The sequence below is a fragment of the Paenarthrobacter sp. C1 genome, assembly GCF_049315185.1.
GTDB lineage: Bacteria > Actinomycetota > Actinomycetes > Actinomycetales > Micrococcaceae > Arthrobacter > Arthrobacter nicotinovorans.
In genome coordinates this window covers 216,795-266,622 of sequence record NZ_CP186053.1, presented here as the reverse complement: position 1 = coordinate 266,622, position 49,828 = coordinate 216,795, and the positions used below count along the sequence as shown (strand labels likewise).

64 protein-coding genes, 34 tRNA genes and 1 other RNA gene (2 of these 99 only partly in view) are annotated in these 49,828 nt (G+C 63.0%); 75 read left to right on the top strand and 24 right to left on the bottom strand.

Going from position 1 to position 49,828, the window contains the following annotated elements:
• From ACNAOU_RS24035 to ACNAOU_RS23845, 39 genes are all read left to right on the top strand, one after another.
• Nucleotides 1–66, top strand: a tRNA-Leu gene (locus tag ACNAOU_RS24035); it begins 20 nt to the left of the window's first position.
• A 39-nt stretch (nucleotides 67–105) separates the two neighbouring features.
• A tRNA-Ser gene (locus ACNAOU_RS24030) sits at nucleotides 106–196 on the top strand.
• Between the two features lie 15 nt (nucleotides 197–211).
• Nucleotides 212–298, top strand: a tRNA-Ser gene (locus ACNAOU_RS24025).
• A gap of 82 nt (nucleotides 299–380) precedes the next feature.
• Nucleotides 381–453, top strand: a tRNA-Ala gene (locus tag ACNAOU_RS24020).
• Between the two features lie 67 nt (nucleotides 454–520).
• Nucleotides 521–593, top strand: a tRNA-Ala gene (locus ACNAOU_RS24015).
• A 114-nt stretch (nucleotides 594–707) separates the two neighbouring features.
• Complete coding sequence (locus tag ACNAOU_RS24010; RefSeq protein ID WP_422758984.1) at nucleotides 708–1,232, top strand: HAD domain-containing protein; 525 nt, start codon at nucleotides 708–710, stop codon at nucleotides 1,230–1,232.
• A 5-nt stretch (nucleotides 1,233–1,237) separates the two neighbouring features.
• Nucleotides 1,238–1,310 (top strand) — tRNA-Lys (locus ACNAOU_RS24005).
• A gap of 29 nt (nucleotides 1,311–1,339) precedes the next feature.
• A tRNA-Lys gene (locus ACNAOU_RS24000) sits at nucleotides 1,340–1,414 on the top strand.
• Between the two features lie 210 nt (nucleotides 1,415–1,624).
• Nucleotides 1,625–1,698: transfer RNA gene (locus ACNAOU_RS23995), tRNA-Ile, on the top strand.
• A 20-nt stretch (nucleotides 1,699–1,718) separates the two neighbouring features.
• A tRNA-Asn gene (locus tag ACNAOU_RS23990) sits at nucleotides 1,719–1,791 on the top strand.
• Nucleotides 1,792–1,960: 169 nt separating this feature from the next.
• Nucleotides 1,961–2,035, top strand: a tRNA-Asp gene (locus tag ACNAOU_RS23985).
• Nucleotides 2,036–2,061: 26 nt separating this feature from the next.
• Nucleotides 2,062–2,134: transfer RNA gene (locus tag ACNAOU_RS23980), tRNA-Thr, on the top strand.
• Between the two features lie 27 nt (nucleotides 2,135–2,161).
• Nucleotides 2,162–2,237 (top strand) — tRNA-His (locus tag ACNAOU_RS23975).
• 7 nt (nucleotides 2,238–2,244) lie between these two features.
• Nucleotides 2,245–2,317, top strand: a tRNA-Arg gene (locus ACNAOU_RS23970).
• 14 nt (nucleotides 2,318–2,331) lie between these two features.
• A tRNA-Glu gene (locus ACNAOU_RS23965) sits at nucleotides 2,332–2,404 on the top strand.
• Nucleotides 2,405–2,423: 19 nt separating this feature from the next.
• Nucleotides 2,424–2,499, top strand: a tRNA-Glu gene (locus tag ACNAOU_RS23960).
• 10 nt (nucleotides 2,500–2,509) lie between these two features.
• Nucleotides 2,510–2,583, top strand: a tRNA-Arg gene (locus ACNAOU_RS23955).
• A 17-nt stretch (nucleotides 2,584–2,600) separates the two neighbouring features.
• A tRNA-Met gene (locus ACNAOU_RS23950) sits at nucleotides 2,601–2,674 on the top strand.
• 10 nt (nucleotides 2,675–2,684) lie between these two features.
• Nucleotides 2,685–2,759 (top strand) — tRNA-Leu (locus ACNAOU_RS23945).
• A 153-nt stretch (nucleotides 2,760–2,912) separates the two neighbouring features.
• Nucleotides 2,913–2,986 (top strand) — tRNA-Val (locus tag ACNAOU_RS23940).
• A gap of 113 nt (nucleotides 2,987–3,099) precedes the next feature.
• Nucleotides 3,100–3,175 (top strand) — tRNA-Val (locus tag ACNAOU_RS23935).
• A gap of 76 nt (nucleotides 3,176–3,251) precedes the next feature.
• Nucleotides 3,252–3,326 (top strand) — tRNA-Thr (locus tag ACNAOU_RS23930).
• Nucleotides 3,327–3,366: 40 nt separating this feature from the next.
• Nucleotides 3,367–3,441: transfer RNA gene (locus tag ACNAOU_RS23925), tRNA-Pro, on the top strand.
• Nucleotides 3,442–3,451: 10 nt separating this feature from the next.
• Nucleotides 3,452–3,524: transfer RNA gene (locus tag ACNAOU_RS23920), tRNA-Thr, on the top strand.
• Nucleotides 3,525–3,623: 99 nt separating this feature from the next.
• Nucleotides 3,624–5,195, top strand: coding sequence for a hypothetical protein (locus ACNAOU_RS23915; RefSeq protein WP_422758983.1), 1,572 nt, complete (start codon nucleotides 3,624–3,626; stop codon nucleotides 5,193–5,195).
• A 67-nt stretch (nucleotides 5,196–5,262) separates the two neighbouring features.
• Nucleotides 5,263–5,336, top strand: a tRNA-Pro gene (locus ACNAOU_RS23910).
• Between the two features lie 14 nt (nucleotides 5,337–5,350).
• Nucleotides 5,351–5,439, top strand: a tRNA-Ser gene (locus ACNAOU_RS23905).
• 46 nt (nucleotides 5,440–5,485) lie between these two features.
• Nucleotides 5,486–5,647: a DUF4236 domain-containing protein gene (locus tag ACNAOU_RS23900; RefSeq protein WP_422758982.1), complete on the top strand. Its 162-nt coding sequence runs from the start codon at nucleotides 5,486–5,488 to the stop codon at nucleotides 5,645–5,647.
• 36 nt (nucleotides 5,648–5,683) lie between these two features.
• Nucleotides 5,684–5,757, top strand: a tRNA-Pro gene (locus ACNAOU_RS23895).
• Nucleotides 5,758–5,802: 45 nt separating this feature from the next.
• Nucleotides 5,803–5,875, top strand: a tRNA-Phe gene (locus ACNAOU_RS23890).
• Between the two features lie 179 nt (nucleotides 5,876–6,054).
• Nucleotides 6,055–6,125: transfer RNA gene (locus tag ACNAOU_RS23885), tRNA-Gly, on the top strand.
• 12 nt (nucleotides 6,126–6,137) lie between these two features.
• A tRNA-Gly gene (locus ACNAOU_RS23880) sits at nucleotides 6,138–6,209 on the top strand.
• Nucleotides 6,210–6,233: 24 nt separating this feature from the next.
• Nucleotides 6,234–6,306 (top strand) — tRNA-Arg (locus tag ACNAOU_RS23875).
• Nucleotides 6,307–6,397: 91 nt separating this feature from the next.
• Nucleotides 6,398–7,093 carry a hypothetical protein gene (locus tag ACNAOU_RS23870; protein ID WP_422758981.1) on the top strand — a complete coding sequence of 232 codons (696 nt, stop codon included), beginning with the start codon at nucleotides 6,398–6,400 and terminating at the stop codon, nucleotides 7,091–7,093.
• Nucleotides 7,094–7,287: 194 nt separating this feature from the next.
• A tRNA-OTHER gene (locus ACNAOU_RS23865) sits at nucleotides 7,288–7,373 on the top strand.
• A 23-nt stretch (nucleotides 7,374–7,396) separates the two neighbouring features.
• Nucleotides 7,397–7,783: a transfer-messenger RNA gene (ssrA, locus tag ACNAOU_RS23860) on the top strand.
• A 37-nt stretch (nucleotides 7,784–7,820) separates the two neighbouring features.
• Nucleotides 7,821–7,901 (top strand) — tRNA-Cys (locus ACNAOU_RS23855).
• A gap of 14 nt (nucleotides 7,902–7,915) precedes the next feature.
• Nucleotides 7,916–8,005, top strand: a tRNA-Ser gene (locus ACNAOU_RS23850).
• A 76-nt stretch (nucleotides 8,006–8,081) separates the two neighbouring features.
• A complete protein-coding gene (locus tag ACNAOU_RS23845) occupies nucleotides 8,082–8,537 on the top strand; it encodes a hypothetical protein (protein WP_422758980.1) in 456 nt (151 codons plus the stop codon).
• A gap of 6 nt (nucleotides 8,538–8,543) precedes the next feature.
• On the opposite strand, the gene ACNAOU_RS23840 is transcribed toward ACNAOU_RS23845, so the two are convergent.
• Nucleotides 8,544–9,110: a hypothetical protein gene (locus ACNAOU_RS23840; protein WP_422758979.1), complete on the bottom strand. Its 567-nt coding sequence runs from the start codon at nucleotides 9,108–9,110 to the stop codon at nucleotides 8,544–8,546.
• A gap of 138 nt (nucleotides 9,111–9,248) precedes the next feature.
• On the opposite strand from ACNAOU_RS23840, the gene trxB reads away from it, so the two are divergent.
• The 4 genes from trxB to ACNAOU_RS23820 all read left to right on the top strand — a co-directional run bounded on the left by trxB (nucleotide 9,249) and on the right by ACNAOU_RS23820 (nucleotide 11,307).
• Nucleotides 9,249–10,235 carry a thioredoxin-disulfide reductase gene (gene trxB / locus ACNAOU_RS23835; protein WP_422758978.1) on the top strand — a complete coding sequence of 329 codons (987 nt, stop codon included), beginning with the start codon at nucleotides 9,249–9,251 and terminating at the stop codon, nucleotides 10,233–10,235.
• A gap of 7 nt (nucleotides 10,236–10,242) precedes the next feature.
• Nucleotides 10,243–10,315, top strand: a tRNA-Gln gene (locus ACNAOU_RS23830).
• Nucleotides 10,316–10,359: 44 nt separating this feature from the next.
• Nucleotides 10,360–10,734 (top strand): hypothetical protein, encoded by a 375-nt coding sequence (locus tag ACNAOU_RS23825; protein ID WP_422758977.1) that lies wholly within the window; start codon nucleotides 10,360–10,362, stop codon nucleotides 10,732–10,734.
• Nucleotides 10,735–10,848: 114 nt separating this feature from the next.
• Nucleotides 10,849–11,307 (top strand): HNH endonuclease, encoded by a 459-nt coding sequence (locus ACNAOU_RS23820; protein WP_422758976.1) that lies wholly within the window; start codon nucleotides 10,849–10,851, stop codon nucleotides 11,305–11,307.
• Between the two features lie 55 nt (nucleotides 11,308–11,362).
• On the opposite strand, the gene ACNAOU_RS23815 is transcribed toward ACNAOU_RS23820, so the two are convergent.
• From ACNAOU_RS23815 to ACNAOU_RS23775, 9 genes are all read right to left on the bottom strand, one after another.
• Complete coding sequence (locus ACNAOU_RS23815; RefSeq protein ID WP_422758975.1) at nucleotides 11,363–11,833, bottom strand: hypothetical protein; 471 nt, start codon at nucleotides 11,831–11,833, stop codon at nucleotides 11,363–11,365.
• Between the two features lie 93 nt (nucleotides 11,834–11,926).
• A complete protein-coding gene (locus ACNAOU_RS23810) occupies nucleotides 11,927–12,433 on the bottom strand; it encodes a hypothetical protein (RefSeq protein ID WP_422758974.1) in 507 nt (168 codons plus the stop codon).
• Between the two features lie 146 nt (nucleotides 12,434–12,579).
• Nucleotides 12,580–13,200 (bottom strand): 4Fe-4S single cluster domain-containing protein, encoded by a 621-nt coding sequence (locus ACNAOU_RS23805; protein WP_422758973.1) that lies wholly within the window; start codon nucleotides 13,198–13,200, stop codon nucleotides 12,580–12,582.
• Nucleotides 13,197–13,997, bottom strand: coding sequence for a ComEA family DNA-binding protein (locus tag ACNAOU_RS23800; protein WP_422758972.1), 801 nt, complete (start codon nucleotides 13,995–13,997; stop codon nucleotides 13,197–13,199). Before ACNAOU_RS23800 ends, ACNAOU_RS23805 begins: the two co-directional genes overlap by 4 nt.
• Nucleotides 13,994–14,212 carry a DUF2997 domain-containing protein gene (locus ACNAOU_RS23795; protein WP_069695367.1) on the bottom strand — a complete coding sequence of 73 codons (219 nt, stop codon included), beginning with the start codon at nucleotides 14,210–14,212 and terminating at the stop codon, nucleotides 13,994–13,996. The genes ACNAOU_RS23800 and ACNAOU_RS23795 overlap by 4 nt, the downstream gene beginning before the upstream one ends.
• Entirely contained in the window at nucleotides 14,209–14,634 is a 426-nt protein-coding gene (locus ACNAOU_RS23790; protein ID WP_422758971.1) for a hypothetical protein, read from the bottom strand. The genes ACNAOU_RS23795 and ACNAOU_RS23790 overlap by 4 nt, the downstream gene beginning before the upstream one ends.
• A gap of 9 nt (nucleotides 14,635–14,643) precedes the next feature.
• On the bottom strand, nucleotides 14,644–16,275 hold the full coding sequence (locus ACNAOU_RS23785) for an AAA family ATPase (RefSeq protein WP_422758970.1): 1,632 nt from the start codon (nucleotides 16,273–16,275) through the stop codon (nucleotides 14,644–14,646).
• A 190-nt stretch (nucleotides 16,276–16,465) separates the two neighbouring features.
• Nucleotides 16,466–17,392, bottom strand: coding sequence for an endonuclease NucS domain-containing protein (locus tag ACNAOU_RS23780; protein ID WP_422758969.1), 927 nt, complete (start codon nucleotides 17,390–17,392; stop codon nucleotides 16,466–16,468).
• A gap of 121 nt (nucleotides 17,393–17,513) precedes the next feature.
• Complete coding sequence (locus ACNAOU_RS23775) at nucleotides 17,514–18,449, bottom strand: ribonuclease H family protein (RefSeq protein ID WP_422758968.1); 936 nt, start codon at nucleotides 18,447–18,449, stop codon at nucleotides 17,514–17,516.
• A gap of 114 nt (nucleotides 18,450–18,563) precedes the next feature.
• On the opposite strand from ACNAOU_RS23775, the gene ACNAOU_RS23770 reads away from it, so the two are divergent.
• Entirely contained in the window at nucleotides 18,564–19,226 is a 663-nt protein-coding gene (locus ACNAOU_RS23770) for a hypothetical protein (protein WP_422758967.1), read from the top strand.
• 26 nt (nucleotides 19,227–19,252) lie between these two features.
• Here the strand turns inward: ACNAOU_RS23770 and ACNAOU_RS23765 are convergent, their stop codons facing one another.
• Complete coding sequence (locus ACNAOU_RS23765) at nucleotides 19,253–19,855, bottom strand: DUF3841 domain-containing protein (protein WP_422759255.1); 603 nt, start codon at nucleotides 19,853–19,855, stop codon at nucleotides 19,253–19,255.
• Between the two features lie 159 nt (nucleotides 19,856–20,014).
• Between ACNAOU_RS23765 and ACNAOU_RS23760 the strand changes: the two genes are divergently transcribed.
• On the top strand, nucleotides 20,015–21,052 hold the full coding sequence (locus ACNAOU_RS23760; RefSeq protein ID WP_422758966.1) for an ATP-grasp domain-containing protein: 1,038 nt from the start codon (nucleotides 20,015–20,017) through the stop codon (nucleotides 21,050–21,052).
• Here the strand turns inward: ACNAOU_RS23760 and ACNAOU_RS23755 are convergent.
• Nucleotides 21,049–21,369, bottom strand: coding sequence for a histone-like nucleoid-structuring protein Lsr2 (locus ACNAOU_RS23755; protein WP_422758965.1), 321 nt, complete (start codon nucleotides 21,367–21,369; stop codon nucleotides 21,049–21,051). The two genes, ACNAOU_RS23760 and ACNAOU_RS23755, sit on opposite strands and share 4 nt — an antisense overlap.
• A gap of 144 nt (nucleotides 21,370–21,513) precedes the next feature.
• Nucleotides 21,514–23,373, bottom strand: a complete 1,860-nt coding sequence (locus tag ACNAOU_RS23750) for a hypothetical protein (protein WP_422758964.1) — start codon at nucleotides 23,371–23,373, stop codon at nucleotides 21,514–21,516.
• A gap of 155 nt (nucleotides 23,374–23,528) precedes the next feature.
• Between ACNAOU_RS23750 and ACNAOU_RS23745 the strand changes: the two genes are divergently transcribed.
• From ACNAOU_RS23745 to dut, 19 genes are all read left to right on the top strand, one after another.
• Nucleotides 23,529–24,497, top strand: coding sequence for an ABC transporter ATP-binding protein (locus ACNAOU_RS23745; RefSeq protein ID WP_422758963.1), 969 nt, complete (start codon nucleotides 23,529–23,531; stop codon nucleotides 24,495–24,497).
• Nucleotides 24,497–25,714: an ABC transporter permease gene (locus tag ACNAOU_RS23740; RefSeq protein WP_422758962.1), complete on the top strand. Its 1,218-nt coding sequence runs from the start codon at nucleotides 24,497–24,499 to the stop codon at nucleotides 25,712–25,714. The genes ACNAOU_RS23745 and ACNAOU_RS23740 overlap by 1 nt, the downstream gene beginning before the upstream one ends.
• Before the next feature lie 91 nt (nucleotides 25,715–25,805).
• Complete coding sequence (locus ACNAOU_RS23735; RefSeq protein ID WP_422758961.1) at nucleotides 25,806–26,639, top strand: hypothetical protein; 834 nt, start codon at nucleotides 25,806–25,808, stop codon at nucleotides 26,637–26,639.
• A complete protein-coding gene (locus ACNAOU_RS23730) occupies nucleotides 26,636–26,797 on the top strand; it encodes a hypothetical protein (RefSeq protein ID WP_422758960.1) in 162 nt (53 codons plus the stop codon). The genes ACNAOU_RS23735 and ACNAOU_RS23730 overlap by 4 nt, the downstream gene beginning before the upstream one ends.
• Nucleotides 26,794–27,243, top strand: a complete 450-nt coding sequence (locus ACNAOU_RS23725) for a hypothetical protein (protein ID WP_422758959.1) — start codon at nucleotides 26,794–26,796, stop codon at nucleotides 27,241–27,243. The genes ACNAOU_RS23730 and ACNAOU_RS23725 overlap by 4 nt, the downstream gene beginning before the upstream one ends.
• A gap of 143 nt (nucleotides 27,244–27,386) precedes the next feature.
• Nucleotides 27,387–27,671 (top strand): preprotein translocase subunit SecE, encoded by a 285-nt coding sequence (gene secE / locus ACNAOU_RS23720; RefSeq protein WP_422758958.1) that lies wholly within the window; start codon nucleotides 27,387–27,389, stop codon nucleotides 27,669–27,671.
• A 145-nt stretch (nucleotides 27,672–27,816) separates the two neighbouring features.
• Nucleotides 27,817–28,668 carry an FHA domain-containing protein gene (locus ACNAOU_RS23715; RefSeq protein WP_422758957.1) on the top strand — a complete coding sequence of 284 codons (852 nt, stop codon included), beginning with the start codon at nucleotides 27,817–27,819 and terminating at the stop codon, nucleotides 28,666–28,668.
• Nucleotides 28,669–28,716: 48 nt separating this feature from the next.
• A complete protein-coding gene (locus tag ACNAOU_RS23710; RefSeq protein ID WP_422758956.1) occupies nucleotides 28,717–29,841 on the top strand; it encodes a protein kinase domain-containing protein in 1,125 nt (374 codons plus the stop codon).
• Between the two features lie 80 nt (nucleotides 29,842–29,921).
• Nucleotides 29,922–30,194, top strand: coding sequence for a hypothetical protein (locus tag ACNAOU_RS23705; RefSeq protein WP_422758955.1), 273 nt, complete (start codon nucleotides 29,922–29,924; stop codon nucleotides 30,192–30,194).
• Between the two features lie 115 nt (nucleotides 30,195–30,309).
• Nucleotides 30,310–31,185 carry a hypothetical protein gene (locus ACNAOU_RS23700; RefSeq protein WP_422758954.1) on the top strand — a complete coding sequence of 292 codons (876 nt, stop codon included), beginning with the start codon at nucleotides 30,310–30,312 and terminating at the stop codon, nucleotides 31,183–31,185.
• Nucleotides 31,186–31,290: 105 nt separating this feature from the next.
• The gene (locus tag ACNAOU_RS23695) at nucleotides 31,291–32,034 is read left to right on the top strand and encodes a Bax inhibitor-1/YccA family protein (protein WP_422758953.1); all 744 of its coding nucleotides are present in this window, start codon (nucleotides 31,291–31,293) and stop codon (nucleotides 32,032–32,034) included.
• Between the two features lie 130 nt (nucleotides 32,035–32,164).
• Nucleotides 32,165–32,413: a hypothetical protein gene (locus ACNAOU_RS23690; protein WP_422758952.1), complete on the top strand. Its 249-nt coding sequence runs from the start codon at nucleotides 32,165–32,167 to the stop codon at nucleotides 32,411–32,413.
• A complete protein-coding gene (locus ACNAOU_RS23685) occupies nucleotides 32,413–32,763 on the top strand; it encodes a hypothetical protein (protein ID WP_422758951.1) in 351 nt (116 codons plus the stop codon). The genes ACNAOU_RS23690 and ACNAOU_RS23685 overlap by 1 nt, the downstream gene beginning before the upstream one ends.
• Before the next feature lie 16 nt (nucleotides 32,764–32,779).
• Nucleotides 32,780–33,184, top strand: a complete 405-nt coding sequence (locus ACNAOU_RS23680; protein ID WP_422758950.1) for a hypothetical protein — start codon at nucleotides 32,780–32,782, stop codon at nucleotides 33,182–33,184.
• The gene (locus tag ACNAOU_RS23675) at nucleotides 33,181–33,549 is read left to right on the top strand and encodes a hypothetical protein (RefSeq protein WP_422758949.1); all 369 of its coding nucleotides are present in this window, start codon (nucleotides 33,181–33,183) and stop codon (nucleotides 33,547–33,549) included. Before ACNAOU_RS23680 ends, ACNAOU_RS23675 begins: the two co-directional genes overlap by 4 nt.
• Nucleotides 33,546–34,133: a hypothetical protein gene (locus tag ACNAOU_RS23670; RefSeq protein ID WP_422758948.1), complete on the top strand. Its 588-nt coding sequence runs from the start codon at nucleotides 33,546–33,548 to the stop codon at nucleotides 34,131–34,133. Before ACNAOU_RS23675 ends, ACNAOU_RS23670 begins: the two co-directional genes overlap by 4 nt.
• Before the next feature lie 99 nt (nucleotides 34,134–34,232).
• Nucleotides 34,233–34,703, top strand: coding sequence for a hypothetical protein (locus ACNAOU_RS23665; RefSeq protein WP_422758947.1), 471 nt, complete (start codon nucleotides 34,233–34,235; stop codon nucleotides 34,701–34,703).
• Nucleotides 34,704–34,706: 3 nt separating this feature from the next.
• Complete coding sequence (locus ACNAOU_RS23660) at nucleotides 34,707–34,865, top strand: hypothetical protein (protein WP_422758946.1); 159 nt, start codon at nucleotides 34,707–34,709, stop codon at nucleotides 34,863–34,865.
• Nucleotides 34,866–34,875: 10 nt separating this feature from the next.
• Nucleotides 34,876–35,352: a dUTP diphosphatase gene (dut, locus tag ACNAOU_RS23655; RefSeq protein WP_422758945.1), complete on the top strand. Its 477-nt coding sequence runs from the start codon at nucleotides 34,876–34,878 to the stop codon at nucleotides 35,350–35,352.
• Between the two features lie 343 nt (nucleotides 35,353–35,695).
• On the opposite strand, the gene ACNAOU_RS23650 is transcribed toward dut, so the two are convergent.
• Complete coding sequence (locus tag ACNAOU_RS23650) at nucleotides 35,696–36,448, bottom strand: hypothetical protein (RefSeq protein WP_422758944.1); 753 nt, start codon at nucleotides 36,446–36,448, stop codon at nucleotides 35,696–35,698.
• Nucleotides 36,445–36,813 carry a hypothetical protein gene (locus ACNAOU_RS23645; protein ID WP_422758943.1) on the bottom strand — a complete coding sequence of 123 codons (369 nt, stop codon included), beginning with the start codon at nucleotides 36,811–36,813 and terminating at the stop codon, nucleotides 36,445–36,447. Before ACNAOU_RS23645 ends, ACNAOU_RS23650 begins: the two co-directional genes overlap by 4 nt.
• 191 nt (nucleotides 36,814–37,004) lie before the next feature.
• On the opposite strand from ACNAOU_RS23645, the gene ACNAOU_RS23640 reads away from it, so the two are divergent.
• Nucleotides 37,005–37,820, top strand: coding sequence for a hypothetical protein (locus ACNAOU_RS23640; protein ID WP_422758942.1), 816 nt, complete (start codon nucleotides 37,005–37,007; stop codon nucleotides 37,818–37,820).
• A 41-nt stretch (nucleotides 37,821–37,861) separates the two neighbouring features.
• Nucleotides 37,862–39,550 (top strand): CCA tRNA nucleotidyltransferase, encoded by a 1,689-nt coding sequence (locus ACNAOU_RS23635; RefSeq protein ID WP_422758941.1) that lies wholly within the window; start codon nucleotides 37,862–37,864, stop codon nucleotides 39,548–39,550.
• Nucleotides 39,551–39,612: 62 nt separating this feature from the next.
• On the opposite strand, the gene ACNAOU_RS23630 is transcribed toward ACNAOU_RS23635, so the two are convergent.
• The 3 genes from ACNAOU_RS23630 to ACNAOU_RS23620 form a co-directional block, all read right to left on the bottom strand.
• Nucleotides 39,613–39,816 carry a cold-shock protein gene (locus tag ACNAOU_RS23630; protein ID WP_422758940.1) on the bottom strand — a complete coding sequence of 68 codons (204 nt, stop codon included), beginning with the start codon at nucleotides 39,814–39,816 and terminating at the stop codon, nucleotides 39,613–39,615.
• 127 nt (nucleotides 39,817–39,943) lie between these two features.
• Nucleotides 39,944–40,270, bottom strand: a complete 327-nt coding sequence (locus tag ACNAOU_RS23625; protein ID WP_422758939.1) for a hypothetical protein — start codon at nucleotides 40,268–40,270, stop codon at nucleotides 39,944–39,946.
• Between the two features lie 65 nt (nucleotides 40,271–40,335).
• Nucleotides 40,336–40,737, bottom strand: coding sequence for a hypothetical protein (locus ACNAOU_RS23620; protein ID WP_422758938.1), 402 nt, complete (start codon nucleotides 40,735–40,737; stop codon nucleotides 40,336–40,338).
• Between the two features lie 260 nt (nucleotides 40,738–40,997).
• Here ACNAOU_RS23620 and ACNAOU_RS23615 point away from each other — a divergent pair, with 260 nt between their 5' ends.
• The gene (locus ACNAOU_RS23615; RefSeq protein ID WP_422758937.1) at nucleotides 40,998–41,858 is read left to right on the top strand and encodes a PASTA domain-containing protein; all 861 of its coding nucleotides are present in this window, start codon (nucleotides 40,998–41,000) and stop codon (nucleotides 41,856–41,858) included.
• A gap of 91 nt (nucleotides 41,859–41,949) precedes the next feature.
• Here ACNAOU_RS23615 and ACNAOU_RS23610 read toward each other — a convergent pair whose 3' ends face one another.
• The 3 genes from ACNAOU_RS23610 to ACNAOU_RS23600 are packed head-to-tail and all read right to left on the bottom strand — an operon-like array spanning nucleotide 41,950 to nucleotide 42,978.
• Entirely contained in the window at nucleotides 41,950–42,156 is a 207-nt protein-coding gene (locus tag ACNAOU_RS23610) for a hypothetical protein (protein ID WP_422758936.1), read from the bottom strand.
• 10 nt (nucleotides 42,157–42,166) lie between these two features.
• Nucleotides 42,167–42,634 carry a hypothetical protein gene (locus ACNAOU_RS23605; RefSeq protein ID WP_422758935.1) on the bottom strand — a complete coding sequence of 156 codons (468 nt, stop codon included), beginning with the start codon at nucleotides 42,632–42,634 and terminating at the stop codon, nucleotides 42,167–42,169.
• A complete protein-coding gene (locus ACNAOU_RS23600; protein WP_422758934.1) occupies nucleotides 42,631–42,978 on the bottom strand; it encodes a hypothetical protein in 348 nt (115 codons plus the stop codon). The genes ACNAOU_RS23605 and ACNAOU_RS23600 overlap by 4 nt, the downstream gene beginning before the upstream one ends.
• A gap of 244 nt (nucleotides 42,979–43,222) precedes the next feature.
• Between ACNAOU_RS23600 and ACNAOU_RS23595 the strand changes: the two genes are divergently transcribed.
• Complete coding sequence (locus tag ACNAOU_RS23595; RefSeq protein ID WP_193594236.1) at nucleotides 43,223–43,435, top strand: hypothetical protein; 213 nt, start codon at nucleotides 43,223–43,225, stop codon at nucleotides 43,433–43,435.
• 11 nt (nucleotides 43,436–43,446) lie between these two features.
• Here the strand turns inward: ACNAOU_RS23595 and ACNAOU_RS23590 are convergent, their stop codons facing one another.
• Nucleotides 43,447–43,569, bottom strand: a complete 123-nt coding sequence (locus ACNAOU_RS23590; protein WP_422758933.1) for a hypothetical protein — start codon at nucleotides 43,567–43,569, stop codon at nucleotides 43,447–43,449.
• A gap of 88 nt (nucleotides 43,570–43,657) precedes the next feature.
• On the opposite strand from ACNAOU_RS23590, the gene ACNAOU_RS23585 reads away from it, so the two are divergent.
• Nucleotides 43,658–43,981 (top strand): hypothetical protein, encoded by a 324-nt coding sequence (locus ACNAOU_RS23585; protein ID WP_422758932.1) that lies wholly within the window; start codon nucleotides 43,658–43,660, stop codon nucleotides 43,979–43,981.
• 231 nt (nucleotides 43,982–44,212) lie between these two features.
• Here ACNAOU_RS23585 and ACNAOU_RS23580 read toward each other — a convergent pair whose 3' ends face one another.
• Nucleotides 44,213–44,746: a PH domain-containing protein gene (locus tag ACNAOU_RS23580; protein ID WP_422758931.1), complete on the bottom strand. Its 534-nt coding sequence runs from the start codon at nucleotides 44,744–44,746 to the stop codon at nucleotides 44,213–44,215.
• 90 nt (nucleotides 44,747–44,836) lie between these two features.
• Here ACNAOU_RS23580 and ACNAOU_RS23575 point away from each other — a divergent pair, with 90 nt between their 5' ends.
• Both ACNAOU_RS23575 and ACNAOU_RS23570 read left to right on the top strand, forming a co-directional pair.
• Nucleotides 44,837–45,481, top strand: a complete 645-nt coding sequence (locus ACNAOU_RS23575) for a DUF7255 family protein (protein ID WP_422758930.1) — start codon at nucleotides 44,837–44,839, stop codon at nucleotides 45,479–45,481.
• A 113-nt stretch (nucleotides 45,482–45,594) separates the two neighbouring features.
• A complete protein-coding gene (locus tag ACNAOU_RS23570) occupies nucleotides 45,595–46,182 on the top strand; it encodes a hypothetical protein (protein ID WP_422758929.1) in 588 nt (195 codons plus the stop codon).
• Between the two features lie 18 nt (nucleotides 46,183–46,200).
• Here the strand turns inward: ACNAOU_RS23570 and ACNAOU_RS23565 are convergent, their stop codons facing one another.
• A complete protein-coding gene (locus ACNAOU_RS23565; RefSeq protein WP_422758928.1) occupies nucleotides 46,201–46,680 on the bottom strand; it encodes a hypothetical protein in 480 nt (159 codons plus the stop codon).
• Nucleotides 46,681–46,794: 114 nt separating this feature from the next.
• Between ACNAOU_RS23565 and ACNAOU_RS23560 the strand changes: the two genes are divergently transcribed.
• The 4 genes from ACNAOU_RS23560 to ACNAOU_RS23545 all read left to right on the top strand — a co-directional run.
• Nucleotides 46,795–47,358: a hypothetical protein gene (locus ACNAOU_RS23560; RefSeq protein WP_422758927.1), complete on the top strand. Its 564-nt coding sequence runs from the start codon at nucleotides 46,795–46,797 to the stop codon at nucleotides 47,356–47,358.
• Nucleotides 47,359–47,388: 30 nt separating this feature from the next.
• Complete coding sequence (locus ACNAOU_RS23555; RefSeq protein WP_422758926.1) at nucleotides 47,389–48,258, top strand: GIY-YIG nuclease family protein; 870 nt, start codon at nucleotides 47,389–47,391, stop codon at nucleotides 48,256–48,258.
• A 340-nt stretch (nucleotides 48,259–48,598) separates the two neighbouring features.
• Nucleotides 48,599–49,618, top strand: a complete 1,020-nt coding sequence (locus ACNAOU_RS23550; RefSeq protein WP_422758925.1) for a hypothetical protein — start codon at nucleotides 48,599–48,601, stop codon at nucleotides 49,616–49,618.
• An 83-nt stretch (nucleotides 49,619–49,701) separates the two neighbouring features.
• On the top strand, nucleotides 49,702–49,828 hold the start of the coding sequence (locus ACNAOU_RS23545; RefSeq protein WP_422758924.1) for a helicase associated domain-containing protein. Its footprint extends 1,031 nt past the window's final position; 127 of the gene's 1,158 nt are visible here — the first part of the coding sequence; it begins with the start codon at nucleotides 49,702–49,704; its stop codon lies off the right edge, out of view.

Sequence of the window (49,828 nt, the reverse complement as noted above, 5' to 3'; positions counted from 1 at the left end):
AGACGCGCCAGCTTGAGGGGCTGGTGTCCTGTAAGGGGCGTCCCGGTTCGAGTCCGGGGATGGGCACGGCTCCCGCAGGGAGCAGGTAGGAATGCACTAGACATTGGAGAGGCCAACCGAGGGCCGGCGCCGGTCACTGCCTGGAACGCAGTTGGCGGACTTGTTTCGCTTGCGGGTTCGATCCCCGTCCTCTCCGCGCGGGAAGAAAAATGGAAGGTAAGCGAAGTTGGGGAGCGGGCCGACTGCTGATCGGCTAAGACGGGAAACCGTTTTGCGGGTTCGAACCCCGCACCTTCCGCTCACCGGTGAGAGAGTCTCCGGACGCCGTACACATGGGGTCCAGAAGATAACCGACACCGGCGGTGGGAGCCGCCGGATTTGGGGCTATGGCGCAGCTGGTAGCGCACCTGCATGGCATGCAGGGGGTCCGGGGTTCGAGTCCCCGTAGCTCCACTGGTCTACAAGGGGCCTTCGCGGGATCCACTAGGACCAGGACTGGCGGTGCCCCGCCGGTCCGAATGGGGCCATGGCGCAGCTGGTAGCGCAGCGCTTTTGCAAGGCGAAGGTTCGGGGTTCGAGTCCCCGTGGCTCCACGGCTGGGTAGGGCAGCGGATTGATTCCAGGGAGACAAAAGATCCCTAAGAAGGACACTGGAAATGGACCGCCAGCCGCCCGGCAATGCACAACCGCCACCGAAGGGGAACGCAGTGAAGACCACCGTTTACTCCGACGCGGACGGCATCTGGGTCGCCTGGTCTGACCACCGCTTCACCGCGGCGCCGGCCGGACAAACCGGCTGGCACGGCTCTTGGCACCCGGTCACGATCCCAGGATCGTTCCCCGGCTACTGGGCCGAAGAGTCTGTCGAGGCGATGAACCGGATCGCCGCCCACCCTGACGTCACCGTCAAATGGTTGACGGCCTGGGAGGAAGGTGCACCGGAACAGCTCGCACCAACGATCGGCCTGACGGGCACCTGGGAGATGATCCCCGGTGTCGAAGAGGACGACATGGCGAACTGGAGTTGGTGGAAGCTGGCCAAAATCCGTGAGGACATCGCCCGCACCCGGCCGGACCGCGTCGTCTGGATGGACGACGACATCCGTTCCGATCCCAAGGCGCTTGAGTGGCTCGGGTCGTTGGAGATCCCAGTGCTGGTGATCTGTCCGAGGACAGAACACGGTCTCACCATGGATCACCTGGCCGAGATCGAAGCGTTCATCGGAACGTAGGCAATGGGCCTGTAGCTCAGTTGGTAGAGCTTCCGACTTTTAATCGGGATGTCGCGGGTTCGAGCCCCGCCGGGCCCACGCAGAATGACAGCCGGAAAGACGGCGAAGCCTCTATAGCTCAGTTGGTTTAGAGCATTCGCCTCTTAAGCGAAGGGTCCTCGGTTCGAGTCCGAGTGGGGGCACGAAGTGCAGCGCGACCTGCCAGGCGGGATGAACCTCGAGGATCGCCGGCGGGGAGTGTTGCACTGATGATGTGGGACTACATCCCCGCCCTGGTGCATGGGGCAGAACTGGAAAGATGTCCGGCTGGCGCCGAGTAGTCAGGTTCGTAGCCTGGTGAGGGCGGGCCAGCAATGGTGCCGATAGAGGATGCACCGCCGGCCGGACAACAAGGTCATCTAGCTCAGAAGGTTAGAGCGCTTCGCTGATAACGAAGAGGACCGGGGTTCAAGTCCCTGGATGGCCACTGCGGGTGGATCCCGCTAGTCCCGTCTAGCTCAACTGGCAGAGCGGCGCCCTGTTAAGGCGATGGTTACTGGTTCGAGTCCAGTGATGGGAGCGAAAGCAAGCTCATCCCTCGCGGGGTGAACGGTAAGAGCCCGGATGATCCTTCGTGGGGGAAATGGCAAACCCGCCCGGTTCTGGCCCGGGAGTTCTCCTGGCTCAAGTCCAGGCGAAGGAGCGAAGCAAGCAGGACCCATAGCGGTCCTCCGGTAAGAGCCCGGAATGGAGTAGTGGCTCAGATGGCCTAGAGCACCCGCCTGTCACGCGGGAGACCGCGGGTTCGAATCCCGTCTATTCCGCGGGGAGTAGTTCCCCTTCAATACCTGCCCGGTTAGCTCAGACGGTAGAGCGCGTTCTTGGTAAGGACGAGGTCACGAGTTCAAGTCTCGTACCAGGCTCGGGCGCAAAAACCGCGCCGTTTCATGGTGGGTGTAGCTCAGTTGGCAGAGCGCCTGTTTGTGGCACAGGAGGTCGCGGGTTCGAGCCCCGTCATTCACCCCAGTTTCACGCCTTCGTAGCTCAGGGGATAGAGCGCCTGCCTCCGCAGCAGGAGGTCGTAGGTTCGATTCCTATCGAGGGCACGCAGTAACATCTGGCCCCCATCGTCTAGTGGCCCAGGACACCGGCCTTTCACGTCGGCGGCACGGGTTCGAATCCCGTTGGGGGTACGCAGTTCGGCATCAGTTTGGCCCCATGGTCTAACGGCCTACGACTCCGGCTTCTCAGGTCGGCACCGCGGGTTCGAATCCCGCTGGGGTTACCAGCACCATCACGCGCCCATAGCTCAGATGGACAGAGCGCCGGTCTACGAAACCGGGGGTCGGGGGTTCGAGTCCCTCTGGGCGCACGCAAGACAAAGCACACGCCGGTGTAGCTCAGTTGGCAGAGCGCATTGCTCATAACGATGGTCGTCGCTGGTTCGAGCCCAGCCATCGGCACGCAAGTCCCGCCCGCCTGGCCCAATTGGTAGAGGCGCTGTACTCAAAATGCAGGTGTTCCCGGTTCAAGTCCGGGGGGCGGGCACGGGGAGACTTCCTGGAGTCTCCGCACACATAGAAGATGTTGGACGCCGCTGCGTTGGCCTATGCGCAGCCGAAGGATTGTAAAAGGTTGGCGATCCAAGTCCCGTAGACGGTCCGGCCGGGCAACGTCTGAGGGATGAAACATGGGCTTGCTGCCTGTATAGCTCAGCCGGTCAGAGCACCCGCTTCACACGCGGGAGGTCCGGGGTTCAAAGCCCTGTGCAGGCACTGGAGTCCGTAAACCAAGGCCTCCCGAAAGGGACGGCGCCAAAAGCGCGGACGGGGTAACGCCACGATACGGCGGGAAGACTGACGGCAAGGCCTGCTCGACGGTCCTCCATGCTTGTATAGCTCAGTTGGCAGAGCGCCCGCTCGACATGCGGGTTGTCCGGGGTTCAAGTCCCTGTGCAAGCACCATGGCTGTGACACTGCAGCCGTCCGAAGTGCTGTGACCAGTTAGCGGTCGGCCCACAGGACACCGATCAGTGTTGTTGCCCCTTTAGCTCAGCACGGCTAGAGCATCGTACTTGTAATACGAGGGTCGCCGGTTCGAATCCGGCAGGGGGCTCCTGGGGCGGCACGTCCCGGCTACGGCCAAAAGTGTGCAACGGGGTGTAGCTCAGCTTGGCTAGAGCGCCTGCTTTGGGAGCAGGAAGTCGCAGGTTCAAATCCTGTCACCCCGACGTTTGACCCGCCCCGTTAGCTCAGATGGTAGAGCGCTTCTCTCGTAAAGAAGAGGTCGCCGGCTCGATTCCGGCACGGGGCTCTCTGGCAACCGTCATCATCATCCTCAGACAGTGCGAGTTCATCTACGCATGTTTAGCTTCAGCGCCAGCACCAGCTGGCCCTGATGCAGAGGAAACCCTTGCCAGTCCTGAAAAAGATCGCCGTGGGCCTTGTTACCGGTGCGCTCCTGCTAATGTCCGTACCCGCCGCACAAGCCGCGGACACAACTCCGATGGATTCCAACCCCGGCCCGGTCGGCGACTTCGCCTGGAAGGGTTTCAACTGGGAGAAGCGGTCGTGGAGCGGTGCTCCGATGTACAACCAGATGTTCGATAAGAACAACGTCACCAACCCGGATGCCAACGGCTACGTCACCTTGAACCTGACCAACCCAACGGGCAGCTCTCCGGTCGGCGCTGAATTCAACACCACTCGTCATGGCGGGTGGGGGTACGGCACCTACAGCACTACGGTGGCCAAGAACTTGAACTTGCTGCAGAAGGAAGTCGTATGGGGCTGCCTCTTCAGCTACGACCCGGATGCCGCACCGGGGTACTCCGAGATCGACCTTTGTGAAGCCTCGGCCTGGGGTGGGGGAGCGAGCTACGGCCAGTCCTGGCCTGTTACCCAGGGACACGGGTACTGGTTCGATGCGACGAAGCCTCCAGGAGAAGGCAACAACACCACGGTGTTCAACGCCACGGACGACCAGGTACTAACCCACAAAATGGTGTGGGAGCCGGGCAGAATCACCTTCGAGACCTACGCCGGGGAAAGCTACACCGGCACCCTGCTGAAACGGACTGTCCTGGAAGGCAGCACGGTTCCCGTCCCGTCCAGCAACACCACCCTGCACTTCAATCTGTGGGTCACTCCCGGCGGCGGCGGGGATCCGAACCACGTCAGCCCCGAGAGCGTCACTGTTCGCGACTTCTCCTACAGCCCCCAGACGGCTCCGGCACCGACGTCCAATCCCTCCATCAAGAGCGGGGCGGACATCTTGGGATACGACGCCGGAGGCACCCTGTGGGACTACGGCACTCTCGCTGTTGCTGGTGAGGCCCGCCGCTCCATCGGCCAGGCCGCTGTCGCCCCCAAGTCCTTCTTCGTGACCGACTGGAACGTCGACGGAATCCAGGACATGGTCGTCCAAGACCAGGACGGGAAGCTGATCCTCCGGCAGGGACGTTCCTCCGGCGGATTCACGGACATCCTGGTTGGAGACTCCGGGTGGCAGCCATACGACATCGCCGTTGGCAAGTGGAACGCCACAGACAAGTACCCTTCCATCATCGCCAGGAATACCAACACGGGAGACCTGTTCGTCTACACCAACACTTCCGGCGTCGGCCTGGCAGCGCCGGTAAAGGTAGGCGCTGGCTGGCAGGGCTACACGCCCCTGAACCTCGTCGACTGGGACAGAGACGGTGCCATCGATGTCCTTGCCCGCAACGCCTCCGGCGAGATGAAGCTGTACCGGACCAACGGCGCAGGTGTGTTCATTTCCGAGGTCCGGCAGACCATCGGGACCGGGTGGAACGTGATGAACCACATTCGCTCCGCGCTGGGCCGGGACGGTGCAGACACGGTTGGCATCACCGCTCGTGACACCAGCGGAAACCTCTTCTACTACCCAGTGAACAAGAGCAGCTGGGGCGCCAGGAAGACGGTCGGCGTCGGCTGGTCAGCGTACACAATCGCCGGTAACTGACGGCAGCAGTACCTCCCGGCCAGGACCGGGTGAAGGTGACGGGCAGGCTCCCTGGCCGTCACCTTATCGGGGTGTAGCGCAGCTTGGTAGCGCGCGTCGTTCGGGACGACGAGGTCGCAGGTTCAAATCCTGTCACCCCGACGCAGTACAAAAATGGCGGGATGGCGGAGCGGCCTAACGTGACTGCCTCGAAAACAGTTGTCCGGGTGAAACCGGACCGGGGGTTCAAATCCCTCTCCCGCCGCACACATGAGGATCACCAGCAGTTCCAACGACCGAAAAGGAGCCCCGTGGGCCTCAGTTTCCGCCAGACCATCAAGCTCGGCAAGAACATCCGGCTGAACGTTTCCAAGTCGGGGATCTCCGCGTCGCGCAAGGCAGGACCGGTCACTATCAACAGCCGCGGCAAGGTCACCATCCGTCTCGGCAAGGGTCTTACCTGGCGTCTCTAGCAGTACTCGGCATGGATCCCGGTCCGTGCCGGCCAACGGGATGTAGCGCAGCTTGGTAGCGCACCTGACTGGGGGTCAGGGGGTCGCAGGTTCAAATCCTGTCATCCCGACGTCGGGGCCTGGAGCCCTGCAATCAGTCCGGCCACGGCCGGTTCGGCTTCTTAGCTCAGTTGGCAGAGCGTGCGACTGAAAATCGCAAGGTCCCCAGTTCGATCCTGGGAGTAGCCACGGGGGAGTAGCGCCCCTTCTTGTTCGCCGCGATGAGTCGAAACAGCGGTCGTGCTGCGCCGGTGCGGATAAACGGCGTCCCAATACCGATGAGGGAAAACCTGCCCAGGCATGCGGTCGTCCACGGGAACGTGATCCCGGGCAGGTGTCGGGCCCCGCTAAGGCCCTAACCATGCATTGCCGGAGTGGTGTAGAGGCAACACGACAGTCTGCCAGTCTGTTATCGCGGGTTCGATTCCCGTCTTCGGCTCGAAGTACCCATGCGGGAGTAGCTCAGTGGTAGAGCGCCGTCCTTCCAAGTCGGATGCCGCGGGTTCGAATCCCGTCTCCCGCTCGAAGGTGCCCTGTGCGCCGTCACGCCTCCGTAGCTCAGCGAATAGAGCGGCGGCCTTCTAATCCGCGGGTCGCAGGTTTGAATCCTGCCGGGGGCACAACGAATGGCGCGCGGGAAGCGTCTCAGGCCCGACCCTGTTGGGCAATTCCTGAGATGATGGTCGCCGAACACATGAAAGGCGGCGCCCAATGACGGAACTGAACGTTGAATACCGCCCGGATCAACTCAGTTCAGACGAACTTCTGAACCTCCTCCACCAGATCGTGGGCGGGCGCTCATCCGGTTCGACCTCGTGGATCGGCGCTGAAGACGGTGTCCTCCTGGAAGACTTCTACGGCCCAAAGCCGACCATGGAGGAACTAAAGACCCGCATCGCAGACGAGCAGGCATTCGTCGACGAGAAGTTGAGGTCGGAGGAACCGGTCTTCGTGAACACAGCAAGCGGTGGTCGCCGGATCCACAAGGCGTCATGCCACCATGTTCGGCACACGCTCGACCGGGTTGAGTGCTGGTCGTTTGTCCTCAGCGGCTACGCGACGCTCCGCCCGGAAACGATCCGGGGTGTCTCCCGGATGCCGGAACTTCTGACCCGCGCTGAGGTGGAAGCCTTGAACAGCTATGTCACATGTCAGGTCTGCGCTCCGACTCTCGACCACCCGAGGAAGAGGCACATCCTGAACTCCGGCCCCATGAAAGCGCTGAGCTTTGGGCCCCACCACATGGGACGGGAAGTGACGACGCCGGAAGGGGAATGGCTTGGCACCCTGATAAGCCACCAGCGGATCGTGACCGCCGAGGGCATTCGCAGCATAACGACGACCACAGAACGGGTCATCGAGGGCGACGGTACAGAGAAGTACACCGTTGCACCCAAAGCCGACTGAGCATCGGGGAGAGACCTTTCGGCCGCCGCACACATGAGAGAAGTCAGGTCCGCCGAACACGGCCCGTGACCGGGTGCTTCCGCCCGATCGAACGTCCTGAGAATGGCGGTTCGTGAAGCAAGCCCAGTTGTCCATCCTGGGTAGTCAAAACGGACAAAGCGGTGACGGGCCTGTTCGGCGCCCGGCGCCGCGCTGGGTCTCTAGCTCAGGTGGCAGAGCGACGGTCGACGAGGGCGCCCTTCAGTCGGCTGTGTCGTTGGTTCGAGTCCAACGGGACCCACGGATGACTTCGGTCATCTACCAGGGGGTGAATTGATTCGACATTCGATGATCCTTTCGGGAAGAAGCGGGTAAGGAAGCGCACGGGAATCCTTTCAAAAATCCGGGCAACAAGAGATGCCAACGCAACTCGCTCTGACCTCGCTCTCGCCGCTTAGTCGGCCGGAGACCTAATCGGGGTCTGTCTCAAACCGCATCAGGCAAATGGTTTCGGCCGCGGTTTAGGCATCAGCTAAAGGACACCTGAATGACGGCAGCGCTGCGGGCCGGCATTCGTATCAGCAGCTAGACCGGGACGATTCGTTGTTCGCCATGAACCGGCCGGGTCGATAAACACCAAGGCGGACTACACCCGTAGAAGAGTCCGGAAGCATCGGATGGACGCGAGCTCGCTACTCGCCACCTCCACCCCTGGCCGGGGCGCCCACCAGCGCCCCGGCTTTTTCATGGCGCTGTGGGCGAATTGGCAAGCCGGCAGTCTGCAAAACTGTGCCTTCGGGCATTGCGGGTTCGAGTCCCGTCGGCGCCTCTAAAGAAATGCCTGGAAGTTTGGCCGAGTGGTAAGGCGTCTGTCTTGAAAACAGCAGCCGGGTGTCACAGCCCGCGGGGGTTCGACTCCCTCAACTTCCGCCACGGTGACAGCCAGTGGCTCCTCCGCACACATGAAGTCTGCCGGGGCAAGCCCGGTCTCAAGCCGGAAGGAACCACCATGTCTGTCTCATTCAACACCGTCCCGGGCCTTGTTACGGCCTTCGCCATCGCTTGCGTCCACGGGCCGACCGAGCAGCGCTTCGACTCGTACCGGGCAGTCCAGTCGTTCCTGCAGGCCGAGCTGGACATCCACGGTGGGACCGGCCACCTGGCCCAATGCGGAGGTGAGTACTGCGCCGCGATGCGAATGTCGGTGGAGCCCCTGGAGGCTGACCCTTCCCCGCGCCTGAGCGTCAGCGGTTCCAACGCGGTCACCCTGCTGCGCCTGCTCGGCTACCCTGTGGACGGCTACTCCGTTTCCGGCTCCGACACCGCCGAAAACTTCCTGGCCCGGGTCCAGGACGCCCAGGGAGCCACCGGCTGCGGCAGCAGCTACCTCGCTGGACGCCTCGCGGAACTGCGCGCCATCGCCGAGTTCTCCTCTACCCGTGGGCGAGACGTCCAGTGGGCGTAGAACGAGTCAGCTGCCAGCGACGGTCTTCGCCGCGAGTTCAGCCAAGTGCTCGGCCAAGGAAGTTCGCCGGTAGTGGTAGTCATCTCCTGCGATGTATTGGTTCGTGAACATCAGCTCGCCTGTTGTCTGGGACAGGTGGACGCGGGTCGCGTTCCTTGGCTCGTCATCTCGACAAGCAAGGCCCAGTAGCTGGCTATATCCCTCCGCCAGCGGGCTGCATGAACGGACTGTGTGCGGCCGCTCTTTGTCGGCTTTTACCGGATGACGGAGAGCAATTTTGCCTGCGGAGTCAATGGCTATGTCACAGTAAGGATCATCGCCCCACCTGTTGAAATGAATAGTCCCAAGCGCATAGGCCTGACTAGACGAACCGGCTCCCCCTGACGGCACAGGCGGAACACCCGAAGACCGCAATGCATCGAATACTTCAAGGACCAGTGCCCTGAGCTTCGGCTCGAGCTCCCTGACAATGGCGGCATGTGCGTCAGCAGCCTCGGCTGCCGCTGCGTTAGCGGCTGCCTCGGCCGCAGACTGGGCTTGCAGCTTCTGCCCGAACAGATCCTTGAAGTCCATCTCTTGACTCCTGTAACCCGAGAATTTGGGTCAATTCTATGTGCACCGACTGCCGCTGGTGAGAAATCAGGCAGAAGCCGGACACATGTCAGGAGACCGCGTGCTTCCAGATGTCTTCAGCGACTTAGAAAGAGGACCATGTCCGAAACCCACATTCACGACGTCATCATCATCGGCTCCGGACCGGCGGGGTACACCGCCGGAATCTACACCGGACGGGCCAACCTCAAGCCCCTCATCCTGGCCGGCATGTTGGAGCCCGGTGGCGAGTTGATGAAAACGACTGCGGTCGAGAACTACCCCGGTTTTCCTGAGGGGATCGACGGGCCTGACCTGATGGAGAACTTCCAGGCCCAAGCGGAGCGCTTCGGGGCCGAGATCCTTTTCGAGGACGCAACAAAGCTCGACCTCGAAGGCCCGGTCAAGAAGGTCACCGCCACCGACGGCGAAATCTACCTGGCCCGATCTGTGATTATCTCCACCGGCTCTGCTCACCGGAAGCTGGGGCTTCCAAACGAGGAAGCACTTTCCGGTCGTGGCCTCTCCTATTGCGCCACCTGCGACGGCTCATTTTTCGAGGACCAGGAGGTAGCAGTGGTGGGCGGCGGCGACTCAGCCGTCGAGGAAGCACTGTTCCTGACCAAATTTGCCACGACCGTCCACCTCATCGTCCGCGGAGACAAGCTGCGCGCCTCGAAAATCATGGCGGACCGTGTCCTGGCCCACGGCAGAGTCCGAGTACGCTACGAGAGTGAAATTGCAGCCATTGCGAGCTGCGCTATGGCCAACGGCGCCGGAGAGGCGGTGGTGGGTATCAAGACCGTTGACCGCAGCGGCAACATCGACCATGTGCCCGTCAGCGGAGTCTTCATCGCGATAGGCAACGACCCGCGCACCAGCCTGGTGGCCGGTCAGCTGGAACTGGACCGCTTCAGCGGCTGCATCAAAGTCATGGGTCGGTCGTCTCAAACATCCCAGCGCGGTGTCTTCGCCGCCGGTGACGTCATCGACCCCATGTACCGCCAGGCGATCACCGCCGCAGCGTCCGGCTGCGTCGCCGCCCAGGACGTCGAACACTACTTGGCAGAGTCCGCCCCGGCCCATCTGGAGGCGGCTTCGGCCTAAGTGCCGATCCGCGCTGGTGTAACTGGCAGCACGCCGGTCTTTGGAACCGGATGGTCGAGGTTCAAACCCTCGGCGCGGAGCGTGAAAATCCACGGGGCGAAAGCTCCCGAATGACAGAAACGGAATGACCCAGAATCTCCACGAAGGATCCCGTGTTCGGCTAGGCCAGGGCACGCGTCCGAAGGCCTGGTGGACGGTGCGCGCGATGGACGACCGTTTCACCATTCTGACCAGGCCAGCATCAAACACAGCCCGAGGCAGTGAGTACGCGATCATTGACAACGTCCGAGCCCTTCGTGGCCCATGTGACCTCATTGGGCAGGGCTGGGACGTCGACGCCGAACAGGGCTGTCAGAAGCTGCTGCGGGCATTGAACTTCCATCTGGAAGTCGTGGCCAGGCTGGCGGCGGGCGAAGAGTCGGTACGCACGACCGAGACCTCCACAGAGGTCTCCTACCGAAACAACGTCCCGATCGAAATCCTTGAGGTGGCTGCATAGCAGATCAGCTCGCTTCGCGTTCACTGTGGAGTCCCGCACACAAAGTAGGTGTCCCGCTTCGGCGGGCTGACACAGCAGGAGCCGCGAACACAACAGGAAAGGGGCGCGGATGTCATGGAGAGCGTTCTCGTTCTCAACGCAGGGTACGAGCCCCTGCACAGGGTATCGCTGAAACACGCCATCAGGATGGTCCACCGCGGGGTTGCCGAAGTCCTCAAGGACGACGGGGAGCTCTTTGGCCCGTTCGCGCGTCCCCTGGTCCTGCGCCTGATCCGCTACGTCAAGATGACCTGGCGTGCCCGGCCCAGCTGCAGCAAGGATGCCGTCAAGCGCCGTGACGGCCGGTGCGCTTACTGCACGAAGGGCAAGGCCGAGACGGTCGACCACGTCATCCCGCAGTCCCGTGGCGGGCGCAACACGTGGATGAACCTCGTGGGTTGCTGCTTCGCCTGCAACCAACGGAAGGCTGACCGGACCCCGGCGGAGGCCGGCATGAAGCTGCTCCTGACGCCCTATGTTCCCAAGGAGCGGCCGCCGCTGCTGCCGGACTTCGACTACGCACTCCTGGCATAAGGAAGGGCCCCTGGCATCAGATCCAGGGGCCCTTCCGTGTTCAGCAGTCCAGAAACTACGCGAGGATCTTCGAGAACTCCGCACTGAGGTCGGGGCAGTAGTTTTTCGCCCCGACGGTCAGCAGACCGGAAAGGTCCTTGGCGGCCGCGGGTGTCACGGCGTCGGTCGATCCGGTGGCGGCCGTCAGGGCCTGCTGGAGCAAGGCATCTTTCCCGGTTTCGCCGTTGGCCACAGTGGCGCAGGAAAGTTGGGAGATGACAGTCAGCTTGTCGTTCTCGATCGAGTCCAGGGTCGTCGTGTCTTTGCGCGCCTCGGCGTAGAACGTCTTCTCTTTCATCACGGGCTTCTGGTAGTCCCAGAGCGTCTTGTTCGGTTTTGGCCCGTCGGTGGCGGCGCTGCCGAAATGGGGATCAGCCGTGTTGGAGGGGTTCGGTTCGACGGGCGGGGGAGCTGCTGTGGGCGTGGAGCAGCCGGCAACCAGCGCCAGCGTGACCGCCGCGAAAGCAACCGATGCGAGTTTCTTCATGAGCTTCCTTCGATCAGGACGGGAAACAGCCTTCATCAAGAAACATGCGTAGGTACGCTGCCCATGGGCCCCGACGCAGGCCCGGCCCAAGACTCAGAGGTCCCGCAGGGGGCGTAGTTCCTTGTCTCGGAAGGTGTCCGGACGGACACGGGGATTCGAGTCTGCGTCGAGGAACAGCCGGTAGTAGACGGTGCTGACGCGTCCGGCCACACCGCTGAGTGTTCCGGCCCTGTAGACGTGTTCGGTCCAACCGTCGCCGAGGATGGCCTGAACCCAGGCATCGCTTTCTCCGGACGGCAGGGAGGTGCGGTTTCCCATGAGCCGGTGGTGGCCGGCGAGGGAGATGGTGATGCAGCGCTGGCCGACCAGGGACGGGTCTTCAGCGAACCAGTCCAGGTCTGCGGTGTCAGCAACGATAGTCAGGTCTACTTTGGAGTCCGTCAAGGTCCGCACCGGCCCGAAGCGGGGGAGCTCGCGTCCTGATTCGTGCTGGTTTCCAGCATGCGACCGGCCCTCCGGTCCCAGGACTTTTTTGCGAAAATCGGCCAGTTCTCGGCGGTACTTGTCCTGGATTTGTACAGTCAGTGTATGAATGTCCACCCGGACAACTTACCCGGATCATCGGATCGTAGATGGAAGTTGCACAGTTTATGTCGATCCGCGCGCCTCGAACCGTACCCTAGCCAGTCATGCCCGAACGGCTCACCCTGATGCTCGTCCCGCCGCCTAAGCCTGACCGGGTCTGATCATCCCCTGCGAAGCGTACGGGTGGAGCTGGTCAGCCCGCCGAGTTCTTCAAGTGAAGCCGAGTCCAGGAAGCCGGCGACTTTGATGGTCCCGTCCGGGCCAACACGGATGTCGATCCTGTTGCGAACAAGCTCGGGACGGTAGTTCCGGTATCGGTCAGTCAGGTGGATGAAGCGCTGGTTCCCGGAACCCACGAGAGCACGCTCCGTTTCGGGGTTCCAATCCTGGTAGGGACCGTCGACGAGCAGGTCCACCTCGGCCAAGAAGGCTCGCGTGGAGTCGTCCCGGTCGCGGAGGGTCTCGTATTCGTATCCGGAGAAGGCAATGACCCCGAGGCCGGCGTCATGTGCGGCCGTAGCCAGCGCGTGGCCTGCATTGGGTTGGTCGAACGGCTCACCACCGATCAGAGTCAGGCCTTCGACACCGGCGGCGACGGCGTCTTTGATGATCCCGGCCACTGGCAGTTGGGTTCCCCCGCGTGAACTGAACAGGTGGGGGTTGATGCAGCCTTTGCATTTGATGCTGCAGCCTTGGAACCAGATGGCAGTCCGCAACCCCGGGCCTTCAGCCGTGGTGCCGTGCAGGACGCGTCCTACGCGGAGCATCGGCTCGTTGATCAAATGTCGAGCCTTCGGGCGCTGTGGTTGCTTTGGGGTGCCGGCTGCTGCGCCGAGGGAGCTGGGGAGGCCTGCACGGCACCGAAAGTGAGCTTGTTCCGGTGCGGGATCAGTAGGTGCGGCGGCACCTGTGCCTTGGAGATGAGCTGCTCGAATGAGGTGAAGGAGCCAAGTTGCTGACGGGTGCCGACAATCCGGTTTGCTGTCTCGTTGTCGACTCCCAGTGCCGTGACGAGCTCCTGCGGAGTCGCCGTGTTCACGTTGATGCCTTCGCCGGGCGCGGCGGCCGGGCTGGTGTACTCTGCGGGTGCCACGTAGGTCGGCTGCTGGGTATGAGGCGCTGGTGCCGGTGGTGTTGCGAAGGCCGCTGCTGCAGCGTTGGGGTTGTACCCATGGGCGGGGGAGGTGTTGCTTGTAGGCTGTGAGGCTCCTGCCTTGGCGTACCACTTCCGGTCGTCGACGTGTGCTTTCCAGATGAGCCACTTCTTATTCGTGACGAATGATGCAATCACCCCGCCGATGAAGGAGGTGAACATCACCCAGCCCCAGATGGTGAGTTCAGGAGAGGACTTGGGTGCGGCTTTGGTCCCAGAGTCGATCATGCTTGAGGTCACCATCACGCCCACCCCCACGAGGAGGAAGCCGATGCCCATGCCGATCCAGAGTTTGTTCTTGGATTTCACGCCGCGGATGAGGAAATTGACTCCGGTGAGAAGTCCGAAGGAGAGGATGCTCCAGAGGACGCCTGCGCTGTTGCGCAGGCGCCAGGAACGCGAGCAGAGTTTTTCTTCGGGTGTCATCGGTCTGCCTCATTTTCATACTGGTATGTCGTCTGGTCGGTGGTGGCCTGCTGGTAGTACGCCGGCGTCAGCCGTGAGTCGGTAATGACCGCATTCGGGAGAAGGGCCTGGATGGCGGCGAGTTCATCGGTGCAGCTGGGTCCCGGGCCGTGCGCTTCAGCGGTAATGGACCCGGTCGCCGAGACAGTGATGGTGATGGTTTTCTTCTGCGTCATGATGCCTCTTCGAAGACGAGCTGGACTTCGCCATTTGCGTTCGTTTGGGAGACGAGGACCATGCCCATTTCCGCTGCACGGGCATGGAGGGACTCGATGGTGCGTTGCTGCAATAGCGCACCGACACTCAAGTCCAGGGCGGCCAGCAGGTTGCCGGTTTGTTGTTCGTCGTGATCGACCCTGCCAAGGAAGGTCTCACCGATGCGTTGGAACGTGATGCGTCCGTAGGGGCTGTTGCCGGTGACGCGGCCTTCGGCCACGCTCAGCTCGGTCGCACCCATCGCCACCAGGGCGTCTTCGAGAAGTTGCTGGTCGGTGATGCGGGTTGTTTTGCACTTCTCGCACAGATCGGTGCTCTTTGCTTCCCGGATGGCGGCGATGGCCGCGATGCCAAGTGGGATGAGGAGAACTTCGAGACTCATCGTGGCCGCCTAGAAATCGATCTGGCGGCCGCCGCGCCAGGAGTTGACGTCAGTACTGGCCGCGGTGCTTGTCGAGGAGTATTCCTCACGGGCGCTGATGGAAGTAGCGGCCACGGCGCGGGTGGAAGCCCATTCGCGGATACCGTTGATCTGTTCGGCCTGGGTGACCGACAGTGGAACGGTGTTGGAGATGGCCCGGCGCAGGTCCTTTTCGTTCAGCATGCGCCGTTCCGAGAACGCCTCGAAGCAGGCGCTGACTGCCGCCTCGGCGATCTCAGCTCCGGAGAAGCCTTCGGTTAGTTCGGCGAGGAAGTCCAGTGAGTCCTCGGTGGTTTCAAAGTCGCCGCTGGCAGCCGAGTCGGATGTGAGCCGCTTCTCCAGTTGAATCCGCCAGATGTGCTTTCGTTCTTCCTTGGTGGGAAGGTCCACGAAGAAGATCTCATCAAAGCGGCCCTTGCGGAGGAATTCCGGGGGCAGGGAGTCGATCTTGTTGGCTGTAGCGATCACGAACACGGGGCTCTTCTTTTCCTGCATCCACGTGAGGAACGTTCCGAACACCCGTTGGCTGGTTCCGGAATCGCCGCTGCCGCTGGAGCCGAAGCCCTTCTCGATTTCATCAATCCACAGAATGGACGGTGAGACTGCCTCGGCGAGCTTCAGGGCGCCCCGCATGTTCTGTTCGCTGGAGCCGACCAGTCCGGAGAAGACCCGGCCAACGTCGAGACGGAGCAACGGCAACCCCCACAAAGTGGCCATGCACGTGGCGGTGAGGCTCTTGCCGCAACCGGGAACGCCGGTGATGAGGACGCCTTTGGGGGCCGGGATGGACCAGCGCTGGGCTTCGGGCAGCCAGGAGCCGTTGCGTTTGTTCAGCCATTTCTTGAGGTTCTCCAGACCGCCGACGTCGTTCATCGTCCCTTCCGGAGAGATGAACTCCAACAGCCCGGACTTCCGGATCGTCTGGCGTTTCTCATCCAGGACGAGCGCGATGTCGGAGGCGTCCAGCCGTCGGTCTGAGGCGATGGCGCGGGCGAACGCGTTCTCCGCTTCACCCAACGTCAGGCCCTGGGCGGCCTGAATGAGCCGCATCCGGTCATCCGGGGACAGGTCGACAACGATCGAGGCCGCGTTCGCGCCAACAATCTCGTCAAGGACACCTTCGATTTCCCCGGCCGTCGGCAGCGGCAGATCAACGACGGTGACTTCCTTCTCCAAATCGTTCGGAAGAGTCATACCCGGGGAGACGATGATCAGCGTGTGCGGCACTTCTCCGGTGCGGAACGCCAGCGCTGCGTCCTGAACGGCGCGGACCATGATCGGCTCGGCTGGCCGGCCTTGCGATCCGAGGAAGTGGTGAAGGTCGAAGAACACGAAGATGGTCGGTTCGGTTGCCTTGAGGGCTTCATTCAACGCCGTATCCGGTGACGTTGGCTTTCCAGCCTGGCCTGGTGTGTGCAATCCCTTTGACACCGTGTAGGCCACGACACTCCGCGGACGCCGCAGTTCGGGACTGACAGCAACGGCTTCGGCGGCCGCGATCACCCGGTTGCCTTCGTGAGTTTCGACGAGAAGAATCGGGTGCCGCGCCCGGATAAGCTCGACCAGGGTTTTGCCGAAGGTCAACGGCGTCTTTGCATTCACTTAGGCTCCCCCACGTGTTTCAGTGCCACAACTCCGGGCAGCATATCCCAGGACTGGCGGGGGCCGTATCAAGTTACCGACCAGTGTCATGTGTGGCGGGCACGCGCTCAAATTTGGGCGTTGGAAATCTACCAATGCGGGTACATGAGCAGTGCGGGGCCGGTCCCTGGCGGAGTGTCCCTGTGGGTTGCTACTCCTCCAGGTGGAACTCGACCCGGTACCTCATGAACCTGATGTTCGGAGCCACTGACAGGGCCCGGCGAATCTTCCTGTCGTCGTCCAAAGCGATGATCAGCCCTTCGACCTCCTGGCCCGGCTCCAGCATGGTCTCCTGGACAAAGCCCATGTATCGCTGAATCTGGCCAACCACCGCGTCACTGGCCCTACCGCGTTTGAGTTCGATGACGAGGATACGCTTGCCGTCCTTGCTGACTGCCAGGATGTCCATCGGGCCGGTGTCGGTCAGATACTGCTGGCCGGCGAGCTGTCCGTCCTCTTCGTAGATGTCGTAGTCGCGGCCCAGGACAGTGCTGCGCCAGTTGCTCACCAGGAAATCCTCGAGCTGCTTCTCCATCTGGAAGGCGAGCTGTTCCTCTACCTCAGAGGCGATGACGGCCTCCATGACGGGCACGGAATCGGTGACACGGGTGAGCTGTGCCAGTTCCGCAGAATGGGCGGCCAGTTCGAGGACCGTCTGCTGGGTGCCCGCCGAGGACGCCAGACCCGGGCTCATTTCGTCGCGGCCGAAGGAGCCCTTCCAATCGACCCGGCGGCGGTGGGGAAGGGGCGAGCCTGGGTGGTACTCGTAGCCGGATGCCACTACGCCGAACTGGTAGGTCCTGTCCGGCTTGGGCGCAAGAACGACGTCACCTTCCTGGATGCCTTCGCAGGCTGTCCACAGCCTGCCCATGGCCAGGCCGGCACCGATCTTCGTTGTTCCCGGGTACAGCTCCTGATACACACCGTTCAGTGCCCTGCGGAAAGCTTCGGAGCCCGAGCCGAGGTACGGTCTGATGTCGTAGTCGCCGATGAAATCGACACCCAGGTATCCGGACTCGATCATTTCCTGTGCGTTGCTGCCACCTTTGCCCTGACGGACAACCCAGTACGACGTCACTCTTCTCCCAGCCAACGGCCCCGCTTGGGCCAGTCTTTTCCGCTCTGAATGTACAGGATTCCGACACTGCCTCGCGGGAGAGTGGGCAAAGAGCCGTCCGTGGAGCCGAGGCCGCAGATCGTCAGGCGGCGACGAGCTCGTCGCGGAGGTCGCGGAACATCCGGGTGCCAACCTCAGTGGTGACGCCGAACTCACGGTTGCGTCGTGCGAGGACGGCCAGCCGATCAGCAGCCTCGTTTCCTTCATCTCCACGGTGACCCTTCACCCAACGGAACACAATGGGTATGTGACGGGTCTCCTCAAGGATGCGCTTGGCAAGCTTGATCTGCTCGGCATTGAACGAGGAAGGCAAGCGGTAGGCCCCGATGATTCGCACCACGCGAAGGGCTGCCTTGGAATCGGACTGGACCACGACAGTGCCCTGTCCCTCTACTGGGACGGGGTGGCGGCTGATGAGGGACTGGACTGCCCAGCGGATCGCGAGCAGTTCGCCTGTCAGGATGTCTCCGGTTCGCGCCACCTCTGCAGTCCTCTGGCCGCACGAAAGCACGGTGCCGTCCTCGGCGGCAACGACCCAGCCGAGCCCGGCTACCTGGCCGCCGTTGGCGATGGACGCATCGGTGCTGACCACCATGCTGCGGGCGTTGGGGTTCAGCCGGGCCTCGGTCGAGACAGGCATCTCTTCCAGGGCCTTGACGACAGCGGTGCGGTGGCCACAGATGGCGGTCGTCTCAGAAAGAAATACGTTCGGCACGCCGTCGATCATTCCGGCGATCGCCTTGCGAACCAGGATGTTTGATACATCAAGCATGACGTACTGGTGTTCAGCGGCCACCTCCAGGACAGCGGAGAAGGCCGCCAGGACGGCCTCGGTGCGGGTGGCGCCGAACGATTCCTGGGCATGGACCTCCCCGGTGCGGATATGGAGGCTGCCATCGTCGCCCAGGACGCCGATACCCCACTGTCCGCCGTTGTCCAGGACCCGGACGTGGAGGATGACGTCGGTAGGTGGCCCTGCTGGGTGAAGTTGTGTGGTTGCTTGGGGTGCGGCGGACATGAGCGGCTCTTTCCGGTCAATGGTGCGGCACCTTGCCGCCTCCCACTGCATGTGTGCGGCATATGGACCGGACGTTCCCACCGCTGCCGGGACCGTCTACGCATGTTCATAGGTATGGACTTGACGCGCGATCTGCGGATGCTTGAGACATCCTTCGGCCGGAACTTCTACAACGGCGACAGCCTCGATGCCATCAGGCAATCGAAGGCCGATGGATACTTCCTCCTGACCGCCCCTCACGCAACAAACCGGTGGTCCGACGGCCGCAGAAAATTCGCTGACCAGTACACCGGGGCGATGGTTCAGCTGCTCGGGTCAACGGCAGGGCAGAGCTGGCTCGCCAGCGACGGGATCAGCTCGGACTGGACCTACTGGGATGAGCGCAGTGACCCGTTCAAACTAGCGCTCGATGACATGCTCGATGAAGGGCGGTACCTGATCAACGTCGTGGGAGTCAGCGCCCGTCACGAAGCGGACATCTACGTCGGGATCGGGAACGACCCTCGCGAAGAAGAGCTGGAAATGGCTGAACTGATCGAGGACACCTTCGCGGATTTCCACGTCATCACCGGCGGCCAGTTCAACGCGGTCAGCCCCAAATCGGTCCGCAGCTACGCCCGCTCTACCGGCAGCGGTGCGATCCAGATTGAACTGGCACCGAGCATGCGCGACCCGCTGGAGCATCCGGACACGGCCGGGGAGTTCGTGCTCCGATTCGGGGAGCTGCTTGCCACCCGCTCAGCCCGCTGCATGGCGGCAGAGTCGATGCTCGTCTGAGCAAAGAACCTTGGATCCGCGCCCGCTCAAACGAACCTGACGGCCTCCACGATGTTTTCGGCGCGCAGCACGTGCGTCGTGGCCTGCCAGGACTCGAAGCGGCCGTATTGAGCCGGATCCAGAACCGATTCCCAACCTTGCTCGACTTCGCTTCGCAATTCCGGAGGCCAGTCGGTGATTTCGGACCTGGACCCTCCGGCCATGCTGAGCCGTTCATCGAAATCGTCAAGGACGCGCTCGAAACGGAAGCGGTACTCATCGTCGCTCTCGCCGGGGAGATCAGGAACATGCGGGCGCCGATTCAGAACCGCATGCCAGTCACCGAAGTGCGAAAGCAGCACCTGTTCGCGAGGTACTTTGCACGTGAAAAGCACCTCGCCCCTCGATTGCTTGCAACAGTCCACGAGATCCTGGCGTCGAATACGGGCCCAGTACCAGACCGCCCCTTCGCCCTCGCTTGTGAGCCGTGCCGCCATCTGCGCCAGCATCCAGTCATATGGTGCCGCGTTGAACGGGTCAACCAGCGACTTATCCGGAACATGGATGCCGGTCGTGAAAAGCGAATCCAGTACGCTCACGGGCTGCACAGTGTGAAGCAGGAGCCGATCGGCAAAGATGTCGTAGCCCATTCTCCCGGCTGGTACGGCTTCGGCAGGTCGGGCGTCTCGAACGCGGAAATTCAGCACGGCTACATCATCCCTGAGATTCCGGCTCACCTTGGGGCTTCGGGCATTGCTTTCCACGCCGCCGCACACATGGCGGGCAGCAAACCCGTCTCTGGAGGAACCATGCCCTGGCTAGTCAGCATCGTCAACCGCCCCATCGCCGCACCTCGGGCCGCGTCCCCTACCGCCAGGGTACGTTTCGACCAGTTGGTCGCCCTCTGGACCCGGCACGTTCCGGCCACTGCCGGGGACGGGGCAGGAGACTACGAGGACTTCGTGGAGCAGGCAGTCCGCCTGGAAGCAGCCCTGAACACCTTCGGTGCCGACAACGTCTGGCTGGTGGTCTCCACGGAACCGGGGATCGCCGTCAACGCCGGGACGGGGGAGTCCCGCGCCGCAGCGGAACTGCAGCACTGGCCCCGCTACGGGACTCAGCCGAGTCGGCGCCACGAGGACATCGACATGCAGCAGGCCCGCCTCGCCGCCGACTATTACCGCTATGAGGCGTTCGTCTCCCGGGCCGGGCGGCGCCTCAGCGTCTGCGGTTTCGGCCTCGAAGGTCAAGGCGCCGAACTCGGCGACGTCCTCGCCGGCTGGGCCGCAGGCGGTGCCCGTCGGGCGTTCCTGAAGTCGGTTCAGATCAAGCAGTTCGCTTTCCCAATGGACCTGCCCGCAGGCTTCGGCCCGGGAGACGGGTCACGGCTGATGTACGACGCCCTCGATTATGGGGCGATGTACATGGAAGGTGTGCGGGAGAGCATCATCGCCCAGGAATTCGTGACCATGGAGTACGAATACCGGCTGTTCGTCGTCGGCAATACGGTTGCCACGGCTGCCGGATGCGTGGAGGAATTCACGCCTCTGGACAACAACGGCTACCCGTTCGACAACCAGCTGCGCCGTCACCGGCAGGCAAAGTCCCCGGTGGAGGCCGAGCCCGCGATCGCCAGGGCCCTCACCAACTTCTCACGCAACGCTGTCGACGCCCTGGCCCTGGAAGTTCCGGCCCTGACCGACTACGTCATCGACGTCGCGCTCGGCCCCACCGGCAAGCCTCTGATCGTCGAATTGAACTCACTGCTGAACGCCGGGCTGTACGCGAGCCAGCCGGCTCGGGTGACCAAAGCGATGGCTACCCTGGAACGAGAAACGGTCCGTTAGTTGGCGCTGATGTAGGCGTCGACAATGGATGCCTGGATACGGCCGCGGGTGTTCACTTCCAAGCCTTCAGACAGGGCCCATTCGCGAATATCCTTCGATGAGACCCCGGCAACCCTCCCATCGCTGACAGGGCGCTTGCGTCCGCCCGTGCGGCGGGCTGCTTCTGCGAACTTCGCCAGAGAGGACCGGAGTTCTTCTGCATTCTGATCGTTCAGGTCGATCTCGTAGTCCACACCGTCAAGGGAAAACGTCAGGGACTGCGAGGCCTCGGATCCGTCGAGGTCATCGATCAGTTCTACTACTGTTTTTTGCGCCATCCGATGAGGGTATCACCGGGATTGACCCGCGGATTTGTCACACGCCGTTAGGCGGTCCGTCATCCGTCGGAGACCCCGGAGACGCTCGTGGAACGCCGCACTACACCCGCGACTAGAGGGCTACACTGGCTGCAGCGGGCCGGGCTACCGGTAGGCCGTCTTGACGTCAATTCTCTTGGCCGGAGCGGTATCTCCGCTGGCGACGGCGAGTTGCCAATGACCGCCGGCTGTAACAGGCGGGTAGAGCGCGTAGTGTTTCAGATCGTTCTTCCACAGCTCCGATTCGCCGACGCGCCAGACACCTCCGGAGGGCCCGAAGCAGGACCCAGCCCAGTACGGGTAGCCGGGGATACCTTGGGGCCCGGCGCCCGTGGCTCTGACGCAAACCGTCCCGTCAACCAGTTCGGCGCGAACGGGGCTGCTCTGGTCGGGTGCGCCGGTGTTTTGCCTAAAGCCGAGGCTGTCGCCCAGCTGCATGTTCTTGAGCAGTGTGGTGAGGGTTTTCCCGTCCTCGGTGACGCCTATGCACAGGAAATCGTGTGCGGACGAGGGGTTCTGGAAGCACGGGTCGAAGATCCCTGGCCAGTAGCAGCGGAAGCCATCCTTGCGTGGAGCGATCTCGGAGCCAATGCAGCCGGATCCCGAATTGTTGGTTGCCCCGTCATACGTTTGGCTGACGGCCTTCAGGGTGCCATCTTTCCACGGGTCGAGGGTCACGAAGCGTGTGGCGCCTTCCATGGTGCCGCTGGCAGGCGCCGCCGACGCGGTGATGGTCGACTCGAAATTCGCGCCGCCCGTGAACTCGTTGATGATGCCCAGCGCCGAAGCCACCAGGAACTGCGGGCCGGCGTTGATGATTGCGAGCAGGATTTGAGCTGGCGGGGAAAGCTTGAGGGCAGTGCCGACGCATCCAAAGAAGGACTTGACGATCCCGGCGGCGTAAGCGGGCGTGAGCGGGCTGCCGGCATCCGCGGTGTCGACGATGTTCTGCATGCATCCTGCTTTGGCGAGGTCGTCGAGGGCTTTCGACTTCACGAAGCTTCCCAGCGCAGTGTCGAAGACCTTCGACAGGATCGACACGAGCAGCATCACAGGGTACTGCTTGAAGCCGATCCGCACGGTCCCGGGTGTCCCGTTGAATGTGTACTGGGCGTCGGCGCCGGGCATCATGATGCTCTGGTGGTTCTTGATGAAGCCGGCATTTTGCGCGAGGGCGACGGAGAAGGCGGTAGCGGCGGAGATCTCGACCTTGTTGGAAGCTGTTGCGGCCGGGGCAGTCGTGGTGAGGAACGGGATGGGGGAGTTGGGTGAGGCGGTGACGGTCAGCGACCCATTGGACTCGCCGACGCACAGCCAGGCCTGCGCCGGGGAGATGGCCTTGTAGGTGGAGCCGGCGATCGTGACGGGCTTGTCCACGCAGTCCGGTTTCGGGTATTCGATGCCGAGACTTTGCAGGATGCCGTCGCGCACCGTTTTCACCACGTCACCCAGGTTGAGCTGCACTGGCCAGACCCAGGACAGGTGGGGAACCTGGGCGGTGATCGTCCCGGCCGCAGGGTCCAGCACGGCCTGGACGAGATCAGGCTCCGAAGCCCCTTCGGACTGGATCATCATGGCGACCGTCTGTGCGGTGTCCGTCTGGTCCCAGGATGAAAGCCGGCTCTTATCCACCGGCACGGTCACGGTGAGCGGTTTTGACGGCTGCAGCCCGTCTCCGAGCCTGATCTTGAAGGCCTTGGCAAGCAATTGCAGGTTGTCCCCGTCGGTACCCGTCGGGTTCCGGTCCTCAAAGGAAGCCTCAACCTTCGTTCCCACCGGGGCTGCGCCAGCCGGAACGACGATGTGGACGCCGGCCACAGTCAGATCGGCCCCGTTGTCGCCGACCACGCTTTCGGACGGCGCCGCACCTTTCTGGGCGAACAGGTCACAGGAGGTGAGTGCCAGGCACATGACCACTAAAGCTGCCAGCAGCGGGATGGCCCGCGCCCTACGAAACACCCGCATTTGATCCCCCGCTTCGACGGCTGTGGCTACAGCATACGGACGCCTGCCGGTCCCCGGGCCATGGTCGCTGAATGTGACGGTGAAGACCTTCCGGGCCGACGCCGCACACATGCGGTGGAAGACCAGAGACTTCCCCGCCCAGAAACAGGAGACCCATGCCAGAAGAGAACGCGCCAGGCACGGCCCCCACCGAATTGGCCGTCAGCGTGTCCGGTTTCCGGATGGACTTCGGCGACCGGACCGTCATCGACGACCTGACATTCGCGGTCCGCCGCGGCGAGACGTTCGGCTTCCTCGGCAGCAACGGTTCCGGCAAGACCACCACCATCAGGGCGCTGCTGGGCATCTACCAGGCCACCGCCGGGACGTTGCACATCAACGGGAGGCCCTTCACGCCCGAACAAGGACACAGGCTCGGCTACCTCCCTGAGGAGCGCGGCCTCTATAAGAAGGAGCCTGTCCTGGAGGTCATGAACTACTTTGGCCAGCTCAAGGGCCTTCCCCGCGCCGCGGCAAAAACGTGGTCGCTGGACTATCTCGAACGGGTAGGCCTCGCCGACAAGGCAAAGACCCGGCTCGACAAGCTTTCCGGCGGACAGCAGCAGAAGGTCCAGCTTGGCGTCACCATCATGAGCAACCCCGAACTGCTGATCCTCGACGAACCGGCCAAAGGCTTCGACCCCGTGAACCGCCGCTTGCTGATGGAGATCATCGATGAGCAGAAACGCGCCGGGGCAACCGTCATCCTGGTCACCCACCAGATGGACGAGGTGGAGCAACTTTGCGATCGGATCCTGCTCCTCAAAGACGGCAAGGCCGAGGCCTACGGGACGGTCGCCGATGTGCAGGCACGGTATGGGTCCCGAACTGCAACCCTCGTCTACAGCGGCACATTGCCCGAGGACCTGGCCTGCACCCCGCTGCAGATCAGCCCGGCAGGAGCCGACGGTGAGTGCACCGCTCACCTCGCCCTGGCCGACGGTACCGACAACGCTGACCTCCTCAGCCGCCTGGTCAGAGCGGGCCTCAGGGTCAGTTCGTTCACCACATCCCGGACTTCACTGGAGGACATCTTCCTGCACGTCTACGGGGCAGCCAGCCCGACACTGGAAGGAGCGCTCTGATGGGCCACCACAACCTCCGGACCGTTGTCCGGTTCGAGTTCCTGCGGACCCTGAAGAAAAAGAGCTTCTGGATCACCACCTTGATCGTTCCCGTCGCAATCGGGATCGTGTTCTCCCTCGTCTCCTTCAGCGGGGCCAGTGCGAGCAAATCCGTCTCCGCCCAGCAGCGCGCACCAATCTCTTTTGCCTACCTGGACGAGTCGGGCCTCATCTCCGACAAGCTCGGCAAGGAATCCGGCGGCACACGTGTCACCGACCTGCAGGCCGCCATCGACGCCGTCCGCACCGGCAGCTCGGACGCCTTCATCTACGTTCCCCGGTCTCCTGCCCACGACAAGGTGCAGGTCTATGGCAAAGACCTGGGCCTGTTCGAGAGCGGCAAGTACAGCGCCGTGGCAACCAGAATGCTCGCCGTCGCAGTCAAGGAGAAAGTGAACAATCCCGAGCTCACCGCCCTGGCCGCGGGAAAGGTCTCCTTCACAGAGACCATGTTCAAAGACGGCAAGACCTCCGGCGGGATCTACGCCGTGATTGCACCTCTGGCCTTCCTCGGGCTCTTCTACCTCGTGATTCTTTTCCTGGGAAACCAGATCCTCAACAGCACCGTCGAGGAGAAAGAAAACCGGGTCACCGAAATTGTCCTGACGTCCGTGAACCCGACGTCGCTGATCGTTGGGAAGATCCTCGCGATCCTGGCCACAGGGGCGGTCCAAATGCTCACCCTGGGTGTGCCGGTTGCCGCTGGTTTCATGCTGCTTCGCGGATACGCAGGTATTCCTGACATCTCCCTGGCCGCGCTCATTCCCGAGCCGTCCGCGATGATGGTTGGGGCACTGGTGCTCGCCGGCGGCTTCATTTTGTTTGCCGGGGCACTGGTCGCTCTCGGCTCGGTCATGCCCACGGCCAAGGACGCCAACGGCATGTTCGGGGCCATCGTCATCACGATGTTCGTGCCCCTGTACGCGGTCCCGCTCATCCTCAGCGACCCCGGCTCCCCGGTTGTGAAGGTATTCACGTACTTCCCGTTCTCCGCGCCGGTGACTGCTCTGCTCCGCAACGGCCTCGGATCGCTCAGCGGGGGAGAGGCGGCGGTGGTCATCGCCGAACTGTTCATCCTCGGTGCAGCGGCCATCGCGCTGGCCGTGAAGCTCTTCAGGCACGGCAGCATCCACTACACCTCCCGGGTGTCTCTAAAGTCGGTACTGACCAAGCCCTGAGCCAGGAGGCTCTCCTTCGGGCGGTTCAGGAGCGGGACTTCCTCCACGCTTTGTCGCGCGTTTTTATGCCTTTGCCGCACACATACGGATCATGACAGAGAACGCTTCGCGACAGCCCAAAGGCATCCCAACCGGCGGGCAGTTCGCCGCCACCACTCACGCCGAACCGGCCCTGAACCTGGCGTCCCGCCGTCCCGAGCTGGACGGCTGGCCGGAGAACCTGCCCGAGCCCGAGGTGGCCTTGAACATCGATGATACTGGGGCCATCAGCACCACGGTCAGCATCAACGGTGAGCCTGTCTTCACGGTTTGGAACCCCAGAGACGACATCCACGACATCGAGAACGAAAGCTTCGAGAGCCCGTGGCTCAATGATGAAGACGTCCATGTAGCCGCTCAGAATTGGGCACACCGAAAGCACGACGAGAACGCTTGGCCTATCCGTCGTGAAATGAAGGCTGCAGCCAACCGGGTCCGCGCCCAGGTCCTCGGAGCCGCCACCGGGGCACGCCCGGCCACTAGCGACGAACAGCTGGAAGAACTCATCGAGCTGAACGCCGCCGCCGCACGCCAAGCCGACAAGGACATTGAACTTGCCAGCACCGCCCTCGCCGCACGCAAAATCCTGGCGGAGCACCCTTCAGCTGTGACCGGTCAGATTCAAGTCGACTCCTGGGACAACGGGGACTTCATCAGCGGGATCGTGGTCCGGGACGCGAACGGCAGGCTCCTGCGCGAATACGGGGAAGTGGACGAAGACGAACCTGGGGCGAACAGCGAGATTTACGACCTCCTCAAAAACCTTGACTCCAACGCCAGCGAGTCCAGCTGGGCTGGCGCGTTCTCCGCCGGCTCCTACGGCGATGAGCTGTACTGCATCGACCTGAATGAAGCGGCGGCGTGGACTCCGGCAGGTGATGGATGACCGCCAACCGGCAACCAAAAGGCAACCCAGCGGGCGGCCAGTTCGCCGCCGTCAACCTCGCCGATACAGCACTAAGCCTCCGGAATTACGACGATGAAGAGCGCCGGCTCGAACGGAAATACCGATCCCAAACCGACAGTGAAGGACAAAAACCATGACCGAAGACTTCCCCGCCCGCCAGCCCAAAGGGGTCCCCACCGGCGGACAATTTGCCGCCACCGCACACGGGGAACCAGGTATTGCCCTGAACAACCCCATCACGGACCCGTTTGCCCACCTGGCAGGGCTGAACCGGGCCAGGGCTCAGGCCGACTACGCACAAACGATCAGCGCGGAGGCTGCCGCCGCCTACGTCGACCACCTCAGCGACAAGCTCCTTGCCATCAACCCGGACTTCACCCGGCTGAACGTGGGCCGCAAGTACGACATCGACTATGGGCTGACATTCACGATCGAAAGCGTCGAAGACAAAGACGGCAATTACGGGGACGTCGATCTGGAACACCTCCAGGAAGAAACTTTCCACGACGCCTACCTGGACCAGCACGTTGCCTACGACGACACCAGAAACGAGTGCTACATCCGCCTCAGCCCCCGGAGTTAGACTGCCGGACCGGAAACGGAGCCGCGAGTACCACGCCCAACGGGACGTCAGCTGAAGAGACCTATCGCATTCTCCGCACACATGTGAAGCGAGTACGCCCAAACCTGCCGCGGCAGGACCTCCGACGCAAGGAACTGCTTTACATGACCCAGACCCTGTCCCACCGGGATTCGCCCCTCTCCGGGCCGCAAACAATCACCGCCGCGAAAGAGAAAACGGGACTCGTCGCAACCATCCTGCTGTTCACCCGCCAGGTCATCGCGGAACTGAGAAAAGTCGTCACCCCGACCCGCAAGGAGCTCTTCCGCTACACCGTGACCGTGGTGGCATTCGTGGCCGTGGTGATCTTGTTCGTCACCCTGCTGGACCTCGGCTTTGGCACCCTGTCCTCGCTGTTGTTCAAGGGCAACCCCATCGGCGATAACTAGCCCGGCAAAACCAGCGGCGGCTCCTCGTTGGGGCCGCCGTTTTGCTATCTGCGACATGTGTCGTCATCAAAGCGGAGGTAGTCCCCAGAACGAAGTCCAGCCAGTACGCTGATCCCAACTTGCGAATCCGGGGATGGAGGTGGCGGTGAACGCGCTGATTGGATTACTGATCATCTATGTTCCGATCATTGCTGTGTTCACCGTGGGAGTGTGGTTCTTCTTCAGGAATTTGGGCGCTTTGCATGGCCTGACTGCCTGGCAAGCGGCGCGAAGCTACCTCCGGAAAGACCTGGCCGTCGGCCCTTTGTCTCTGTGGCGGGTGAACAGGGTCTACAAGGCAAGAATGCGTCACAGCGGCGTCATCGGGCCCTCGGGGAAGCCCATGCCGGTCCGAAAAATCACGATTGCCATGCCGGGCGAGGATTACCGCTTCGTGCAGCAGTTCAGCATTCCGGCCTTCTCCGAGCAGCTGGCCGAGTACCGGCACAAGCATGCGTTGAAACAGGGGTGGTACGGGCCTGGCGACGACCCCGTACCGGTATCCGTCTGGCCGAACGAAAGGCTGAGGCGGCTCAATCCGGTCCTCTCCTACGAGGATGCCAGGGATGGGCTCACGCGTCCGATGACGGCGGACGCAGGGATGCCCGATGACGCCAGGACCGAGCCTGTCAACGGGCTGGCTTGGGTGACGTTCAAGGGCAAGCAGTGGGTCCTGCGGCCCGAGGATTCGCCCTACCGGCTGGGGCGCGCAGAGGACAACGAGATCCGCACCGTCCACGACCACATCTCCGCGCGCCATGCGACTCTCCGGCACTCTGGCAGTGGCTGGATCTGGGAGCCGCCAAAGCCCCCAAAGGAGACCACGAACGCGACAAAGATCAGTGGACAGGTCATCACGGCTCCGACGCCGCTGGTCAGTGGGTCGATCATCACGATCGGCCAGGCAGATCCGATCCGCTTCGACGCGGGAACAGAAGTGATCAACGCCGGGGGATAGCCCGGCAATTGAAGTCACGCCGTTGGGGCGAAGAGGAAGGCGGCGAACATGCAAGAAGGCCAGATGCTCGGCGAGGGGAGGTACCAGCTCCTCGAGAAAATCGACGAGGGCGGCATGGGTGAGGTGTGGAAGGCCAACGACACCAAGTTCAACCGCCTTGTCGCCATCAAGGGGATCAGTGAGAGCGCTGCCCCCGAGATGGGCGCCAAAAGGAGGCTCGAGCGCGAAGCGATCCATCAGGGATCCCTTCAGCACGACCGGATCGTCCCGATCATCGACACGTTCATCGAAGATGAGCGGCTGTACCTGGTGGCGAGGTTCATCCCGGGGACAAACCTTCAAGCGGCCGGTGACTCAGGCACCCTGACCGACACCGAGAAGGCGTCCATCCTCACGGATGTCCTCTCCGCTTTGACCTACCTGCACGAACACACGACCATCATCCACCGGGATCTCAAGCCCGCCAACATCCTCGTCGGAGAGGACAAGCAGGCATATCTGGCCGACTTCGGCATAGCAGAGTCGAAGATGGACCCGGACGCCACAAAGTCGCAGCATCTTCTCGGAAGCCGCCCATACATGGCCCCGGAGGTCCTGGACCGGGGCCAGCCAGCAAGCCAGGCCTCAGACGTCTGGGCATTTGGTGCGATCGCGCTCTGGCTTTTCACCGGGCGAACCCCGGACCGTTACACGCCCGGGATGGGTATCCCTGACGGCAACTTCGCAGGCTCCCTCAGCGACGACATCAGGGCCGCGCTCAACCACGATGGCTCCCAGCGGCCTGCGGCGTCGCAACTGCTGCCTTCCTTCCGGCGGGCGCAGTACGAAGGGGTTACCTCGGCTGTTCCTTTGGTCGACCAAACAGCACCTCTCCCCGTTCCGGCTCCTCAGCGGATGTCGGGCCCGGTCGGCACACCGGCACGTAGGCGCTGGATTCCCGTCGCCCTGATCATCGCGGCTCTTTTGGCCATCGCAGGGACTGCTGTGGCGCTGATGAATCCGCTGGGATCAGGACCGCAGGCTGCTCCAAGCTCCCCGTCGGCACTACCCACATTGCCGAGCTCAGTGCCGACGGTGAGCGAGTCTCCTACTCCTACGCCCACCCCGACCCCGACCCCAACTCAGACTCCAACCCCGACGCCGACCATCAGCGCGTCGACCCCTCGCCGATAAACTCGCTATCCGGTGACATCACGGAGGGACGGATTGACGTCCACAGTTCCGGGGGCAAGCTCGCTCCCGGTCTCTACGATGTGAGCCGTCCGCCCGGATACGAACCCTACGTCTACACCGCGGGCGGCCGCCTTGGCCGCGAAGGTTGCTACGCGCAATGGCGGGTCGTGAACAACGGTGTCCTTCTGGACACGAAAAGAACACCCTGCCAGGCCCAAGGTGGCTTCAGTGAGGTCTACTGGCCCAACCTGCTCAAATATGAGGTCGGCACCGTCGAGGTCACAGCAGCCATTACAACTGACTGGGGAGCCACGACAACGCTCAAGGTGACATTCCAGATGGCTAAAAACTGATCCGCGGGCTTTCCGGATGACTTCCGGCGAGAATGGACTTCGGCTCTGCAACATGAAGGCGCCCCTGCACTCTGCAGGGGTGCCTTTTTGCTGCGCGGCCGTACACAAACCAGGTATGACCACATCAACAGCCCGCCAGCCCAGAGGCATCCCCGTCGGCGGCCAGTTCGCACCGACCACCCACGCCGAACCATCCGTCTCCCTCGGCGCGCCGTCCGTACAGCCGGACTTCGTGCGGGTCCGGCTGCGCCAGCTCGGCGTCCTTGACCACCTCACCGAAGCGCAGGTCGCGGCCGTCACCGGGAGGCTCAACGAGTCCTTGGACTTCAGCGACCGGAACATCGAAGAAACGGCTGAACAGGTACACGTACAGGACCGCGGCTACTCTGTGGACACGGCCCGGAAAGCCCAAGCCGGTCTGGACCGGCTGCGTAGCCTTGGGCAAGCGGCGGAAGCCGACGCGCTGGAGACCGTAGCCCGGAAGTCGGCTCGTGCCCCACGGCATTCCGCCGACGCAAACGGGATGCAGCCGCGGCCCGACGGCAAAAGCGTTCCCGTGCCCGCCGAGGACCCGCGGCTGCAGGCCGGCGAAGTCTTCGACAAGGTCCAGGTCGGGGACACTGTGTTCACCCGAACCGAGGCCCTGGACTACCCGAACGACCCGTACGCCATGCGCTTCCAGGCCAACCGGCCCCTCACCGACGAGGAAGCCTATGCTCTCTCCGGTGTCATCGGATACGCCAACCGGTCAGCCATCGGCGGCGAACCCCTCGACGACCCCGCGATCGGTCCCGCACGGGACACCCCGTATTCCTTCGTCGTCAACATCGATACCACCAAGGGCCGGCAGCGCAACTACGAGAAGTTCGAGGAAATGATCCCGGACATCATCGCCCACGGATCCGCACCCCGTTCCACCAAGGGCGGCACCCGCGCAATCGAAGCCTTCGGGGATGAGGACCTGAAGCTCGAGGTCTACTACGGCGAATAGCCGGGCAGCAGGGCGGCACCTGCCGCACACATGATCACCGCATAACCGCCGGGCAGACCTCCCAGGCTGCCCGGCGGACCCTTACACCTCCCTGAATGGAGAACCTTGAGTAACCCCGTCTTCAGCAAGAAACAGAAGGCACCCACCTTCAGAGGCGCACCGGCCATCGATGCGGCCGGCGCCATGACGTACGACGACGTCATCATGAAGACCCTGTTCTGCATGGGTGTTCTGGTCGCCGGCGGCGTCATCGGCTGGGCCAACCCGTCGCTGGTCCTGGTCGGCGTGGTCGTGGCAACCGTGCTGGCCTTCGTGAGCATCTTCAAGAAGACCCCGTCACCGACACTGGTCCTGGGCTACGCAGCATTCGAGGGCCTGGCCCTGGGCGGCGTTTCTGCGGTCTTTGAAGCGCGCTACGAGGGCATCGTCATCCAGGCGGTCCTGGCCACCGTGTCGGTGTTCGCGGCGACCCTTGCAGCGTTCAAGTTCGGCGGCTTCCGCGCCACCCCGGCGATGGTGAAGATGGTGCTGGTGGCCATGATCGGCTACCTGGTCTACAGCGTCATCAACCTGCTGCTGGTCGCCTTCCATGTCGTGAACACACCTTTCGGGATCAACTCCCTGAAGATCCCCGGCACCGACATTCCGATCGGCGTGGCCGTCGGGCTGATCGTGGTGCTCCTGGCCGCCTTCAACCTGATCATGGACTTCACCACCATCGAGGATGACGTCACGTCACACGCACTGCAGATCGAGTCGTGGCGGAACGCGTTCGGCCTGATGCTGACCATCGTCTGGCTGTACCTGGAAATCCTGCGGCTGCTGGCCCTGCTTCGCGGCGACGACTAGCCTCCAGCGCGCTCACAGCCCGTCCTGCACCAACGCAGGGCGGGCTGTTTTGTGTCGCGTGGAGGGTTGTCCGGGAAGCCGCACACATAGGGGTCAACGAAGCAGCACCGAGCACGAAGGAGCCCCGCAAATGTCCGCAACTTACAGCCGGCCAGCCAAGAAAGTCTGCGCCCCATACCCCGCCGGGCAGGCGACGCCGCTGGCCCTTACGCTCAACGATCTCTCCGTCCTGGTCGTAGCACGCCGGCTTCACGACGAGAAGTGCTACCAGCGGGAGGCCTGCAGCCGCCGCGACGGCCACGCCCTGGAAAGCTTCGAGACCTCCGTCCGTAAGACCCTCGGCGCCCTCGTTGACGCCCACACGGCACGGGAAATCTGATGACCCTCCGCCTCGTCCCCACCCCGGCCAACGACCCGGTCGACCTCGAGCCCTCCACTGATGAGCTTCCGCAGTGCAAAGGCTGCAACAGCCGGATGCGCCCGCAGGGCACCACCGAAGCCGAGCACCCGGACACCGTCCCGATCTGGGCTGACAACCAGTGCCGGATCTGCGACTACGAAGCCTGCGGCAAGGACCCGGAAGACCGCTTCATTCCGGTTGAACGGGTCGACTACCTGACCAGCCTCCGTGCCGGTATTGAAGCGAGCCGCCAGCGCCGCGGCACCCCCGCCGAAGGCTCCCGTGCCGGCCGAATCCCCCTCGCCGAATTCCTCGAACAGATCAGCTAAGAAAGAACCCAGACCCGTGAGCATCAACCCAGAAACCCCGAAGCCGCTTTGCTGCGACTGCAACCGGCCCATGCGGCCGCGCGGCGTCCTCCTCAAGGAGATGCCCGGCACGATGGCGTGGGGCCACTCGGGCAAATGCAAGTCCTGCGTCCAGCCGAACGGGCCGGGCGACCGGAACAACCAGAACCGCCGCCAGCCCAAGCCTGCAGTGACCGCCGAGACGGCGCCGCCCCTGCCTAACGGCCGCAAAGATGTGCACCTCCAGCACACCATCGCCGGCCTGAACTCCTTCCTCGCCGGCCGGGAACGGCGCCAGCGCATCGCAGCTGCCCAGATGGGCATCGTGGACAGCCACGGTAACCGCCTGCCCGTGCGGGTGCCCGCTGCCGCAGCACAGCGCAAGGCCAGCCGCGCAGCATGAGCCCCGTGAATGCCATCGCGCACATGATCGCTGACGTGTACTCTCGGCGCGCCGGACTGCCCGCAGGCTCCACTCCGGCGACCATGGACCGTCACGTCGCAACCAGTCTCCTCGACTCCGGGGTGTTCCTCCAGTCGGAGTTCAGCACCCCGGAGGGACTGGACGCCCTCCCGATCGGGTCGGTCATCCGCATCGTGATGACTGCCGGCCAACGCCGGGTCGACCGGTTCTTCCGGCGGATGCCTGCCGGCTGGTTCATCCTGACCACCTCGACCGGAGACGGCTGGCCGTACACCTCAGAAGAGGTCCTGGCCAAGCACCCGGACGGAACCGCCACCTACGTCTGGAACGGGGAGGCGCGGTGACCTCGCTGCACATCGGGCGTTCCTGGCCGGGGCACGGCACACCGATGGAAGACAACTGCCCCTGCCCCAAGACGGCGTGCGGGCTGGTCGATGCCGACAACGTCCACCCCGAGTGCGACCAGCACCCGTTCGGGCGCGCCAAGACCCTCCGCTCCATGCACCCCGCTGACGAGTGCCCCGAGCTGAGCGATGTGGCGTGGGCCGAGCTGAAGCTGCGGCGCCTGGATCCGGTGATCGCGTACATGGAAGCCACCTCCGAGGACGCCTGGCAGGTCGACACCGTCCGGTCCGCCGACGGCTCCACCAACTGCTTCTTCGGGCACCTGTTCAACATGGGCGGCACCGACGTGCGCGGCAACGCCCTCTGGGAAGGGTTCGAAAGCGCCTGGGCCACAACCTATCGGCTCTACCCGATCAATGACGGTGAGCATCCCGGCTACCCACAGCCGACACCCAAGCAGCGGGTCCTGGCGTTCCTCCGCGACCTCAACTCCGGGGCAGTGCTGACGACCCCGCAGCAGATGGAGGAGGAGTACGCCTACCACCTGGCGCAGGAGAAAGTGCTGGGCGCCCGGACAGTTTGAGCGCGGGTACGCCGGCGGGCTATGCCGCACAAATAAGGGCCGTCACTCCTGGCTCCGCATAGGACCAGTGAACGCCGAACAACGCACCGGAAAGGAACCATGACAGCTGCTCGCTACGCCCAGGGTACCTCCGTGGACAGCTCCGCTTCCCGGGCCGAAATCGAGCGGACGCTCACCCGCTACGGGGCGACATCCTTCATGTACGGCTGGCAGGAAAACCGGGCAGCCCTGGCGTTCACCGCCGAAGGACGCCAGATCCGTTTCATTCTGCCCCTGCCGGACCGCAACGAACGCCGCTTCACCCACACACCGGCCAAGAACCAGAAGCGCACCCCGGAAGCTGCCGAGAAGGAATACGAGCAAGCGGTCAGGCAGTCCTGGCGGGCTCTGAACCTGGTTGTGAAGGCCAAACTCGAGGCCGTCGCCGCAGGCATCGTGTCCTTCGAGCAGGAGTTCCTGGCGCACATCGTCCTGCCCAACGGACGGACAGTCTTTGAAGAAACCTCCGAGGCGGTAGAACTCGCGTACCGCACCGGAACCGTCAAACCGCTCCTGCAGATCGAAGGGTAAACAATGCTGAACAACGGACGTAGCTGCGCCGTCGACGGGCTTGCCTACAACGGCTGCTCCTGCCACAACAGCCCTGCCGCGCGTCGGAAAGCCCGGAAGGGCGCCAAGGCCAAAGAAAAGAAAGCGGCGTTGCGCCACGAACGCGCCGCCGGCTCCTACTGAAAGAAGAACCATGACCGTTGCACACACAGCTGTAGAAATCACCCTGGACGTCCAGCTGAAGCTCATTGACGCCGGGATCGAGGCACCCTCCTACGCCCGCCCCGGCGACGCCGGGGCGGACCTGCGCAGCACCATCGACCTGGTCCTGGAACCGGGCGAGCGGCGCCTCGTCCCTACCGGGGTGTCCGTGGCCCTGCCGTTCGGCACCGTTGGTCTTATCCACCCCCGCTCGGGTCTGGCCGCCAAACACGGCATCACCGTGGTCAACGCACCGGGAACCATTGACGCCGGCTACCGCGGCGAGATCTCGGTCTGCCTTTTGAACACGGACCGGACCGAGGCATTCCGCATCAACCGAGGAGACCGGATCGCCCAGCTCGTCATCCAGCGCATCGAAATCGCCGACTTCCGGATCGTCGATGAACTGCCCGGCTCAGAGCGCGGTGCCGGCGGCTTCGGATCCACCGGCGGCTTCAACGCCCGATAGATCCACCCAAAAGGGCCTGTGGCGGACGGCGCCACGGGCCCTTTTCTCGCCCTGACCTGCGGGTTCACCGGCCAGCCGGCCACAGCGCGCAGACAACCGAGGGCTTGCCAGGATGTCGGATGCTCCTGCTAATGTGTGGACTGCAGCACGTCAGGAAAGACCGTAGGGTGGCCTGACAAGCCTTGAATCAGTTTATGCAGCAGCCGACTACCCACCGGAAAAGGTCTGCCACGAGAAGAAGCCCCGGAACCTGCAACGTTCCGGGGTTTCTTTGCGTCCGGGGGCCTATGCCCCTTCTGTCTGCCTGTGTACGGCCAGGCGGCTTTTCGAGCAGAGCGACGGGTTACGTGCGCGGTGCCGCGTGGTTACTGCGCAGCTCCTGGGCGACAGTAGAGACGTAGCGGGTGTGGTTCCAGCCGCGGGTCAGCGACGCGGCGGTGGCAAGGTCGACCTCGACGCCCTTGTTCTGGAGGACGGCCAGGAAGGTGGCGTTCACGATGTCGTCCCAGAAGTTCTGGGCTTCGTCCTTGCTGACGTCATGCGGAAGGGTGGTCCGGTCCGTGGCCCGATCCAGCTTCCTGCGGATCGGGACGAGGACGAGCAGCATCACAAGGCAGACGCCAAGGTACGGCAGCGGCGGTACCTGCAGGATCACCATTCCGATCATGACGACGAGACTGCCGACTGAGATGCCCATGGACATCAGCAAGGATGCGAGCTGGCTGACCATGGTGCCTGCCCTCTCAGCGTCGTCGATCGTCGACTCGATGTAGGACCTCTTGGCAGCGGACATCCAAGTCCAGGGCGAACCCAGCCGGGCCTCCACCGCAGCCTCAGCCAGCTTCAGCTCTTCCGCGTGGGCTTCGCGAAGGGAAGAGATCACCTCCGCGTCCTGCTTGAACCGGTCCAGGATGTAGCGGTGCTCCGCCGCGAGCTTCAGTTCGGCGCCGTCCAGCTGGGCGGCGGCATCTGCTGTCTGGGCGACCGTGACCAACGGGCGAGCAGGTGCCTCAGCGAAGGCTTCCAGGCCTGTGGTCCTGATTCCGTAGCGCGGGGACCCGTCCTCCAGCATGTACTCGGAGTTGTTCCGGATCATGCGGCGGCCCTCTCTTCCCGCGCAGCGAGATCGTTGGCTTCCTTCACGGTCGCCGGGCTGTAGCCGGTCGATGCGTTCACGGTCAGACCAACCAGAATGGCCCGATCCGTGCCGCCGACCGTCAGATGACGGTGAATTGCTTCCAGGCCACGGGTATGCCGCCGCGTGTCCGCGTCGGGCACGTCCTCCGGCGACGTCTCGCGCAAAGCATTGCTGGCAAGGCGGAGCATGAACTCAGTGTCGGTTCCGCCGGCCAGCAGGTGTTGCTTGATGCCGGTCAGTGCCCGGGACTGGAGGTACAAGGTGGCATTCTGCTGAGCTGCCGGAATCTGTGCAGGGGATGGAACGGCGGTGAGGGTGGTCATTGAGGGTGTCCTCATTTCGGGGCGGGTGTACTTCTCAGGCTCTATGTGTGCGGCGGCCCAAGAGCCGCTCGTCACGCGAGCGACAGTGTCTAACCGTGTCTTCTGTTACTCGCCGATCCGAAAGCCCTGGGATAGCCGGTGCTAATCTTGCGTCGGCGCAAACGCGCCAGAGACTTTTCTTGGGGGCATCCATGACCAACAACCCGAACGTACCGCCGAACCAGCAACCGCAAAACGGGCCCGGACACAACGGCCCCGCTGGCTACTGGCAGCAATTTCCGCAACACGCAAACCCTGGAACTTCCCAGCAAGGCTTCGGAGGTCCACCGCCTCCTTACGGTCCAGCCCAGGGCAAGCCCAGCCCGAAGGGCCGCTTCGGTCCCTCGTTTTGGATTGTCGGTGCACTGCTCGCCCTGATGGTTTTGGGAAACGCCACTGGCGGCCACGGCGAATCCATCCTCATCTTCCTCGGGATTGCAGCCCTGCTCACAGGCCTGTATTCGCTGATCTTCAAACGCCCATCCTGGGCCGCGCTGCCTGGCCGCAATGCTGCAGTGGTGGTGCTGGTGGCTGGTGCTGCGGCACTTCTTGTCGGCGGCGTGGCCGCCGGCGTCGAACGAAGCCAACGCAATGTGGCTGCACCCACAACAAGCGCACAGCTGGAAGCAGACGCCGCAGCAAAACTTGCCACCCGTGAGGAGGCGGTAAAAAAGGCCGAGGAGGCAGTAAAGGCTCGGGAGGCTGCCGCAGGAACGGCCCCGGCTGAAGCCGCCAGGTCGACGATCAAAGAGGGCGTATGGACTGTCGGCAAAGACGTTATCCCGGGAAACTACCGAACCATCAAGGAAGTGGTCGGCAACTGCTCCTGGAAGATTACCCGCACCGGAAGCAACGGAAGCGACTACATCGCTTATGACCTTTTCGTGAAAGGCGGCTTCCCGATGGTCACTCTCCTCGAAGGCCAGACTTTCGATACCGACGGCTGCGGAGACTGGGCCAAACAGTAGGTGCCGTGTGGCACAGGATCCAAGCCGTACACAGGTAAGACATGACCACAAACCGCGCCCGTCAGCCTAAAGGCATCCCCGCCGGCGGCCAGTTCGCCTCCGACACCCATTCGGAGGTAGCTCTTACCTTGCCACAGCATTGGGACATCATCCCCGACCTGATTGAGCTCACCCCGGAAACCGAACAGGTCCTCGATGCGCTGAGAGCCGCCGGCGGACGGCCCCTCATCGTCGGCGGTGCCGTCCGCGACGGGCTCCTCGCCCGGACCCGTGGCGGGACCGTCAACTCACTGGACGTCGACATCGAGGTGTACGGACTGTCCAAAGACGTGCTGCGCAAAGCGCTGCCGGGAGAGGTGAACGAATTCGGCCAGGACTTCGGCGTCTTCAACACCTCCCTGAACGGCCAGGTCTTCGACGTCGCTCTGCCCCGTAAGGACAACAAAACAGGCGAAGGCCACCGCGGCTTTGTTGTCGACACCGACCCGGACATGCCGTTCGAGACCGCCTTCGCACGGCGTGACTTCACCATGAACGCCATGGGCTGGGACTCCGCGACAGGGGAGCTCGTGGATCCGCTCGGCGGCCGCGCCGACTTGGAGGCAGGCATCCTCCGCCACCCAAGCGAGCACTTTTCTGAGGACCCACTTCGGGTGCTCCGCGCCATGCAATTTGCTGGCCGGTTCAACATGGAGCTGGCCCCGGAAACGGCGGAACTGTGCCGCGAGATGGCGCCGACATTCCACCAGCTGCACAAGGACGGTATTTGGAAGCAGTTCCGCAAGCTCAGCACCGAAGGCACCCACATCTCCAGGGCGCTGAATGCGCTGCACGCCTCAGGCTGGGAGAGTCACTTCCCTGGCTTGGCGGCGACCCGAGGCGTGCCCCAGGATCCCATCTGGCACCCTGAAGGCGAGGTGATCGTCCACCTCGGGCTGGCCGGGGACCAAGCGGCCGCGATTGCCCGCCGCGAACGCCTGGACGAGGAAGAGACCTCCATGCTGGTCCTCGCCGCGATCACCCACGACTTCGGCAAGGCTCACTCCACCGTGGTCAAGGGCGACGGCACCATCACCTCCGGCGGGCACCACGAAACAGGGGTCGCACCGGCGAAAGACTTCCTGGAACGCATTGGGGCCCCGGGCTGGTACCACGAGAAGATCCTGCCCCTGATCCGGGAGCACATGTGCCACACCCCGGGCGGCGGCGTCGAGATCAGCCCCTCAGCAGTGCGCCGGCTGTTGCGCCGCTTGGACCATACCGGCGGCGGGCCTACCTTGAAGCAGTGGTCGCTGCTGGTGGAGGCGGACAAAGCCGGCCGCGGCGAGGGCGCCCGGCACACCCGGAACTATGTCCCGGACTGGCTGGCTGTCGCGGACCGGATCGGCAACGAGAAGGCCATCGGCACGGCCATGCTCAAAGGACACCATCTGGCTGACGCCGGCGTCCCCAAGGGGAAGCTGTGGGCCGTCATCGTGGGTTTGTCCGAGGAAGCCCAGGACGACGGGGCCTTCAGCGATGAGGACGGCGCCAGGGACTGGCTGGCAGCCAATGAGGAAGCCGTCATCAAGGAGGCCCGACGCCGGCTGCAGAAACTTGAGGCCGCACAGGCCAAGCGCTCTGCCGAAATTGCGGCCGCGACGAAAGCCCGAGCCGCGATTCAGAAAGCGGAGGCCAGGGCGTTGCGGGCGGCCAAGCGGGAAGCTGAGCAGGCGGCAGTGGCCTCATAGGCCTGGACACGGAAAGAGGCCCGGCCGGACAACTCTGGCCGGCCGGGCTCTTTCGGGTTCTGCTAGAGCGGCTGGATGTTCTCTGCCTGAGGGCCCTTCGGTCCCTGGGTTACTGAGAATTCCACCTTCTGGTTTTCCTCCAGCGTGCGGTAACCGCGGGTAGCGATCGCCGAATAGTGTGCGAACACGTCAGCGCTTCCGTCGTCGGGGGCGATGAAACCAAACCCCTTTTCGGCGTTGAACCACTTGACCGTACCTTGTGTCATCCCTGCATCCTTCACTGGCCGCCGGTCACTTCCGCTTGTCGGAAACCGTCCCGGCCGCTCACAGGCTTGAGCCTATGTGGGTGTGTCCAGCCCCGGCAAGGGATTACGTCCGGAGCGGAAGGGTGGCCTATGCGGCGGCGGGCAGGACAGAAGCCTCGCGGAGGGGAAGACCTGCGCCGCGCAGGTCGTAGCATTTGAGGCCCACACCCTCCAGGAACACCAACGGCAGGGCCGCCAGGTAGTCGCTGCCCGGCTGGGACAGCACGGCGCCGTCGGCCAGGAAGGTTGCGCGCAGGAGCGGTTCCTGGCGGACCATCCGGAGCAGATCCATGTGCGGCACCACAACCGCCGTTCCACCGTCGGGGCCGAACCAGGCCCTGACAGGGAAGGAGCCGGCGAGGCTGACGCTCGACTGCCGGAAGCCGGACAGGACCGGGATGTTGAGTGTGGTCATGACCGCAATGTGTGCGGCATCCCCGAGGAGTATCTCCGCCGCCCGGGGCCCGATCGTCGGTTCGGTCACCGCTTGATCAGATGTACCCAGCCGGAACCGACCCTCAACTGGACCTCCGTGCTGCACTTCTCGCACCACCACTTGCCTTGGAACCAGCGGCGCTCGGCTGTGCTGCGGCAGGTGCTCAGATCGGGGCTGTCACCGTCGGTGCTGGCCGCCACCATTGCGCCCAGCATGGTTTGGACATCAGCTTCGTACGTGTCCAGGGCGTGGTAGTCGCGGACGTCGCATTGCGCGGCAGCGACACAGGTGCTGTCGTGCAGGCGGCGTGCGATGGTGAGAACCGTCTGAGCATTGACCGTGACGGTCAGAACGGGCGCGCCGCCATCCTCTGCCGGGCACGATGCCGGCGATGGCGGCAGGCTGGCGAACGAATCGCCGATCAGGTCGTTCATCATGACGGTCATGTGATGCTCCTGGTGCTCTCTGCGGTGATTGCTCACTATGTGTGCGGCATCACGCTTTTTGGCACCCGTGGTTCCTGCTTTTTGTGCGCTGGCCCCTGAACCAAAGCGGGAGGTCCTGTGTTTCGCTGCCCGCAGGAGGGGGAGCACAGGCAGTAGAACCTGCTCCTGAACATTCCGAACCTACCGATGCCAATTCGGTTACTGTTTTAGCGACCCGTAACCAACCATTCCCGGTGAGAGCCACCGCATCGGGGTTGCATATGATGCAAGATGAAATCGGTCTGGCGGATATTGCTGGGCCGGAAATTAATGTCTCTTGGCATCGGAAAAATGGGGGTAGTGGTATGAACGCGGCTGCGTGCAAGGGCATCGTTGAATTGGCGTTGGCCTTGGCTCTGACAGGTTGCGCTGCAACTTCGACAGTCTCTGGATCATCCCCAACTTCGCAGGCATCAACGCCTCCAGGGATGCCGGATGTCGGCGGGAAATCGCTTGCTGAGGCAACGATTTCCCTTAGCGGGGCAGGGTTCTACAACTACACCTATTACGTCGACGGACAGTCCTACCCCTGGGCCGTAGGGTCCGACGACCTAGATAAATACCTGGTGCAGTCTTCCATACCCTCCGGTGGTTCGGACACTCCCAAAAACACTGCCATTAAGCTAAACCTGATTCCAAACCCGGATAACCCTCCAACGCCAAGGCCGTCGCCAAGTGCGAAAAGCAGCCTGGCACCATCAAGCGCACCAACAGTTATGCCCGTAAGTCCATCCGCTACTCCAACTCCGACGTTCACCCCACCGAAGCCGAAACAATCAGTGGTCAAGTACGTTGTCGAAGCTGATGGGCCAATCGGTCTGATCACATACACTAACTTCGTCGGCAACAAAATGGGGCAGGAGCAAGCAAGCGACGAAGCGTGGGGACCTGTAGAAAAGACCTATGAATTTGCTGCATCAAGTTTCGAGTCAACCTACGGGTTTTGGTCCCTTGGAGTCAGCGCCCAAGGCAGCGGCGCCACGGGCAGCATAACCTGCCGCATCTTCCGCGATGGGAATGAAATTTCCACGCAGACGTCAACGGGTGCCTATTCCATGGTCATGTGCAATGCCGGCAGGTAAGAACCAGATGCCTGCCACGAAGGCGGCCTCGAAATAATAGAGCCAGCCCTGTCAGGGACGGGGCTGGCTTTCCAGGTTCTTGGGCCGGGAGTTATTCCGGCTTTTCCTTGGACAGGGCGATGATCCAGTCAGGAGTGACGTCGCCGGTGAGCTTGTCCAGCGTGATCCTCGCCTTGGCGGCAGCGATCTGAACCTTTCGGTCCTGCGGGCTCACGGACGCCGGGCGGCGGGAGGGCGCGATTGAGTCTGCGTTTGACTGGGCGTGCCTGCCTTGAGTAACCGGGTGTGCCATGGCCATCGTCGACCTCCTACCTGCCTGTGTCGTCATTGTTGTCACCCTCATTGTCGCGCCTTGTCTCCGAGTCGTCCACTCTTTCGAGCCGTGCCTCGACGTCGTCGCTGATGGCAACATTGTCGGCGCCTTCGGCCAGCTGGGCATAATACGCAGCTTCGAGCGGATCTTCGGTCCCGATTTTCAGCAGAGCACCATCCTCCGGGGTGGCCAGTTTGCTGCTGCCCAGGAGGTTGATGGCTTGCTGCCCCATTTCGGCCCGCTTGGGCTCATTCGACATGGAAGCCTCCAAGGCCCATTGTGCCCGGCGCCACCACTCCGCCCGGTTGTCCGCACGCCACTTTTGCCACAGTGCTGCACCGGCGATGAGGGCAGCGATCACTGCTGCCAGCAGGGGCGCGAAAGCAGCCAGCACCTGCCAGTCGGCTGGGGGAGCGGTGTGGACGAAGACATCCACAGGAGTCGGCGACGGGCTCGGGTTCACCGCACCAGCCTAAGCGGCAGCGACGGCGGCGAGGGGACTTCGGGCCGCGAGTCCGGCACGGCCTTCCGCTGATTTGTCGCTGCCTCGGCCTCACAGATTTCGTCGAGGACCTCGTCCAGGCTGTGCGCCAGACGGATCGCCTCGATCCTCGAGATGGACATCTTCTCGGCGATCTTCCGCCACGGGACGCGCTTGGCCCGGTCGGCCTTGATTTCCGCCGCGTACGCCCGCGCAACCACAGCGGAGGTCGGGAAGCCGGGAGAGTTCGGGTGCTTCAACGGGCGCGGGTCAAGAGGGACGGGACCAAGCCGGGCCGGTGCGAGGGACCATGACTCGTATTTCATGCCCCAGATGTGTGCGGCAGGCCCGGAATCTGTCCCTCAGCCCGGCACTTCCGCAGGATTCCCAAAGGGTTGGCACACCAGCTGCCGGATGTCGCTGTCGCCACAGTCCGCCCGGGAACAATGATTTCGACCGCTGGCGAACGGGTCATGAACATCCGGTGAAGTGCTCGGCGTGTGACGACAGGGAAGCCCCCGGCCGCACACATGCTGGCTGTAAGCATCCGGCACTACCTAAGGACATCCCATGGCAGCTCCCGCCGTCCTCGCCAACCCGCACACCGCCGATCGCTGGTCTCCGTCCGACCTCGACTCCCTCGACCTCCACGATGAGGAAGTCGCGCAGTTTGTCGCCGCGGCGCCCAAAATGGCCAGGGCCCTAAACGCTATCCTGGGCCTGGACCTTGGACATGACGCAGAACGCCTGGTACGGGCCGAAATCCGCAGCGCACTCGGCTAGCTCCGACCCGTTCAGGCGGCGGCGAGCTCGTCGGGTTCGACGACGGCCGCCGGCTGCACCACCGTCAGTTGCGTGGTGATGACCTCGACAACCAGGGTGCCGTCCGGGAACGTTCGGTAACTAACTTCTCTCATACTTACCCTGTGTACGGCACCACAGTTCCGCGCTGGTGAACCCTGCGGCCGCAACAAAAAGTCGGCACGCCCTGCTACGGTCACCGACATGCAGCGCAGCAAGGACAGCGTCACACCGAAAGAGGCCCTCCGCGGCAACCGGTCCGGCAGCGCCTCGCTCATAGTGATGGCCCTGGCCGTCCTCGCGGCGTTCGGGTCGTGGGCCGGTGCCACACTCCGGCATGACAGCCCGTCCTTCATGGCAGGAGTGCTCCTGAACGCCGTGATCCCGCTGGCTGTCCTCGGGATTGTCCTGGCAGTCACCGGCCTGCAAAAAGACCGGACCATCGTGCCCGCCAGTATTTCTCTGGTCCTAATCCCCGCTTCGATGGCGGTTGCGTGGCTCATCGGGCTGATCAGCGGGGCCTTCTGAACCCCGGGCACAAAAAGACCGGGCCGGCTACGGTGCCGACCCGGTTCTTGATGAGCGGCCGCAGGAAGTCCCTTAGCAGGGTAGGTAGGAGATGCCCCGGTTCAACCTTCGCTTCGGTCCCGGGGTAAAAGTGTCTGAAAACCCCCGGGCGATGACGTAAACGTCCGTCTTGGTCCCTATGTGTGCGGCGGCTCAGGAATCCCTCACCGACGGGGAAAGACGGGCGCCTGCCTACATCTGGGCGGCGTACTCCGGCCCCGTCACAGGAACATCCCCGGACGGGGCTGCCTCCTCCAGCACGGAAATGTCATCCGGCGCCGGCATGAGATGCGCGGCCAAGGCCAGGATGCTCTCGCGGGTGCGGAGCTCGAGATCATCCTTCTTAGCCAAGTGCGCGCGGAGCCCCTTGAGGACTGCACTGCCGCCGCGGCCGGTAACCCCCGTGAACTGCAGCGGTCCGCCGGCTACGTGGACGGTCAGCGTGCCGAAGCCGAAGACCGACTGCCACAGGACGATCCCGATCCGATCCAGAGGAATGGTGTCGCTGACCTTCCAGATGATCCCGTCGCAGAGGAAGAGCAGCCGGATGTTGGTGAGCGCTACCAGGCCGAAGCAGCCCTGGTAGCGGGCCTGCACCATCGCCTCCACCATCTCGTCAGCGCCCAGCAGCTCCTGCAAGCGGGCAAGTTCGCGTCCGCTTCCGGGGGAGAGCCTGGCATGAGCGCGGGCGATGTTGATGTCGGTGCGGAGTCGGGTCCGGGCCATGGAATCTCTGTTCTGTCGAGTGCAGCTAGCTACCCGGAAGCATGCGCAGATCCAGGAACCACGGGGATGAACTGCTGCTAGGTTGTCAGCATGGGAGAACTGGCTGAGGCATTCCGGTCCGAACTGGTGAAGGCTGGCTACGACCTCCTGCCCAAGGACGCCACCAACCGGAAGGACCTTGCCACCACCAAGGAACTGCCCGCGAGCGTACGGGCTGAAATCGCCGACCTTCACCGTGCCCTCGGCGGCGCAGCCGGGTACCTGGACTTCACCAGCGGGAAGTGGGACTTCGCAACCGCCGACGGCCTTTTCATCGAGTTCGACGAGCAGCTGCACTTCAACCGCTACCGGGGAACCACGGACCGGCTGCCCTGGGCGGAAGGGATTCCGTGGGCCGCCGACTACCTCCACTACAGCTCCGTACACGAAGACCAATGCCTGATAGCCGGGGGATACGGCGGAAAGTGGACCAACCCTTCGACCGAGAAGATGTTCGGCGTGGCCGACCCGCCACGGGTCTTCGACCGGAACGGCTCACCCCGCTGGAAGCAACGCGCACTCTACGACGCAGTGAAGGACGCTTACGCGGCTCACAGGCCGGAGATCTCCCTAGCCCGGGTTTCGATTCACGATGAGATAGGCGGCCGGGGAGTCCTCAAGGCGTTAGGGAGAAGGGGTGAAGGGCTGGACGCCGCAACCCTCCGGGAATTCCTTGCGGCCCGCACCATATTCTGACGTCAACCCGCCTGCCTATAGGCAGTGACTTCCCAGCCACATCCTCACGGCGCCATCCCGCAGCCACTAACCGCGCTGGTACGCTAACGCCACAACCGAGATTTGGGGACTATATGGGCTTTCAGGATGACGTAGAGCAACAACTGGCGGCGGCTCGTCACGAAGATAGTCAACGTGCCCTGGCATCCGAACGATCAGTTCCGCTAGCCCTGCAGGCGCTGAATCGGCTCCAGACGAAATGCTCCGAGGCGGCAAAGTTCTTGCTATCCAATAGGGTGCCCGCTGCTCCCATTATCGAGGAGGAGTTCAAACAAACGTTTTGGGCAGGGCAAAAGAAGCTTCAGCGAAAACTCGCTGAAGGGTGGCCGATGGAGCCGCGCTTCGGGCTGGCAGTATCCTCCGACGGGAGTCTTTGGCAGACCACTCACAGGTATGTCGACAAGGATCGCGTAACAGTCAGTGCGCCCTTCTACTTCAGCAAGATGCATGAGAATATCCTGGCTAATCAAGCCATCGAAGCGCCGCTAGGTGGCCTGACCCTGGTCTTTCCATACATCTCTTGGTACCCCGCGACAGGCTTTGTGGGCGAAGAGGACACGAATATCAAGATTTACGGCGATGACCCTGAAGCAGGCCGTGCCGATCTGGACGCTTCCATTGAACAAAGCGTCATCGCGTTGATTCGAAGGGGGGCGCCGTAACGGCACTGCATTGCAGGGCTAGGCTGCAGGATGGTCCGGTGATCGGCTTGGTCTCATGTTTTCAACGTTGAGCTCCAGGGCTATCTTTTCGTCCTCGGTCAGCAGGCGCGCCGCTCTCTCGAACAGATCCACCCCGTCGCTCCATTCATCCCAGTCACCGTCACTGCCCAGTGCTTCCGAGGCGAGCTCGGGATACCGGACCGCAGCGGCAATCAGGATGGCAGTGACCACGACGTCATAGGGCTTCTGCTCGGTCTTGCAGAATGTCCACATGTCCGGGTAGCGCGGCGGCTTCGTTCCTGGCAGATGGAAGGTCTCATACGCCTCTCCGGCGGCCTCAAACCCGTTCAGCCGAATGCCCTTAGCCTCGCTCAGGACCGGCAGGTCCTGGCCGTCCGGACCGCAGATGGTCACCGGGGAGGCGGCAATGATCTTCCTGGCGTCCGAAATTACGTCGGCTGTAGCGGTCAAGCCGGGGAAGTAATGGGTGTAGCTCATGTGCCCTCCTCCTGTCCTGCCTCAACTTACCCGCTCCGCGGCGTCGGGGCAGGGAATTGCCTGGCTCCGCACACATGGCAGATAGCCCACGTCCATCAACCAGAAAGAGCCGCCATGACCCAGACAGCCAGAGGCTACTACGACCAGCCGCCGATTTACCTCGAAAACACGGTCGTCGAGATAAGTGTCCCGTCGGGACGATTGATCGCATCTGACGACCTGCGTTCGGTGAAGCACTTCGAAATCGAGCCGCCAATGTCCATCAACTACGGGGCCGGCCTCGATGCTTGGGCGAAGGAGTACGCGGAAATCAACGTCGCTTATGCCTTCGTTGGCAATACCTGCCCCAGCGTCACGCGGCGGCCCGACGGCCTGATCCAGGTTGTGACTCCCTCCTGGAGCGAGGGGAAGACAACTCTCGAAGACGACGAGACAGTCGTCGCGGAAATCTGCACCGACTTGTGGGCGACCATGCTCACGGATTACCAGCACTGGCTGGACCACGGTGGGCCGGAAGTTGAAGCCGCCAACGAAGGGTACGCGCTCACAGTGTTCACCGTCTTCGACGTGACTCCAGGCAAATACCGCTGGACGGTCTACTCGCACTCCGACCGCTTTGATAGGGACAGCCCGGACCGGGTCACCTACGCGCAACTGGAGCTGATCGAGGCGTACTAGATGGCGCTGGCCCGGCCGTAGGATTCTTGCATGGGCATACCGCAGACCATCCAGATATACCTCCCGCAAGGAGATCCTGCCGGGATTCGGATGGCGGAGATCACCACCAGAACTGTGCGCCTCTTTGAAGTGCCCAGGACGCTGCTCAGCGGCTTTCGTGCAATGGTCGAATCGAAACAGGTCGGGCTGTACTTCCTTTTTGGCTCGACACCTGAGGGCCGCGCCCTTGCCTACGTCGGTCAGTCGGGCAATGTCGGAGACCGAATCAAGAACCATGAAGGAAAGAAGGAGTTCTGGGACAAGGCCCTGGTCGCGGTGTCGCTAACCAACTCGTGGACCAGCACGCACGTGAGTTACATGGAGTGGCAGTCGATTCGAAAGGCCACCTCGTCCGGCCGTTACGAGCTCGACAACGACAACAGCGCCTCCAACCCACACACTCCAGCCCCGCTCGAGTCCGACTGCCAGGAATACCTAGCCACCATCTCGGTTTTGATGACCACACTCGGGTACCCCTTAATGGATCCGCTCGTTCAGCCGCAGAGACCAGACCAGCAGAACGCACCCGAGATGATTTTCGTCAATGTCCGGGGCGCGGAGCTTCGCGGTTACTCCACACCCGAAGGCGTTGTAGTTCTGGCAGGTTCCTATGGACGAGCACAGGCCGCGCCGTCGGCAGCGACGTCGATCCTCAACTACCGTCAACGACTCATAGACCAGGGGATCGCGGCGGCCGAAGATGGCAGGTACACCCTTGTGAAAGACCACCTGTTCGGCAGCCCAAGCACCGCGGCCGCAGTGATGGTGGGAGCCAGCATGAACGGACGTGTGACCTGGAAGAACGCTGCCGGTCTAACCTTTCAGGAGATCGAGGACAGAAAACTGGCGGCCACCGAATAGCGGGCCGGCGTTGGCGGTCGTAGACGTCAGCACGTCGGAGCATCGGGCAGCTTCACGCTTTGTACTCCAAGACCACGCTGAATGCGATGAGTTTTACTCGACGGCCTCACACATGGTGACGACAGGGCGGCGGATCACCGGCGCCATTCCTGAAGGAATCACCGGCCAATGTACGAAGTCTTCTGATCAATTTCGACCACACCATTCCCGTGCCGTTGCTTCGGGATGGTTACCCGATGTCACCGTGCTCTGTTTCCCAGTAGCCCATGATGTTCCTTTCAGCGGCGGGGTTCATCTTGTGGTGTGTGCGGCAGGGGAGCGGGCCGCACACATGTCAGGCATGACCAAGAACGTAGAAAACCGCGCCCGGGTGCAAGCCGGCGTCAAGACCGGCGGCCAGTTCGCTGCCGAAATGCATTCAGAGCCTGCAGGCATCTCTTTGATGACAGAGCCGTCACCGCTGGACAAGACCGCCGTCGGAATCGTTGGGGCGCTGGTTCGTGCCCGATCCAACATGGAAATGGGCGCATGGCAGCGCCGCCAGGACAAAGGACGGTACGGGTACGAACACGAACCCCGGGACCCGGTTCCCGAGGTCCTGGTCGAACTGGACCGCCGCGCCAAATACTTCGAGACCCTGCCCCGGGAGGAGCAGGAAGCTGTGCTGGAACAGCTGAAGATGCAGCAGCACCAGTACCTGCTCAAACCGGGCCAACAGCTGGGCAACGAAAAGGTACGACTCGCTGACAACCTGGACACCAGCGGCAACGTAGGGCTCGCCCTGGTCGCTCAGAAAGTCGTCGCCAACGCTGGCATCCCCGGTCCTGTGACCATGACCGAGATTGGGGACCGGACAGCCTTCACGGTCCAGGACGGCGCCATACAGCACACCATACATATCGGAGCGAACTCGCTGGCGCTCTCAGCTACCCCGGCGGACGGGGAAGATTACCAGCGTGGTGACTGGTTCTCGCGGGCCTACATCAGCTCCTCCGGCGGCTACGTGTTCGAGACCACCCGACCCGAGGACCTCCGCAGGGCTTACGAGTCCTTCCGCGAATACGCCGTCATGATGGACGTCGTCGCCGACTCCTCTTTCAGGGACGCCGAAAGCTCTGTGGGCGCACTGGACCGCAGCGCTCGGACCGCTGAACTCCGGGCTGAAGGTGCCGAGTATGTACTGGACGTCTCCGCCGACGAACCGGCCCTCACGACGGATGGCGGGACGCCGCTGCACCCCGCCATGGTGCGTGGGTTCCTCGACCACGTGGCGGCCCAGACCGGCCATGCGGATGGGGACGCGCTGATCTCCAACCTGCGCGAAGTGTTCCGGGAAACGGATCGGCGGCTGGTCCAATGATCAGGCCCGAGTGGCCACCACCGAGGGTGGCCACGCGGGAGCGCCGTGTAGAGGGATGGCTGGTTCCGCACACATGTCCAGACATGACCGAGAAAGCAAGTGCCGGCTCGGGATTCTCCCGGCAGGATTGGTTCAAATTCCGGATTGAGGACCTGATGAAGTTTCTGGAAGTGCATGGACGGCGTCCGCGACGGAACTGCACCGATAAAC

Excerpts from the sequence above, each read along its gene's own strand:
- ACNAOU_RS23620 (WP_422758938.1), bottom strand. The coding sequence starts at position 40,737 with ATGACCGTCATGATGAACGACCTGATCGGCGATTCGTTCGCCAGCCTG.
- ACNAOU_RS23595 (WP_193594236.1), top strand. The coding sequence starts at position 43,223 with ATGGCAGCTCCCGCCGTCCTCGCCAACCCGCACACCGCCGATCGCTGG.
- ACNAOU_RS23760 (WP_422758966.1), top strand. The coding sequence starts at position 20,015 with ATGCCCTGGCTAGTCAGCATCGTCAACCGCCCCATCGCCGCACCTCGG.
- ACNAOU_RS23700 (WP_422758954.1), top strand. The coding sequence starts at position 30,310 with ATGACCACATCAACAGCCCGCCAGCCCAGAGGCATCCCCGTCGGCGGC.
- ACNAOU_RS23730 (WP_422758960.1), top strand. The coding sequence starts at position 26,636 with ATGACCGCCAACCGGCAACCAAAAGGCAACCCAGCGGGCGGCCAGTTC.
- ACNAOU_RS23550 (WP_422758925.1), top strand. The coding sequence starts at position 48,599 with ATGACCAAGAACGTAGAAAACCGCGCCCGGGTGCAAGCCGGCGTCAAG.
- ACNAOU_RS23660 (WP_422758946.1), top strand. The coding sequence starts at position 34,707 with ATGCTGAACAACGGACGTAGCTGCGCCGTCGACGGGCTTGCCTACAAC.
- ACNAOU_RS23625 (WP_422758939.1), bottom strand. The coding sequence starts at position 40,270 with ATGACCACACTCAACATCCCGGTCCTGTCCGGCTTCCGGCAGTCGAGC.
- ACNAOU_RS23775 (WP_422758968.1), bottom strand. The coding sequence starts at position 18,449 with ATGTCCGCCGCACCCCAAGCAACCACACAACTTCACCCAGCAGGGCCA.
- ACNAOU_RS23570 (WP_422758929.1), top strand. The coding sequence starts at position 45,595 with ATGGGCTTTCAGGATGACGTAGAGCAACAACTGGCGGCGGCTCGTCAC.
- ACNAOU_RS23650 (WP_422758944.1), bottom strand. The coding sequence starts at position 36,448 with ATGATCCGGAACAACTCCGAGTACATGCTGGAGGACGGGTCCCCGCGC.
- ACNAOU_RS23770 (WP_422758967.1), top strand. The coding sequence starts at position 18,564 with ATGGACTTGACGCGCGATCTGCGGATGCTTGAGACATCCTTCGGCCGG.
- ACNAOU_RS23870 (WP_422758981.1), top strand. The coding sequence starts at position 6,398 with ATGACGGAACTGAACGTTGAATACCGCCCGGATCAACTCAGTTCAGAC.
- ACNAOU_RS23845 (WP_422758980.1), top strand. The coding sequence starts at position 8,082 with ATGTCTGTCTCATTCAACACCGTCCCGGGCCTTGTTACGGCCTTCGCC.
- ACNAOU_RS23765 (WP_422759255.1), bottom strand. The coding sequence starts at position 19,855 with ATGGGCTACGACATCTTTGCCGATCGGCTCCTGCTTCACACTGTGCAG.
- ACNAOU_RS23610 (WP_422758936.1), bottom strand. The coding sequence starts at position 42,156 with ATGGCCATGGCACACCCGGTTACTCAAGGCAGGCACGCCCAGTCAAAC.
- ACNAOU_RS23740 (WP_422758962.1), top strand. The coding sequence starts at position 24,497 with ATGGGCCACCACAACCTCCGGACCGTTGTCCGGTTCGAGTTCCTGCGG.
- ACNAOU_RS23645 (WP_422758943.1), bottom strand. The coding sequence starts at position 36,813 with ATGACCACCCTCACCGCCGTTCCATCCCCTGCACAGATTCCGGCAGCT.
- ACNAOU_RS23745 (WP_422758963.1), top strand. The coding sequence starts at position 23,529 with ATGCCAGAAGAGAACGCGCCAGGCACGGCCCCCACCGAATTGGCCGTC.
- ACNAOU_RS23735 (WP_422758961.1), top strand. The coding sequence starts at position 25,806 with ATGACAGAGAACGCTTCGCGACAGCCCAAAGGCATCCCAACCGGCGGG.
- ACNAOU_RS23690 (WP_422758952.1), top strand. The coding sequence starts at position 32,165 with ATGTCCGCAACTTACAGCCGGCCAGCCAAGAAAGTCTGCGCCCCATAC.
- ACNAOU_RS23565 (WP_422758928.1), bottom strand. The coding sequence starts at position 46,680 with ATGAGCTACACCCATTACTTCCCCGGCTTGACCGCTACAGCCGACGTA.
- ACNAOU_RS23590 (WP_422758933.1), bottom strand. The coding sequence starts at position 43,569 with ATGAGAGAAGTTAGTTACCGAACGTTCCCGGACGGCACCCTGGTTGTC.
- ACNAOU_RS23615 (WP_422758937.1), top strand. The coding sequence starts at position 40,998 with ATGATGCAAGATGAAATCGGTCTGGCGGATATTGCTGGGCCGGAAATT.
- ACNAOU_RS23560 (WP_422758927.1), top strand. The coding sequence starts at position 46,795 with ATGACCCAGACAGCCAGAGGCTACTACGACCAGCCGCCGATTTACCTC.
- ACNAOU_RS23795 (WP_069695367.1), bottom strand. The coding sequence starts at position 14,212 with ATGACGCAGAAGAAAACCATCACCATCACTGTCTCGGCGACCGGGTCC.
- ACNAOU_RS23800 (WP_422758972.1), bottom strand. The coding sequence starts at position 13,997 with ATGACACCCGAAGAAAAACTCTGCTCGCGTTCCTGGCGCCTGCGCAAC.
- ACNAOU_RS23600 (WP_422758934.1), bottom strand. The coding sequence starts at position 42,978 with ATGAAATACGAGTCATGGTCCCTCGCACCGGCCCGGCTTGGTCCCGTC.
- ACNAOU_RS23575 (WP_422758930.1), top strand. The coding sequence starts at position 44,837 with ATGGGAGAACTGGCTGAGGCATTCCGGTCCGAACTGGTGAAGGCTGGC.
- ACNAOU_RS23640 (WP_422758942.1), top strand. The coding sequence starts at position 37,005 with ATGACCAACAACCCGAACGTACCGCCGAACCAGCAACCGCAAAACGGG.
- secE (WP_422758958.1), top strand. The coding sequence starts at position 27,387 with ATGACCCAGACCCTGTCCCACCGGGATTCGCCCCTCTCCGGGCCGCAA.
- ACNAOU_RS23820 (WP_422758976.1), top strand. The coding sequence starts at position 10,849 with ATGGAGAGCGTTCTCGTTCTCAACGCAGGGTACGAGCCCCTGCACAGG.
- ACNAOU_RS23840 (WP_422758979.1), bottom strand. The coding sequence starts at position 9,110 with ATGGACTTCAAGGATCTGTTCGGGCAGAAGCTGCAAGCCCAGTCTGCG.
- ACNAOU_RS23675 (WP_422758949.1), top strand. The coding sequence starts at position 33,181 with ATGAGCCCCGTGAATGCCATCGCGCACATGATCGCTGACGTGTACTCT.
- ACNAOU_RS23815 (WP_422758975.1), bottom strand. The coding sequence starts at position 11,833 with ATGAAGAAACTCGCATCGGTTGCTTTCGCGGCGGTCACGCTGGCGCTG.
- ACNAOU_RS23555 (WP_422758926.1), top strand. The coding sequence starts at position 47,389 with ATGGGCATACCGCAGACCATCCAGATATACCTCCCGCAAGGAGATCCT.
- dut (WP_422758945.1), top strand. The coding sequence starts at position 34,876 with ATGACCGTTGCACACACAGCTGTAGAAATCACCCTGGACGTCCAGCTG.
- ACNAOU_RS23635 (WP_422758941.1), top strand. The coding sequence starts at position 37,862 with ATGACCACAAACCGCGCCCGTCAGCCTAAAGGCATCCCCGCCGGCGGC.
- ACNAOU_RS23790 (WP_422758971.1), bottom strand. The coding sequence starts at position 14,634 with ATGAGTCTCGAAGTTCTCCTCATCCCACTTGGCATCGCGGCCATCGCC.
- ACNAOU_RS23630 (WP_422758940.1), bottom strand. The coding sequence starts at position 39,816 with ATGACACAAGGTACGGTCAAGTGGTTCAACGCCGAAAAGGGGTTTGGT.
- ACNAOU_RS23710 (WP_422758956.1), top strand. The coding sequence starts at position 28,717 with ATGCAAGAAGGCCAGATGCTCGGCGAGGGGAGGTACCAGCTCCTCGAG.
- ACNAOU_RS23825 (WP_422758977.1), top strand. The coding sequence starts at position 10,360 with ATGACCCAGAATCTCCACGAAGGATCCCGTGTTCGGCTAGGCCAGGGC.
- ACNAOU_RS23580 (WP_422758931.1), bottom strand. The coding sequence starts at position 44,746 with ATGGCCCGGACCCGACTCCGCACCGACATCAACATCGCCCGCGCTCAT.
- ACNAOU_RS23750 (WP_422758964.1), bottom strand. The coding sequence starts at position 23,373 with ATGCGGGTGTTTCGTAGGGCGCGGGCCATCCCGCTGCTGGCAGCTTTA.
- ACNAOU_RS23685 (WP_422758951.1), top strand. The coding sequence starts at position 32,413 with ATGACCCTCCGCCTCGTCCCCACCCCGGCCAACGACCCGGTCGACCTC.
- trxB (WP_422758978.1), top strand. The coding sequence starts at position 9,249 with ATGTCCGAAACCCACATTCACGACGTCATCATCATCGGCTCCGGACCG.
- ACNAOU_RS23725 (WP_422758959.1), top strand. The coding sequence starts at position 26,794 with ATGACCGAAGACTTCCCCGCCCGCCAGCCCAAAGGGGTCCCCACCGGC.
- ACNAOU_RS23665 (WP_422758947.1), top strand. The coding sequence starts at position 34,233 with ATGACAGCTGCTCGCTACGCCCAGGGTACCTCCGTGGACAGCTCCGCT.
- ACNAOU_RS23585 (WP_422758932.1), top strand. The coding sequence starts at position 43,658 with ATGCAGCGCAGCAAGGACAGCGTCACACCGAAAGAGGCCCTCCGCGGC.
- ACNAOU_RS23755 (WP_422758965.1), bottom strand. The coding sequence starts at position 21,369 with ATGGCGCAAAAAACAGTAGTAGAACTGATCGATGACCTCGACGGATCC.